Origin of the sequence: Paenibacillus sp. 453mf (assembly GCF_900116105.1) — a bacterium.
Taxonomy (GTDB): Bacteria; Bacillota; Bacilli; order Paenibacillales; family Paenibacillaceae; genus Paenibacillus; species Paenibacillus provencensis.
Genome location: NZ_FPAC01000001.1, coordinates 924,813 through 982,483 on the forward strand (window position 1 = coordinate 924,813; position 57,671 = coordinate 982,483).

The window sequence follows — 57,671 nt, forward strand, 5'->3', positions numbered from 1 at the left end:
TCTTTATTCCGATGATGATCGCGAATATGGCATCAGGCCAGCTGTCTATTAGCTTTGGTGCGAAGGGTCCAAATACGACCCAGGTAACGGCATGTGCTACAGGCAGTCATTCCATTGGGGACTCCATGCGAATGATTCAGCGCGGAGATGCGGATGCCATGATCTGCGGCGGAGCAGAAGCTACGATTCGTCCAACAGGCATGGCAGGATTTAATTCCATGCGTGCGATGTCTACCCGCAATGATGAGCCGGAAAAAGCAAGCCGCCCATTTGATTCAGGCCGTGATGGCTTCGTAATGGGGGAAGGGGCTGGAATTCTTATCCTCGAATCACTAGAGCATGCGCTTGCTCGTGGTGCCCGTATATATGGTGAGGTTGTCGGTTACGGACTATCTGCGGATGCGAAGCATATGACTGATCCGGATCCGGAAGGCGGCGCACGCAGCATGAAGATGGCGATTAAAGACGCTGGCATTAATCCTGAGGATATTGATTATATCAACGCTCATGGAACATCAACTCCGGTTGGTGACAAATCCGAAACGGAAGGCATTAAGCTTGCACTCGGTGAACACGCCTATAAAGTGGCAGTAAGCTCTACCAAATCGATGACAGGTCATATGCTCGGAGCAGCTGGTGGTGTAGAAGCAATCATTTGTGCGCTGGCACTTAAGAATCAGAAGATTCCGCCAACGATTAATTTGGAGAATCCTGATCCGGCTTGTGATCTGGATTATGTACCGAACGTTCCGCGTGAAGCTGAACTGGAATACACGCTATCAAATTCCTTCGGATTCGGCGGACACAATGCAACTGTAATTCTCAAAAAATATGAATCATAAGGGGTCCGATTCGATTGAATGCAGATCTGAAACAATTAGAGCGCAAACTTCAAATCGAGTTTAACAATCGCAAATTGTTAAAGCAGGCCTTTACTCATGCTTCATATGTGAATGAGCACAGATTCAGTCAAAGCCAGGATAACGAACGACTCGAGTTTCTCGGGGACGCTGTACTTGAGCTGACGGTATCGGAGTATCTATACAATGAACATCCGAATCGTCCGGAAGGAGAACTCACCAAGATGAGGGCAGCACTTGTACGCGAGCCCTCACTCGTGAAATTTGCTGAGGCTCTGGAATTCGGCAAATTTGTACTTCTGGGCAAAGGGGAAGAACTGACAGGGGGCAGAAATCGTCCCGCTCTCCTGGCAGATGTCTTCGAATCATTTATCGGTGCTCTTTATTTGGATCAAGGCCTTGTTGCAGTGAAGAAATTTTTGGATAAGCATATCTTTGCCGGCCTTATTGTGGAAGGTGAACTCGTGCTTACCGATTTCAAGACTGAATTGCAGGAATTGACCCAGCATCATAATATGGGTGTGCTCGAATATCGAATCGTTGAGGAAAAAGGTCCCGCTCACGAGAGGGAGTTTGTCTCCGAAGTTTATATGGGCAGTCAGAGATTAGGCCGTGGTAACGGCCGCTCGAAAAAGGAAGCAGAACAGAAGGCGGCACAAATCGCGTTAAGTACGCTGAAGCTTCCTTAGGAATGGATCGGCAGACCGCTTTTGCGGATTCTTAAGTCATAAGAAAATCTAACGGAGTAGTGAGATCTTCTTATATCTCAAGAACAAGAAACCAGCCGTTGTATTGGCGGCCTGTCTTTTCTTACAAACGAAGAGCAAAGAGCAGCCCGCTTTAGTTATCAGGCTAATGATGGAATGGGAAGGACTGCTTTTTGCTCTTCTTTTTGTTGCTTAGGGATTTTGTATAAATCCCAAATGAAGTTATGGTATGCTCTTAGGATGTAGAAGAAATGGACTTCAAGAGACGTTTCCCCTACAATAATAACGGATGTACATACCCGTGTAGGACCGTGGCAAGAAGCTTGGAGGTGTCAAGAACAAGATGTATTTAAAACGTATTGAGCTGTCGGGCTTTAAATCGTTTGCCGATCGAACAGAGATGGAGTTTGTTCGCGGTATAACCTCTGTTGTAGGCCCCAACGGGAGTGGGAAGAGCAACATTTCCGACGGCATCCGTTGGGTTCTAGGAGAACAGAGTGCGAAATCACTCCGCGGCGGCAAGATGGAAGACATTATATTTGCCGGCAGTGATACTCGCAAGCCTGTGAATTTTGCCGAGGTGTCACTGACCTTGGATAATGAAGATCATGTCTTATCACTCGATTTTGGTGAAGTCACGGTAACACGCCGTGTTCATCGCAGCGGTGATAGTGAATATTTTATTAACAAACAGTCCTGCAGACTAAAGGATATTACGGAGCTGTTTATGGATACCGGTATCGGTAAAGAAGCTTATTCGATTATCGGACAAGGGCGGATTGAGGAAATTCTAAGTACGCGTTCCGAGGATCGCAGAGGGATCTTTGAAGAGGCATCCGGTATTGTTAAATATAAATCACGCAAGAAAGATGCTGTGCGGAAGCTGGACGATACGGAGCAAAATTTGCTGCGGATACATGATCTGGTTACGGAACTAGAGGATCAAATCGGACCGCTTAAGGAGCAGTCTGAGAAGGCAAAGCACTATAAAGAGCTTAGAGCTGAACTGAAGCAGAAGGAGCTGTCTCTATACGTATACCAGATCGAGCAGATTCATACGGCCTGGAGTGAAGCGAATGAGAAGCTGCACGAGCTTAAGGAACAGCAGCTGGAATTATCTACGATTGTATCAAGACATGATGCTATTCTGGAACAGGATCGGACAGAGCTTCGCCAGGTAGAAGAGGACGTGGAGCGTCTTCAGGGCGAGCTGCTGCACTACAGTGAAGCTACCGAGAAGAGTGAAGGATATCGTGAACTGCTCAAGGAACGGCTCAAGAATCTCGAAGCAAACCGGGAGCAGCTGCTTAATTCCTTAACCGGCAGTGAGGAGCGGTATGCGGAGCGTGAGGCTGAACTGGACGGTCTTAAGAGCAAGCTGGCTGGAATACAGCAGGAGCTTGATGAGCTGCGTGAACAGCTGTCTGCCGAGGAAGCGAAGCTGGTAGGTGTAACCGGAGGGATCAGTCAGGAGCAGGAGGAGAGCCTGAAGGGGAACCTCTTGGAGCTGATGAACCAAATGGCGCAGGCACGTAATGAGATTCGCTATGCTGATCAGCAGAAGGAAGCTATCGAACGGAGACTGAACCGTGCCGGTGAAGAGTCGGACAAGTGGGAGCTCCAGAAGACAGATATTCTTAAACGCAAAGGAGAGCTGACCCAGCAGATTCAGAAGATTGGTACGGAGATCAGCTCATTGCGAAATGGATATATAACAGAAAGTGAGCGGCTTCAATCACTGCAGAAGCTGTTGTCTGAGAGTCAGAGCACTGTACGGAAATGGGAGCAGAAGCGGGAAGCTCAAGTTTCAAGACGTGACACGATGAAGGAAATGCAGGATGACTTCGATGGGTTTAACACCGGTGTCAAAGAGGTACTTAAGGCATCGCGGAAGAATGTGCTGCATGGCGTACATGGTGCGGTTGCAGAACTGATCAAAGTGCCGGAGCGAGTAGAGATGGCCGTTGAAACTGCACTTGGAGCATCGCTCCAGCATGTGGTGATGGAGAATGAGTCCGTCTCCCGCCAGGCGATCTCCTTCCTGAAGCAGCGTCAGCTCGGAAGAGCTACCTTCCTGCCGCTGGACGTTATCAGGCCACGTGCGATCGGCGCCTCTGATCGGAGTATGATCTCTGAATTGCAGGGGTTTGTCGGTATCGGGACCGAGCTGGTGCAGTTTGATTCTAAATATGAAGCCATTGTAGGAAGCTTGCTCGGCAATGTAATTATTTCAGAGAATCTGGAAGATGCGAACCGAATCGCAGCCCGCTGTCAATATCGTTACCGTGTCGTTACGCTTGAAGGTGATGTGGTGAATGCAGGCGGCTCGATGACCGGGGGAAGTCAGTACCGCAAGAATACAAGTCTCTTGTCCCGTAAGCGTCAGCTGGATCAGCTGGATCATGACATTATGGAGACGGAGAATCAGATTATTAAGCTGCATCGAAGCCTGGAAGAAGTGAAGGCTCAAATGGAGCAGTGTCAGACCAGTCTCGACACGCTTCGTCATGATGGCGATGAGAAACGGACAGAAGAGCAGCAAGCCTCGCTGTCGCTCAAACAGCTTGAGCATGAGCTGGCACATGTGCTTACTCAGGTTGAGGCTGCCGGTGCGGAGAAATCGGGCTTCAAGGATGAAATTAAAGCGCTTGAAGATACCCGTGCAGCTGCTGAACAGTCGCTCGTGAAGCTGGAGGAAGAGGAAAAGGCGACACATCAAGCCATTCATGCTGCAGAGTTTGCCCGCAAAGCGAATGAATCTGCCAAGGAGGAGCTCCAGAACTCGCTGACGATATTGAAGGTTCGTGAGGGCAAGCTGGATCAGGAGCGCTTCTCCGTAGAAGAGCAGGTTCGCAGAATGGAGCGGGAATACGAGAATTCGGACAAAGAAAGATACCGGAATCGTACGATGCTGGCCTCTGTAGAAGCGGACCTCAAAACCAATGCAGAAGAGAGCGTTAAGCAGACGGAGGACCTGAACCGCTACCGGCTCAAGAAGGAGGAAGCAGGAAGGGAGCTTGATTTCAAACGTGCTGCTAGAGCCCAGCTTACGAAGAAGCTTGAGCTTGAAGAGAATGAAACCAAAGAGCAGCGTATCAGTCTGAAAGCATGTGAAGACGAGCTTCGTCAGACGGAGATCAGTGTGAATCGTCTGGACGTGGAGCTTGAAAATATATTGAAAAAGCTGAATGACGAGTACGAGCTGTCTTATGAGCTTGCGAAGCAGCACTACTCCATTCCTGAGGATATTGAAGGCAGTAAGGCAGAAGTGCAGAGGCTTAAACGAAGCATCTCCGCGCTGGGAGAAGTGAATCTTGGTGCGATTGAGGAATATGAACGCGTTAATGAGCGTTATCTCTTCCTCAGTGAGCAGAAGGACGATTTGATTGAAGCCAAGACGACACTCTATCAAGTCATCAAGGAAATGGAAGATGAAATGTCCAAACGATTCAAGACGACATTTGATGCCATTAAGCGTGAATTTGGCACCGTGTTCTCGAAGCTGTTTGGCGGAGGTAGAGCAGATTTAATTCTGAATGAACCGGACAAGCTGCTTACGACAGGGATTGAAATTGTCGCACAGCCGCCGGGCAAGAAGCTCCAGAACCTGCAGCTCCTCTCTGGTGGCGAACGAGCCTTGACCGCCATGGCACTGCTCTTTGCTATTCTACATGTTCGTCCTGTGCCGTTCTGCGTATTGGATGAAGTCGAGGCAGCACTGGATGAAGCTAACGTCGTTCGTTTCGCACAGTATTTGCGCGAATTCTCAGAGCAAACCCAATTTATCGTTGTAACGCACCGCAAGGGAACGATGGAGGAAGCAGATGTGCTGTATGGTGTTACAATGGAAGAGGGCGGCGTATCGAAGCTTGTCTCGGTGAAGCTGGAGAATGAGGAAGCGGAAATCGCTTAAGTACGAATCAAATTCATAATACCTTCTCGTTAATAAGTTATGAATCTGATCCAATGTATTGTAATTTTGAGTTGGAGGGAACCTATGAGTTTCTTTAAAAAGCTAAAAGAAAGCATATCAACAAAAACAGAATCGGTAACCAATATCTTTAAAGATGGTCTTGAGAAAACGCGCAAAGGCTTCGTTGAGAAGGTGTCCGATCTCGTCATTCGCCGTAAGAAAATTGATGAGGAATTTTACGAGGAGCTTGAGGAGATCCTGATCGGTGCTGACGTAGGTGTCAACACGGTTATGGACCTTATTGATGATCTGCGTGTCGAAGTGAAGAAACGGAAGATCCAGGATGCGGCTGAGCTGCAGCCGGTGTTGTCGGAGAAATTAACAGCGCTTCTCCGTTCAGAGCAAAATAATAGTCTTAACATGAATAAGGATGGCATCACAGTAATTCTTTTTGTTGGTGTTAACGGAGTCGGCAAAACAACAACAATTGGCAAGCTGGCCCATCGCTTTAAGAATGAAGGCAAGAAGGTTCTTCTCGCGGCAGGAGATACATTTAGAGCGGGTGCCATCGAGCAGCTGGAAGTATGGGGACAGCGCGCAGGGGTAGACGTGATCAAGCAGCAAGCCGGTTCTGATCCAGCGGCAGTCATGTTTGATGCGGTTCAGGCCGCGAAGCAGCGCGGCGCTGACGTTCTGCTGTGCGATACGGCAGGAAGACTCCAGAACAAAACAAATCTCATGGAAGAGCTGAACAAAATCTTCCGTGTAATTCAGCGTGAAATTCCAGGTGCGCCGCATGAAGTACTCATGGTGCTTGATGCAACCACAGGACAGAATGCGCTCAGTCAGGCCAAGCTATTTGGAGAGAAGAGCGGAGTTACAGGTCTCGTGCTCACGAAGCTGGACGGCACTGCCAAGGGTGGTATCGTTATCGCAATTCGCCAAGAGATGGATATTCCAGTCAAGCTCGTTGGACTCGGAGAGAAGGCAGACGATCTGCAGCCGTTTGATTCGGAGCAGTTTGTACACGCCTTGTTTGCAGGATTGATTCAGGACACCGAGACTGAAGATGCAGACAGTGAAGTAAAATGATATAGCGTTAACTGAGATAACAAGAAGAAGACCAATCCATTAAAGGATGCGGTCTTCTTTTTCCTTTATTAAAGTGCTATGTGCTATCGAATGCTGCAGCAATCTTAACCCCGATCCTATGCAGCCAGAACGCGCACAAGCTCAACGGAAGACAAAGGAATGACAGCCACATCTCCAGGCGGCCCGTAGATAATGGGTGGAATTTGCAGGACAAGCGTAGTTTCATCAATGGAGATGAGTGTTCCGTCCAAATAATCGTTACCCGTCAGTACCTCTACCTCGCTTCCCAAGAAGCCGCGAATCATATCTCTGAAATTCATATCAAGTACCTCCTTAGACTTATTGGCATGTTTCCGAAGCATTAATATAGTCATTACATTATTGAACGACCGATATTTGTGAAAAAGGAATAATGACGATATCACCGCTCGTTTCGCGGATTTCAACAGCATCCGTACCTACAGCGAGCACCGTGCCAAGAACAGTAACGCTGCTGGTGCTGATGCTGATGTATTGTCCGATTTTGCTCTCCAGAAATTGCTGCAGCTGTGGATTAACAACGATTCCAGAACGGACTTCGGCTTCCAATTGTTCAATGCGGGCATTTAACATATCCACTCTTTCAGTCAATAATGCCTGGTGGACCTCCAGCTGCTTGATTCTTGCCCATAGACGGGAGTGAAAAAAGAAACACATCGTTACATGACCTCCTTGATGTTATCTACTTTAGAGACTCTATTTCTGACACGAGCTGGGTCAGCTCGCAATAGCTTTCATGCTCAGCCTGACGAATGAGTGGCAATGCCACTCTAACTTCATCAGGACCGATCTTAATGAATTGTTTGATGATGTCTTCATATGCTTCAAAAGGTTGTGCGTAATCGCAATAGTAATGGTTAAGATGGAAGCGCGACAGCAGATGCTTCACCTTTCCCATCTTACTGAAGGCAAGCACAGGTACACCTGCCCGAAGCGCCACAAGTGTGGGATGCAGCTTGTAGCTGATCAGATAATCCATGGATTGAATCACGTTATAAGTGATATCTGTTTCGAGCAAGAGTGACAGAGTCTGAACCGACGCGGCACTGTCTATTTCCTTCATCTTCTGCTCAAGCAGTTTACAAGTACTGTAATCCGAGAAGCGGTTCGAAGGATGGTTAATGACAGGGATGAGCACGATATGGAAGCCCTCTGTACTTAGCCTAAGCAGCAATTGAACCATGGCTTCCATTGGGAATGAAGGATACGAGAACAGACATACACCGATCGTTTTGCGAAGAGAGAATCGATTCATGGGGAACGGATGCTCCTGGTAAGCGAAGACCATATCCTGTGCCGTTTCAGGCTTCGTATGAAGCTTGGCGATCGTGGCAAGCTCTTGTGACTTCTGGTCTCTAAAAATGGCACGTCTCGCCTTCTCGATATACTGCTTGTGAAGCTCGACTTGATCCGCCGGCCACGTTTCAGGAGGATACGTATCCACGATCCCGACCCCATACAGCCACATGGGATGCTCGGCAAGTGCAGCTGGAAAATAGTAGCTGCTGAACTTGTAGGGAGTAATCAGATCTCCGCCGCCTATGATAACCGCATCCACTTTTGCCGGATCCATGTAACCATTCCAAGGAAATAAGGTGTGCTTGCAAAAAGCCTGCTGCAACGTTTTGAGAAACAAATCGTCTCCGAAGTTGCCCATGCCGTAATATCCGCTAGCTGCAATTTTCATATCATTTCACCTCCTTCTCCAAACGTTCCTTCCACTGTGGATATAGCGGCAAATACTGCTGGCTGATGCTTCTTGGATGGATGACCCGGTGATATACCGTTTCGTCTGTCTGTACATAGGAATAATGCTTGAGTAATTTCTTGCAGACCGCGATATCCTCGAATATTCTTCCATAAAGGCCAGGCAGCACGGGCCATCCGCCGATAAACTGAAGTGCCGTTATGTCATACATGCGGGGAACAGGAGGGTGAGCATGGTCGGCAGATTCCAGATTTCCGTCAAAACAGTCCGTACTTCGGTAATACAAATCACCATTGTTACTGCGGCGCCATATTCCGCATGCACCTGTAGCGAGTCCTGAATCTGGATTCAGTGTCATGACTTTGCCCAGTGCGTCAAGGGCGAATGTCGGCAGCCAGTCGTCACCGTCCAGCTCCAGCACATACTTCCCGTTCGCATGTTCAAGCAGATGATTCATCATTACTGCCTTGCCTTTGTTCGTATTGGAGTGAAAGATTCGAACGCGTGAATCCATAGCGTATTCGTTAATGAGCTCAGCGGTATTGTCCGTTGACGCGTCGTTGCCGATGAGGAGCTCCCAGTTCAGATAGGTCTGTGCAAGCACAGAGCGAATCGCCCACTCTACGGTTCTCCCCATGTTGAATACACCGAGCATGATTGTTATGAGTGGTGTTTCTCCAAGCGAGTTCATTGAATGGGAAGTTAGAGAGAGAGCCGTGGAACGTCTTAGTATCGAAAAAATGGGATGACGGGAACTTTCATAGTTGCTATCGGTAAGAGTAGGCGGGAAGACGGGATCCAGATATCTTTGCTGCTGTATTGCGGACAGGAACATAGGCTGAAGTGCTTCAGATAGGCAGGCTGCATGTTCCGAGGCTGAGCACTGGGCGTACAGTTCCCAGCTTAGCCAGAAGGCGGAGGGTAAAGAACGTACGAGACTTGTATCTGAATGAACGAAGCATTCCATTCGAAAAATAAAGCTGTTGCCCGGACAAACTACACAATGGGTATCGGGAGATAGAGTATTCAGTTCGGCTTCAAGCAGCTGCTTGTTATGATTGGATAAATGAAGAGCATTGGGAGACCATACGAGCCAGTGTGCAGAGGATTGTAATAATTGGTCACGAATCGATTGATATAAATGGAGAGCGTTGTTGGCATGCGCGGCGGCTTGTTTCCTGTAGACAGCTCCCGTAAGGTAGACGGTATATTTATTATTCATGAAATCCTTTGAGCTGAAGCGTCTTTCGGATAACCTCATCTGCTGCTTCTCCGCGCTGAACCCACGTATTTAGTCTTGCGTATGCTATTCGTGCCAATCTTGCCGCAGGATCTTCCTGTTCATTAAGCATCTGTCCCAGCTTACCAATAAAATCCTCATGAGTCGTTGCCGTAGTAATGTACGGCTCCATCCGAATACATTCCGGCAGTGCGGTAGAGAGGACCTTGACTCCAGTAGCCATGTATTCATAAGCCTTCACTGGATTGGTGGCAAGGGTAATCGGATGATAAAGGAACGGAATGACCGCAACATCAATATGCTGCAAGTACTTTTTTAGTTCACTGTGCGGCTTCTCTCCAAGAATATGGACGTTCGGCAGAGTACCGTAACCTGGGATGTCTCCGTATGGTGCACCAATTGAGACAAACTGCACATTCGGATATTGCTCAGCTGTCTTTGCAAACAATGCATGATCCACCCAATAAGCCCAAGCGCCAATATAAGCCACCGTTGGACCTGCAGGCAGATCATGGGGTCTTGGGACAACAGGCGCATCAAACATGCTGACATCAGCGGCATTGGGGATAAGGGTAAGGGGTTTGTCCGGATAGGCCAGAGAAAGACGTGTACGGATCGTTTCGGCAGTGGCGACCAGATGATCGGCAGATTCAACCATCCGATGCTCATACTTTGCCCAATGCGGAAACTCATCACAGCAATCGTAGATAACGGCATCAGGTTGATAGATTGCAGAAAGTCTTGTTCTCTGCTTAGCCCAGGTCGTCCATACGACAACGGGATGCTCTTTTCTTAATTTGTCCAGATGTCTCTTCACAAATGAATGGTGATCTGTAAATAAATGTACACCAGGTTCTACTTCCTCCAGTTGACTGTTCATGGGTGCAAGATTCTCGAAGAACACATGGTGTCCTCTAGCTCCAAGCTCAGTCATCAGCTGCTGCGGACGCTGTCGCATAAACTTCCAGTTCATCGTCTTAGGATAGATGATAACTGCCATGTGATGGATAACCTCCTTTGCGTCACTCTAATTACAGGTTATGCATTGATAGATTAATAGAAACCGACAGTTGTCCTGTTCAGAAATAAATAGTTTAAGGTCCTTTTTCATAGAGTGCCGTTACGAGATGGAGAGACTCTATCATATATAGATAAGGGATTGAATCAATTTAACTTATCAAAAATGAAAGGGGGCCTGATCAAATGGAGGAACATCGAATCAGGGTGCTTGTTGTGTTCGGAACGAGACCTGAAGCTATCAAGATGGCGCCCCTAGTAAAAACACTAGAGGCGGCACCTGACATCGAACCCATTGTGTGTGTTACCGGACAGCATGAGGAGATGCTGGCTCAAGTATTGAAAGAATTTGATATCGTACCGCATATTGAATTAAAAGTGATGCGTGAGGCGCAGACGCTATACGCTTTGACCGCCCGTTTAATAGAATCGCTTGAGCCAGTAATGAAGGCCGAGAAATATGATCTTGTGCTCGTCCATGGAGATACGTCGACGGCTTTCTCGGCCGCACTCTGTGCATACTATGCTCAAATCCCGATCGGTCATGTCGAAGCCGGACTGCGAACTTATGACAAATATGCGCCCTTTCCGGAAGAGATGAACAGGGAATTCATTGGCCGGGTTGCGGATCTACATTTTGCACCAACCACGACGGCTGCGAAAAGGCTGGCAAACGAGCACCGGAAAGAGCATGTCTACGTGACAGGCAATACATCGATTGATGCCCTGCGCTGGACAATCAAGAAGGAATTCGACCATCCGCTACTATCGCGGCTTCATCCAGGGACAAGAAAGATATTTATGACCATGCACCGGAGAGAGAACTGGGGCAGCCCGATGAAACAGGTGTTTCAGGCTGTGAGAGAGATCATTGAACAGGATCGGACACTCGAATTAATCTATCCGGTCCACCCGAATCCGGCAGTAAAAGAGCTGGCGTTCGAAATGCTCGGCGGGACGGAACGGATATATTTGATTGAGCCGCTTGATATGAGCGATATGCATAATATGATGAATCATGCTTACGTTATTTTGACCGATTCGGGAGGTATTCAGGAGGAGGCGCCATCGCTCGGTAAGCCGGTACTCGTCCTTCGTGACAAAACGGAGCGGCCGGAAGGTGTCAAGGCAGGTACGCTTCGCTGTATAGGGACAGAGTATGACAAGGTTAAGAAGGAGATCAATCTGTTATTGTCAGGAGGAAAAAGGTATCGGAGAATGACAAGAGCTGCTAACCCTTACGGTGACGGCCATGCTTCAGATCGAATTGCATCTATTATATTGAAATATTTTGCACGTTGAATCCTAAAGATGAACATTAGCCGTGAACGTAGTATAATATGTAGAAAGATTTCGGTTCTGCTGAATAGCAGGCAGCGGATGTTGAAAGGATGATTCTATGGCTAACACCTATACCTATACTCGGAGAGAGGAAGTCGCGAATGCCATTACCCATGGCATTGGAGCTCTCCTCAGTGTTGCAGCGTTAGTAATGCTTATTGTTGCCGCAAGTATGAATGGAACAGCCTGGCATGTCGTCAGCTTTACGATTTATGGGGTGTCCATGCTGCTCCTCTATGTCAGCTCTACCTTCGTACATGCTCTGAAGGATGGCAAAGCGAAGGATCTATTTGAGATTTTTGATCATTCCTCCATTTATTTGTTCATAGCGGGAACGTATACTCCTTTCTTGCTGGTCGCGATTCGGGGAACACTCGGCTGGACGCTGTTTGGAGTCATATGGGGGATTGCTTTGTTTGGTGTGGCCTTCAAGGCTTTCTTCACCAAGCGGTTTCTGTTTATGTCTACCTTGTTTTACATTGCGATGGGCTGGTTGATCGTCATTGCATGGGCTCCATTAACCGCCGCAATCCCTTCAGGCGGAATTGAGCTGCTTGTTGCCGGAGGAATTTGTTATACCCTGGGTACAATTTTTTATGTATGGCGGGGATTTCCGTTCCATCATGCCATCTGGCATTTATTCGTTCTGGCAGGTAGTGTGCTGCATTTCTTTACCGTTATTATTTATCTGACGCCTATCAGACTATAGGTGCTCATAAGTCCAATTGGTGAGTGTAGGGATCAAAAATAAAATGAATGAGAAGATGACAAGGATTTATGCTTGACATCTTCTTTTGTTTTTTGTAAGATAGAGAACGTTAATGAGTGTAAAGTGTTTTTCCTTGACGAAGGGAGTGTCCCTCAAGATGAGTCAGGAGAATCGGCTTGAGAAGACGAATCGAATCAACCTACTGTTTGATTTTTATGAAAACCTGTTAACCGAGAAGCAGCAGACTTTTCTGAAGTATTATTTTCATGATGATTTTTCCTTGGGAGAGATTGCGTCAGAATTTGAGATTAGTCGGCAAGCGGTGTATGAGCACATTAAGCGTGCAGAGCAGGTACTTGAAATGTATGAGGACAAACTCGGCTTGCTTGAGAAGCATGAATGGCGGCTTACTGACCTAGAGAAGCTTAAGATTATGATTGAATCAAGCGGGATGACGAGTGAAGACAAACATAGAATGAATGAAATTGTGAACCACCTGGAGGTTCTGGAATAGGGATTACCCTTCGCAATATGGACTTTAGGAGGTGTGTTTATGCCATTTGAAGGATTAACAGCTAGACTTACGAATGTATTCAGCAAGCTTCGCGGCAAAGGGAAAGTAAGCGAGGAAGATGTCAACGAAGCGATGCGAGAGGTGCGTCTTGCCTTACTTGAAGCCGATGTTAACTTCAAGGTCGTCAAGCAGTTTATTTCGAAAGTCAAAGAGAAGGCCGTTGGTAAGGAAGTGATGGAGAGCTTCACTCCTGGCATGGTCATCATTGACATCGTAAATAAAGAGCTGACCGAGCTGATGGGCGGAAGCCAATCGAAGCTGGCCAAGGCAAACAAACCGCCGACAGTTATTATGATGATCGGTTTGCAGGGTGCCGGTAAGACGACAACCACAGGTAAGCTCGCGAAGCTCTTGCAGAAGCAAAATGCAAAGCCGCTGCTTGTGGCAGGCGATATTTATCGTCCGGCGGCGATCAAGCAGCTGCAGGTTCTTGGAGAGCAGCTCAAAGCACCGGTATTTACATTAGGTGACAAGACAAGCCCAGTAGAGATTGCGAAGCAAGGCTTGCAGCATGCCAAGGATAACGGCCATGACTATGTCATTATTGATACGGCCGGTCGTCTTCATGTAGATGAAGAGCTGATGGAAGAGCTTCGGCTGATCCACAGTAATGTAAATCCGGATGAAGTACTTCTCGTCGTGGATGCCATGACGGGTCAGGATGCAGTAAACGTAGCAGAGCATTTCAACTCACAGTTATCACTAACCGGCGTCGTGCTTACGAAGCTGGATGGAGATACTCGCGGTGGTGCTGCTCTCTCCGTTAAGGCTGTTACAGGTTGTCCGATTAAATTCATCACGCTCGGTGAGAAGCTGGATGCACTTGAGCCGTTCCATCCGGAACGCATGTCCTCCCGAATTTTGGGCATGGGCGATATGCTATCCTTGATCGAGAAGGCCCAGTCAAACATTGACACGGCTAAAGCGAAGGAAATGGAACAGAAGATGCGGACCGCATCGTTCACGTTCGAAGATTTCCTCGAGCAAATGGACCAGATCAAGAAGCTGGGACCACTTGATCAGCTCATGGACATGATTCCTGGGATGAGCAATATGAAGCAGACCAAGGATCTCAAGGTGGATGACAAGCAGATGAACCGGATTGAAGCCATCGTATTCTCCATGACAAGAGAAGAGAAGCAGAATCCAGAGATCATCAATCCATCCCGTCGCAAACGGATCGCAGCAGGCAGCGGTACTACCGTTGCGGAAGTCAATCGTCTGATTAAGCAGTTCGATGAGATGCGTAAAGTAATGAAGCAATTCAGTGGTATGATGGGGCCGAAGGGCAATAAGAAGGCAATGAAGCAGCTTAAAGGACTCAGTAAGGGAATGAAATTCCCTTTCCGTTAAGCCGAGCTTACAATATATTTATTTTATTGAAGGAGGTGAATTTTCGTGGCAGTTCGTATTCGTCTGAAACGTATGGGAGCTCATAAAGCGCCTTTCTATCGTGTGGTTGTATCGGATTCCCGTTCCCCGCGTGATGGCCGTTTTATCGAGGAAATCGGTTACTACAATCCGGTTGAACAACCAGCAGTGGTTAAGATCGATGAAGATAAAGCACTCAAATGGCTTCAAAATGGTGCGCAAGCATCTGATACAGTTCGCAACTTGCTTAGCAAAGCGGGTGTAATGAAGAAGTTCCATGAGCTTAAACAACAGAAATAATTAGGTGCTGAAAACGGAGGGTATCTATGGAACAATTAGTCGGCGTTATTGCGAAGGCTTTGGTAGATCATCCGGAAGATGTGTCGGTCCGGACACTGGAGAAGGATCGCCTTGTTGTCTATGAATTGACCGTGCATCCTGAGGATGTGGGGAAAGTGATCGGCAAGCAGGGGAAGATCGCGAAAGCACTCCGTACGGTCGTCACATCTGCAGCAGTTAAGATGGATAAACGGGTTACCGTCGATATCATATCTTAAAGATATACGAAAGGGGGTTAGGATGCATGTCCTAGCCCTTTTTCGTACATGCTTATATAACTTAGCCTTGTCTAATCGAAATTCAGGAGGACCTATGTCACAATTTTTTAATGTAGGAAAAATCGTAAATACACACGGAATTCATGGTGAGCTGAAAGTACTTCCGCTGACCGATTTCCCGGAGGAGCGCTTTGCCAAAGGGAGCAAGCTGGTTATTGATACTGGAGAGGGACATCTGCCTGTAACGGTAGAGTCAGCAAGACTTCACAAAAATATGTATGTCGTGCGTTTAAACGACTTCACAAACATTAATGAAGTTGAAAAATATAAAGGCACGATGTTAAAAGTGTCTTCTGAGTATCAATCAGAACTGAGCGAAGATGAGTTCTACTTTCACCAAATTGTCGGCTGTGAAGTGGTAACAGATGAAGGAGAGACGCTTGGTACGATTAAGGAGATCTTGACTCCTGGAGCAAATGACGTGTGGGTGGTCAAAGCGAATAACGGCAAAGAGATTCTGCTTCCTTATATTGACGAGGTCATTCTGCATGTCGATGTTGTTAATCAAAAGGTAACCGTGCATCTGATGGAAGGATTAGTGTAATGAAGGTTGATGTGTTAACCCTGTTTCCGGAAATGTTTCACGGTGTATTTGGTACAAGCATATTAGGGAAAGCACAAGCCAAAGGAATTGTTTCCTTGAACGCTCTGAACTTTCGTGAATATGCGGGGAACAAGCATGGACAAGTAGATGACATGCCATACGGTGGCGGCGGCGGGATGGTGCTGAAGCCGGAGCCGATTTTTGCCGCAGTGGAAGATCTGCTGTGTAAGAAGGAAGCGAGAAGAAGTGGGTCTAATATGCAAGAGCATGCGGAATCCGTTCTAGATGTGGAATCAGATTCAGCGACATTATCAATTGCGGAGATCCAGTCGGAAGCATCATCTGCCAAACAGCCGCGCATTATTCTGATGTGTCCGCAAGGAGAGACCTTTACGCAGAAGAAGGCTGAGGAGCTATCGAAGGAAGAACATCTTATATTTATTTGCGGTCATTATGAGGGCTATGATGAGCGAATTCGTGAGCATCTGGTGACAGATGAGATTTCCACCGGAGATTATGTACTGACAGGGGGAGAGCTGCCAGCTATGGTCGTTATCGACAGCGTGGTGAGACTTCTTCCAGGCGTGCTTGGTAATGAAACAAGTGCGGTTACCGACTCTTTCAGCACCGGTCTGCTGGAGTACCCACACTATACGAGACCTGCAGAGTTTAGAGGTCATAAGGTACCGGATATCCTGCTCTCAGGCCATCATAAAAACATTGACGCTTGGCGCAGAGAACAGTCCTTACTTCGGACGCTGACGAGACGTCCAGATCTACTGGAGCAGGTGGAGCTGACGAAGAAGGAGAAAGCATGGCTTGAACAGCTCGAACGGAAAGAGTGAATTCATAAGCCTTAAATAATGACAGATAAGCCGAGTTCTAGTCGATGGCCAGATGTTTTTACGCCACAGTTAACCTAAATGCTATACTTGCATCTATTATTTGACTGTCCCCAGACTATACGTATTGGGCTGGAACGAGGCTGCGGCCACTTCAGGCACAAGCTGACGAAGTGATAAGTCAAATGCCTTGTTCTTTACGAGCTCCCAAGAAGTACAGGCTTTATGAGTCGAGCACGGGTGGGATTGTTCACGGCAATAGCATCTCTATCACAAACGATACAATATGACAGATTGTAATATTTTGGATACAACAAATTTACTGAATCAGACAAGAAGTGGCATGAATCAGCATTAACTAATGATTTTATGAAAAATAGTGCTTAATACTTGCATTACTTTGCAATTACATGTTATAATTTTTCTGTTGTGTGGAATACGGTGGTCCGCTGTGGATGATGATGGATGACAGAAGGTTATCCGGAAGAGACATGAACACCTGTACGGAAGGAGGGAGTCATAGATGAATATCGTCCAAGCGATTACACAAGAACAATTGCGTAAAGATTTGCCGAACTTTCGTCCTGGTGACACTTTGAAAGTGCACGTTAAGGTTATCGAGGGAACTCGCGAACGTATCCAGTTGTTCGAAGGTGTAGTAATCAAACGCCGTGGTGGTGGAATTAGTGAGACTTTTACAGTTCGTAAAATTTCTTACGGTGTAGGTGTGGAAAGAACTTTCCCGCTTCATTCCCCAAAAATCGATAAAATCGAAGTGGCTCGCCGTGGTAAAGTGCGTCGTGCGAAGCTTTATTATCTTCGTGAACTTCGTGGTAAAGCAGCGAGAATTAAAGAAATTCGTTAATATAACGAATAACGGAAAGGGCTTGGAAACAAGCCCTTTTCGCTTTTTTTTATGTATAGTTTGTGTAGAAGCAGAATGCGATTGTAGACGATCCAGCTCAATTGATTATGAACAATATAGAATTTTTAATCTATTTATGTGATATAGAGGAGCTTTCGCCCTCCGATCGAAGGGACGAAGTTGTATCCGGTTAAGATTTCTCTTACAATATTTTCAGAGGAAACGATCTTGACAACAGATGGTATGTCTCTAACAAGATATCATACATAGAATATGTCTAGAAGCATCGTTTCGATGATGACATGGATGAGGAAGTGAGGACAAGCGATGGAGCAGGATGTGCAGAATGAACGTTTGAATACACCGGAGAATGGGAATTCTAAATCGAAAAAGGTAAAGAACGAGATTTGGGAATGGGTCAAAGCCATTGCAATTGCGTTGGTGCTCGTGTTTATTATCCGATTCTTCTTGTTCAAGCCTTTTATTGTTGACGGGCCATCGATGCAGCCGAATTTTCATACAGGTGAAAGAGTCATTGTGAACCAAATCCTGTATGACATCAGGGAACCCGAACGCGGAGAGGTCGTTGTCTTCCATGTGCCTTCTGAAAACCGGGATTTCATTAAGCGGGTCATTGCCGTTGAAGGGGATTCGGTTGAAGTCACGGGGGACACCTTGAAGGTAAATGGTGAAGTTGTGGAGGAGCCTTATCTGCAAGAAGCGATTGCAGAAGCACAGGCGAATGGCGGACAGTACAATACGTACAACTTCCCGAATGAGTATTTCCCGGACGGCACTGTGCCGGAAGGTCATATTTTTGCCCTTGGTGATAACCGTGGGAACAGTACAGACAGTCGTATGATTGGATATGTACCACTTGAGGATATTGTAGGACGAGCCGATGTTATTTTCTGGCCGCTGAAGGATATCGAATGGATTAATCACTGAAATTGAAATATATGACAGAGGTTGAAATGGATTCAACTGTTTGTGAAAAAGAAGGTGAATAGCGATGACCATACAATGGTTTCCAGGACATATGACGAGAGCCCGTCGTCAAATTCAGGAGAAGCTGAAATTGATCGATGTCGTCATTGAACTGGTGGATGCACGGCTTCCATTATCCAGCCGTAACCCGATGATTGATGAAATACTGCAGAACAAGCCACGAATGATCCTGCTGAACAAGTCGGATTTGGCTGATGCGAAGGTAACGGAAGAATGGATTAAGTATTTTAAAGAAGAGGGTCATACTGCACTGGCTGTCGATGCCAATACAGGAACAGGTGTTAAGGATATCCCCTCGACTGCCAAGATATTGTTGAAAGAAAAGATCGACAGGCAAATTGCCAAAGGCATGAACCCGAGAGCGATTCGCGCACTAATCGTTGGCATACCGAATGTCGGTAAATCTACACTAATCAACCGTTTGGCCGGTAGAAATATTGCGGCTACCGGTGATCGTCCAGGCGTAACCAAAGGTCAGCAATGGATTAGAGTAGGTAAGGAAATTGAGCTCCTGGATACGCCAGGTATTCTGTGGCCTAAATTCGAAGATCAGAATGTGGGTTACCGTCTGGCCGTTACGGGTGCCATTAAGGAAGAGATACTTAACGTGGAGGACATTGCCTTTTTCGCGATAAAATATCTTGCCCAGTATTACTGGCCGGCAATGCAGGAGCGTTATGGCTTGTCTGAAGCTCCGAAAGATTCGGAAGATCCGGATCAGATTGTAGCCATCATGGAAGAAATCGGACGTAAGCGCGGTGCCGTCATGAGCGGAGGACGAATCGATCTGGAGAAGGCTTCCTCTTTGATGCTTAGAGAGCTGAGAGGCGGCAAGCTTGGTCGATTTAGTCTGGAATCTCCTTTTTAAAGAAACCATCGATTAAATCATCAAAATAGGATTTGCCGTTAATCCCCTGCAGAGTACTGCAGGGGATTGCTGCATTACCCGTGCTTCTATGTGGTTCTCGCGTAAGTGTACATATGTTATGATAATGGTTATGGGTTGTGCCGTTAGGGGGAAATAACAAATGACAGAACTAAATTTGGAAATACAGGGGACGGATACGTTCGAAGAACCTGAAGTTGATATGCTAAGGTACGAAAGACAAGCTTGGGACAGTGGGGCGGAATATATTGCAGGCATTGATGAAGTAGGAAGAGGCTGCTTGTTCGGCGATGTTGTAGCAGCTGCCGTTATTTTGCCTAAAGGACTGGTGCTTGAAGGGGTCAATGACTCCAAGAAGCTGAGTGATAAGAAGCGGGAATTGTTATTCGATATCATCATGAAGGAAGCTGTCGCTGTAGGTATAGGGATTGTGGATGTGGATACGATAGACCGGATTAATATTAGACAGGCATCAAGGCTTGCCATGAAACAGGCCGTTCAGTCGCTTACCCCATCTCCGGATCATCTGCTCGTGGATGCAGAAACCGTAGACATTCATCTGCCGCAATTATCCATTATCAAAGGGGACGCTAATAGTCAATCGATCGGTGCAGCATCCATTATTGCCAAGGTTACGCGAGATCGGATGTGTAAAGGGGAGTGGGATGCGCTGTATCCTGAGTACGGAATTGCTATACATAAGGGCTATGCAACGAAGCTGCACAGAGAGCAGCTCCTTGCCTTGGGACCGACACCGCTGCATCGCAGAAGCTTTCTTGGAAAGATATTAGGAGAGCAGGAGCAGCCTACATTGTTCTAGTAGATAGGGCGTAGTGTAGCAAATAAGCAGTAATTAAGAAGTAGATGAGACGAGTGCCTCTGATGTCCATGCTTTATCATAGTATGGGTTACAGGTTAGCATAATACAATGGATGATAGATCGTGAAGCTCCTTGGAATGTATTTATCGTGATCTGTGTAATTCATTTCATTTCATTTTCATATAATCGATGGATATCAATTATGATAGTCATATTAAATTTTATGCAGTACTGTGTCTAAGAGCAGTACTGCTTTTTTACTAGGAAAGCGTTCTTCAGTGTTCTTTCCGTTATACCGATAAGATTAATAGTGTACTTTGGTAGATTAGACATAAGTATTTCAATGATACCCGTTTATATAGAATGGCACGTCATTGTTTAAGGAAAGGAGCGGATGCTATTTGAATATAGGTCAAGCGATCAGGGGAATGCTCGGCGATCCCAAGCCTCTAGGCGGAGCTAAGACACTCGAGCTGAAAGAAGGAATGGTTGTGCGTGCCGAGGTCATTCAGGTGTCACCGGATCAAAAGGAAGCCGTGCTTCAAATCAAAGGGGTGCAGGTGAGGGCAGCATTAGATGCTCCGCTAGTAGCTGGGCAAAATGCGCTTCTTCAGGTGGGTGGACAGAACAAGGACGGCATGATGGTGATGAAGCCTTTTCAAGGCACGCTTGCATCCGTATCGACAGCAACGCTTGCAGATCTACTGACGAATCTTCAGCTGCCGGATACGAAGGAGAACAGAACACTGGTTAGCGCAATGCAGCAGAGTGGAGTACCGCTGACCAAGGACAATGTGAAGCTGGTTCAATCCCTTATGAATTTAAAGCCGGCTGCAGCAGGGGATATAGAGTGGATCACCTCGGCAATTCTTGCCATGCAGAGGGGACTGCCTGTCACGGGGGCTACCGTTTCCGGTTTATATTATGCGATGTTTGGACCCGCATTAGATGAAATGCTGGGTCAGCTAGATGCAAGGTTGAATGAAGCTGCTGCGAGTGGGAAGGTACTGAGCGGTGTCTCGGAGACAGCTAGAGAGATGGCTGGCTCACAAGAGAATAGTCAAGCCCGGATACATGCTGGGAGCGAGGGGACTAGACCATCAAGTGCTGGAATGGCGCAGCAGCAAGCAGATATTCATAAAGCAGCGGGTGCAGCAGCGTTAACAGGTCAAAATGCCGGAGCTGACGAACCCGAACTTATGGTGCCCATGAAGGAAGGGAAAACAGATCCAAGGATTGTCCAAGGTAACGCCGTAGAAGCTGTAAAGACAACTTCAGCATCTGGTCCTGCAGCCGCAGAACCTAATACGACGTTTCGCTCAGCGGGCACAGGCGCACCAGGATATAATGTAGCTGGTACACTGCAGGTAGAGCTGGGTGGCGGTGATCCGGAAGTTCAGGATCACCGGGTGTATACGGGCAGCCAGGCGCAAGCGGCTGCTGCTGAACGGGATGAGGCAGGCAGAGTGACGAGCCTGCCTGTGGGGGAGGCTGAAGAGCCGAAGACGGCGACTTCAGCCACTCGCAGCCTGGACAGAGGCGAAGCTCCTGTCCAGGCTCCAAGAGGCGCAGCAGCGGGCGGGGGCGAGCTTGTGCTGCGTACCGCAGCACTGCTTGCCCAGCTGCGAGCTGCGCCGCAGTGGCCGGCCGGAGCTGATTCGGCCGGCACGGGGGTGGCTGCGGCAGCGCAGGGCATGCCGCAGCAGGACGGTGCTGATGCAGTGCCAGCACCGGCAGTGCAAACGCCTGCCACCATGAGGGATGACTCGTGGGTGGCGCGTGTGCTGAAGCTGCTCGGTGCTGAGCACGAGCAGCAGGTGGTGCGCGGGGCGCTGGCACCCGCGCAGGCAGAGGTGTCCGCTGTAGAGCAGGCGGACACGCTCAAGAGCGTGCTGATGCAGATTGAAGCAAGTCCAGAGCTGCCTGCTGGTCTCAAGGAGACCGCAGGACAGCTCGTGCACTTGCTTACAGGGCATCAGCTGCTGATGAACACCGACCGAACCGCTCCTTTTGCCCAGATGAACTGGTTCATCCCTCTGAGCGGAGCGGACGGACAGACGACGGCGAATGTCCAGATCCAGTCCCGCCGCGGACCGCGCGGTGAAATGGATGCATCCCATTGCCGAATATGGTTTGACCTGAACATGAAGCGGCTCGGCCCCACACTAATCGACATGCAGGTGGCAGGAAAGGTCATCAGTCTCCATATTCGCACGGATAATGAGATGGCTGCGCAAATATTTGAGCTGGGGCGTGCACAAGTGGACAGTGCCCTGCGGAGCACAGGTTATCAGCTCTCGGTATATAAGTCAGAGGTGGTTGAGAATCGTCATGAGCCAAAAGAACAAGGAGAGGCTTCCTCTTCCTCCGTCATTAACAAAATAGCCTCCTATGTGCCAGAATCATATAAAGGGGTGGATATGCGAGTATGAAGCAGCAATCACAAGAAAGCGTGGTTCGTAAGAAGGCGGTTGCTCTCAGATACGCACCTGGCGAGGCAGAAGCCCCTGTCGTGGTTGCAAAAGGGGATGGAAGGCTGGCAGAATCCATCCTGGAGAAGGCACTGGAGCATGGCGTTCCGATTCAGGAAGACCCCGCTCTTGTCGAAGTGCTGTCTAAGCTGGATTTGGATGAACAGATTCCTCCTGAATTGTATCAGCTCGTTGCCGAAGTGCTTACATTTGTATATCAGGCCGAGCAGAAGGCAATTGCATCAGCAGGACAGGGAAATGAGGTGTAAGCGACGATGAAGGAATATTTTAATTCCAAGCCGGCTGCACCTAACAAGAGGAAAGATTCTCGCAAAGAGAAAGGTGGAGCCGGGGAAAAGGCGGCTATGCAATACCTTAAGCAGCAGGGATATGACATTATGGATACGAACTGGAAATGCAAGAGCGGGGAGCTCGATATCGTTGCTCAGAAGGACGGAACCTATATTTTTGCGGAAATCAGAAGCCGGACAAGCCTGGATCGATTCGGGACTCATCTGGAATCGGTCAATCAACGAAAAATAGCTCAGGTACGCCGTACCGCAGCCGTATATATTCAAGAGCGCAAATTATACAATAGTCCCATTCGCTTTGATGTCATAGGGGTTCTGCTGAATCGAGCAAACTGGACAGAGGAACCATTACATATCGATCACATCATAAATGCATTCTAATCAAATCGTTTGACTAAGGGCTTAGTAATGTCATTCCTGAGCCGAAGCCAAACGGTTTGATGTTGTTCGCCAAGATCGATTTAATCTATGGCAAGTGCTTCGAGAGAAGCTGCACGAATGTTCGGGCATGGTCGATCATATTCTAATTTTAATTGCAAAAACAGCCTTTAGTGGAACTCGTAGGACGGATAATGATTTGACTTTATATGAAGAACCGAGGTATGCTAACACCAGTATCTAATTGATAAAGATTATCATTATCTGTGTTGGATTAAAACTTCATACCTGTTAAGGAGGATCATATAATATGAATGAATCGCAAATTGCCTCATCTGTCCATGTAAAGGATGTCATTCGTGAGCGCCGGACGATTAAGAAATTTAAGCAAGAGGCTGTGCCGGTTGAGAAAATTACCGAGCTGCTGGATACTGCGGTGTGGGCACCGAATCATAAGCTTCGCGAGCCTTGGAGATTTCTCTTGTTTACAGGTGAAGGTCGTCAGAAGCTGGCTGAGGCGGTATCGAATGAAATGGGCGAGGACAATAAATTTGTCAATGCCGTACTTACGAATCCGACAACGCTGCTTGTCATCATGAAGGAAGATCCGCGCCAAGCGATTTGGGATGAGGATTTTGCGGCAACCAGTGCACTTATACAAAATTTCATGCTCGCAGCATGGAGTGAAGAGATCGGGACCTTCTGGATGACCAAGCCGTTTCTATATGGACCTAAATTTAGAGAAACCCTGAATATTGTTCCTGGCGAGAAAATTCTCGGTATGATCTATGTAGGATACCCTGACGTTGTACCTAAGCCTCAGGAGCGTACTGCTGCAGCGGCCAAATTAACAATTTTTGAGTAAGCTATAATAAGACGAAATAAGACGAAGCTCTTCTGAATTGATCAGAAAGAGCTTTTTTGTTTTCTTTGTCAAGCACTATTTGATGTGACAGTTTGTAGTATTAGTTTGTTGTACAATTCTGCTCTAGGAAGGTGGATTCCAGGATTGTTATTAAGGATTACTACTCTAATATTTGGTGAAAGAAAAATGGGTGAATAAATTTCAAGTGGTAGTTGTAAAGGGCTTAGATTTTTGTAAATTAGTCTTATGAAATTTATAATGGTTTGTACGTAAGAGTGCAGTCCATTCATTTAATGATAGGGTGATTTATCTATGAGCTTGGCTTCATTATTGAATACGAATTCCACTTTGCAGAGAGTTATTCGAGAAGTGACACCAGTAGCCGGTGATTTTTATTCTGATGCAGCGGCAGCGCCATTCAAAAATAAAAACCTATTGGCAGAAGCCCAGTTCACAAGTTACGTGTCAGGCCTTATTCGAACCTCATTTCAATATCTAGCCTGTGCCATGATTGCGAGAAAGAACGGTGATTCTCCTGATATGGCGTTTAATCCATTTGTAGTAAAGGGACATGAAGTCATAAATGAGTTTTTTGAGGATGTTCCTGAGACTGCTGTACTGAATCAGCTATATGCCGAATTTAGATCAAAATGGACAAGCTTTGTTCATGGTGAGCAGATTCATCCCTCTGAGATGATCAGAGGTGCTTTTATGTGCAGTAAGCTCGATACGATATATCGAGTGGGCGTAAGGTCTACTTTTACCAGTACAGAACAATTTGTTAAACAATTTACAATACCCCCCACGCCAGATGTGATGGAGGACTTAATTCAATTAATTCAGATCTTCAATGAGCATTTTACCACTATCCATGGCAATACGTTCTACTCCCCGTCCTTTGATCAAAAACGCAGGGTGGTGGGCGGTGCTTACGCTGATGTGATGAACGACGGTACCTTATATGAGTTAAAGGTGAATAAAAAATCAGGATATGCTTGGAAGGAAGCTGCAGAGCTGGTTGGGTATTATTTGTTAAATAAAATAGAAGGAGAGCCGTACCCGATTAGGAGACTAGCCTTCTACAGAGCTCGATTTGGCACTACCGAATACGTCGATGTCGATTGGCTTGAGAATAAATATGATCTAGACCATGCAGCAAGGATGTTATCTAAGGCGAAAAGAGGCGGTTTTGATTACAGTTGAGTGTATGTTGTTTATATTGTAATGTATCTAGTATCCTGTTCGAATGTAATATATCATCTACTGAATTCTATTGAAGTCTATTGAAGTCTATTGAAGTCTATCAATCTCGATCGTATCCAATCTCATTCATTATTAATCCCTATATTAAACCCTATATTTAACTCATTTAAAATTATATCTATCTAATAGCTGCATCCTCAGGATGCTCTGTATTGAATGGTTAGTCCTATTGGTTAGAAATTCTTAATCATACTCCGGCATCGCAACCGATTTTAAATCTAAATTACGATATTGTATCGCTTCTGCAACATGTTCGATCTGGATTAAATCCTGCCCTCCCAAATCAGCAATTGTTCTGGCCATCTTCAGGATCCGATCATAGGATCTCATACTGAGTCCGAGGGCATCAATGGTTTGAACCAGCATTTCGGATGCATCACGCTCAAGGTTGGCATAACGTCTTAACAGTCTGCCGGACAGCTCACTATTCCAAGAGATAGGGTAATTCTTGTAGCGCGCTGCTTGAATTTTATGAACGGAGAGCACCATCTGAAGCATCGTTTCCGAAGAAGAGGTTACTGTTGCCTCTAATCCTTCTCTAGGTCTTGGAACTTCTACCTGCAGATCAATTCGATCTATTAAGGGACCGGATATTTTCGCACGATAAGCAGCAACCTTGGCAGGGCTACAGGTACAGCGCTGCAGCTGAGGATCTCCACCGGCGTATCCACACGGACATGGATTCATGGATGCAGCGAGCATAAAATGAGCAGGGAAAGTAAAGGCGGCTCTTGCCCGGCTCACTGTAACCTGCCGATCCTCTAACGGCTGCCTGAGCACTTCAAGCACTTGTCTGCTGAATTCCGGCAGCTCGTCAAGAAATAAGATCCCCCTATGGGCCAGACTTACTTCCCCAGGCTTGGGAACTGTCCCACCCCCGATAAGTCCTCCGCTCGAGATCGTATGGTGAGGGGAACGAAAAGGGCGTCTGGTTGCAAGCCCGCTGACTCCTTCTTTGAGCTTACCCGAAGCACTTAATATTTTGGTGACTTCCAGTGCCTCCAATTCAGACAGCGGTGGAAGAATGGTCGGAAGACGTTTAATGAGCATGGTTTTTCCCGTTCCAGGCGGTCCTACGAGCAGGATGTTATGCATGCCTGCTGCTGCAATGGTCAATGCTCTTTTGACATGCTGCTGACCGAGAACATCCAGATAATCCTCAGGAAGGGAAGGATGCTCTTCATGAGCAGTCGAGGTAGGCGGACGATGACTGATCAGATGCTTGTAGTTCTCTATCAAGATTTTTCCATCAGGTGAAGTTGAATTGTCCGGAATGATCTCTTTTAGATGAGAGAGGCCAAACACATCAATTCCACCAATAATTGCTCCTTCTGCGGCATTTTCTTGAGGCAGGATGACCGAATCAAAGCCCTGTCTGCGTGCTAAATCCACCATACTGAGAACGCCAGGCACAGGCCTAAGACTCCCATCCAGCGCGAGTTCGCCGAGAAACAGTGTCTTTTTGTCAGGGGGAAGCAGCAGCTGCTCACTGGTCGATAGTATTGCGAGGGCAATGGCTAAGTCAAAAGAGGACCCCTCCTTCTTCAGATCAGCTGGCGCCAGATTGATCGTAACCCGCTGCATCGGATACTGAAATCCGCAGTTCTTAATCGCTGCGCGAACCCGTTCCACCGCTTCTCTAATGGCCGAATCCGGAAGTCCGATGATGGAGGTCTGGGGCAGACCGTTCGAGAGATCCGTCTCCACCTCAATTAATACCCCATCTATGCCATATAAACATGCACCGTATAATTTTCCATACACCAAAAAGCACCCCTTTACGTATTCGTCTCATAACAAAATCATGAGCGTATCAACGTGAAAAAAGGTGCTTCCTTATTTTCAAGTAAACAGGAATTAGATTTAATATAAATCATCTTACATCAAATAAACTGTATTCTGATTCTATAAGGAAGATTCAAAAGTATAAATAATGGGCTACAAATTTTACTTACAGTTAATTGTAAATAGGGATAACTTGAAATGTCAAGTATGACTTTTTTGATGGTAATGAAATCCATATTGGTTGGCAGTGGGGTTCAAAAGTTATGAATGGAAAAGTATCTCTATTCGTGCTTATCACCGTAGAAAGGGATATGAGACGTTACTTAAAAGGAGTGGTGTGAAAAATGAAAAAAATAAAAAAATTAGCTCAGTATTAGCGGGAACGATTTTATCGGTTAGTATGCTAGGGAGCTCACTATCAGCGAATGCAACTACGCGCCAATTGTATCTGGTAGATTTTCCAGGATTACGATATACACTATGTAAACAATTCGACTACAGGAAAGGGAATTTAAAATGGCTTACGTATTTTATGAACCATATAAAGAAGGTTATGGCACAGTCACTTATATATATTTCACGGTTCCGCAGGAAGAGTTGGGAAACTATGTAGAAGTTGACGAAGTACCGGGTCCTGAAAATTTGGCACCGGACCTAACACCAATTCAACGGATAGATATAACTAACAAAACTATTTTTTATGAATACGTTTCTAACGGATCGCTGGAATCGAAGGTGAAAGGGTTGCAGGGAGAAAATACAGCTCTTAACGAGGAATTGGGTAGCCTGCTAATGCAAAGCGCAGTTGATAAAGCAACTATGTAAAGCTTCAGAATGCTATTCACACTGCTGTAATGAATGAGCTCAAACCATTCGGTGTAATTGATCGGGGTCAGAAGACAGAGAACTTGCATATGGTCCGTGAAAGTAAAATGCCAGCAGTCTTGACAGAAAATCTATTTATAGATGTCTTAGCTGACTCAGAACGCTTAAAGCGTCCAGAGGTCATTCAGGCGATCATAGACGGACATGTTAAGGGGATTGCATCATACTTCGGTATAAAGCGGAAGGAGACTGCTAAGGTGACTACAGAGAGGGATATTCATAAGGTTAGCGATTGGGCTGAGTCAGCCTGGGAAGAAATGACGAAGAACGGATACTATGACGGGTCCAGACCGGGTGCAACCCAGACAAGGGAAGAAGCAGCTGTCGTTATGTATCGGTTCAGAAAGAATTTCCTAAAACTTATTTCAATCATTTCTGAAGATATCGCCGAGCTTGATCGAAGACTAGTAGAGATTGAAGTAGCTGACTAAATGAAAAAGCCCTGTTCTCGTGGATAGGGCTTTATTTCCATTTAAACATCTTTTTTCTTATTTTGATTAAATAATAGCACCCATTAAATGAAATATATTCCTCTATTGTAAATATTTAAAGGTTAATCATGCTTAATCACTCTGCTATACTTATCAGTACACATTAGCAATAATTCCAAGACTTTCTTCCCTTGGATAATTATTAGCTAGTATGTCACTATTATCATTTGTCCGGGCAGTGATCATAGATCTATACGTAACATGAGGTGAATTGTTGAATGAATAAGAAAAAAATAATAATAGTTGGGTTAGTGATCTCTCTCTTCGCTGTAGTTCTGTTTACTATGGGATTTACAGATGATAAGAATAACAATACCTACAAGTTCAATATTAAGTCAAATGATGAACTATTAGAAGAGTTTAAGGATAGCTCTTTAACTATTGAAAACAACAAGAAATTTGGTAAAGAAAAACAATCACAACTTGTCTTAGATATTGAACTTCAAAAAAATGAAGAAATGTCGCCTGAGATGACACTTTATAATGGAAGTATATCGGGCAAGTTAAAACTGAAAGAAGAAAAACAATTTTTCAACTTTACAGGTCAAGATGTATTTCGTGAAGTGAAATATGACGATCGGACAGTTTACATTGGAAGTGTCTCAGTTCAATTAACAAATAAAGTTAACCAAGAAGAAGCAATCTTGGGTATCAGATTTGAACCTAAAACTAAAAAAATTGATGTTGCATTAACATCAGGGTCTATAGGTGAAACTGCCTTTATCCCATTTGGAGAGGCATTTCTAACTAAAAATGACTGGGATCAAATCAATAAGATTATTTATGGAGAAAGCCAACAATGAAAAAACAAAAACAATATATTACGTTGCTCATCGTTATTTTAGCTATTTTCATTTTTTCAATTAAACCTTCTAGTGCTGTAGCCGATGCATATGAAAAGTACTATTATAAAGGTTATAATTATGCCACCGGGATCGGTGAATTAAATTTCAATCCTAACGGTACTATACAAGAGAACAACGCTGCTACAATTGCTGTCTCTAGTTCTGTTGTTTATGATGGATTCTCAGGTAAAGCTAGAATAAAAACCTACACACGTAACGGCATAGTTCAACAGTGGTATAGTCGTAATTATAAAATGCCAGGTGACATAAGAGCTACACAGGTAACAAACTCAAAAATTGTAACTACATTTAAGTCGCAAAGTGCTGTCGATAATTTTATTGCACCTTCGAATATATTACCAAAGGAATCCTCTAAAGTAGCTATTCCTGGTTTGGGATGGTTAGCTGACGGACTATCGATACCGTACTTAGGAGGTATCATTGATACAGCTCTCTTTTTAATCAATGAGTCATCAGGTGGAGTTAAACATAACATAGATGGATTAAACAAATCTGCATCAATATACCTTACAAGTGTCTCAAAAGATAAAACAGAGATACCACCTAGTGTTGGCGTTGCAAATGCTGATAAATATACCGCAGGCGTGTACGATCCTGCAACAGGCACATATAAAGCAGGATACAAACCAAAATCGATAGGAGCAGTCTCAAACTTTTTGTTTCACTACGATGTTCCTGAAGGTGTTACAAGAAATTTACAAGCAAGTGCTAAGGCATATTACACTGTATTTACAACAAATGATATTTCTTATTACTATCCTGTTGATGTATATACTCGACAAGCTACGCACTACTTCACGATTACAGGAAGAAAGTAAGGTGAACTATGAAAAAGAATATATTAATTTTGTTGGTGATTGGTCTAGCAATAATTATTGGAGTTTATTCAATAATTACAGCAAGTAAATACCACGCTCTCACTAGCAAAATTAAAGATCTTCAACAATTACAGCTTGTCAGCATAGACGAGCGGGCCGCTAGTATTAATTATCGGTTTTCAGCTTTAATTACTGATAATAACATTACGAATCAGGAAATGATTGACGCGGCTTTCCTCATTGAAGAATTCAGAAATATAACTGAACCATATGGTGCGCTTACTCCACTTGATGAAGATGAGGGTGCACTCGGTGCATTATATGCAGTTTACGGGAAAGCTTGGAAGGCTATAAACTATAAACCATCTGACATCACTGTAAATGATGTTAAGAAAATAAACAATTCAATTGATGAATTTAGAAATGGTGTTAAAGCCTTGGGGCATTAATGTTGAAACAAAATAAGCCCATTTGTATAATAAGAAAATATATGAGAGGTCATGTTCCTTGAGAATAGGCCTCTCCAGAGTTGAATGCTTTTAGCTTTCATTTGTTCCGAAATCATCGCAAAGCTTGATTAGAAGAAATAAAGCAGATAATGATTAATTTATAAAAATCAAAAATACCCTCGCTTAATTTGGCGAGGGTACATTTTTTATAGCTTTTGAATAGTTGAAATAGTAATCAATGTGGCGTTTGTTGTACCTCCACCTATATTAGCAAAAGAATAAGCTGCCGTTGGGACTCCTCTTAATCTAACAGTATCACCTTCTAGAATATCTCCAGTAGAACCAAAATAATATCCCGTGATTGAATTAAAGTCATCGTCCAAGATATGTACAAAAGCTATCGTTCCAGTTTCGGTCTCTTCTTCTTGAATAGTTATCACATCACCTGTAATAGATTGGATCGGCTACACCAAATTATAGGTTTACAGAATTAATTTTAATATGATAGATTGCTTTAGGCGAGTTAATGTTAAAATAACTATTATTGAGTATTTTTAACAAATAAACATTGTAGGAGGACAATGACTTATTTAATAGAGAAATTATTGGACACAGTGCAGGGCCTTTAATTTCTCGTGCCTTTGCCACGGTAGAAGGCGACTTGAGCGACATTCAATGGTTTCATACGGATCGTGGCAGTGAATTTAAGAACCAAACGAAGGATGAGCTGCTAGGGGCGTTCGATATTGGTCGCTCTCTTAGCACGAAAGGTTGTCTCTACGACAAGCCACCTACAAAGTAGTGAAAACAGAATTTGTAAACCAGATGAAGTAAGTTATATTGACCCGTAAGGTTTATTTAAGAGTGAACCAAAGGGTTTGGGGAATAATACTCTAAATCCTAAAGACATCCATTCATTATATGCAAAGTTCTATTAAAAATAAAACCGGTGAGTATACAGTAACAGGATATGCAAATGCATTAAAATCAGGTACTCTATCACCTACTGATTTAAAAAGAATTAATGTATGGAAAGATGATTCAATGAAAATATGGACTTTGAAGAAATAACCAGTCAATTGGGCTTCAAAAGAGATAGTCAGATGTGGAAATGAATTATATTAAGAGTTAGAAAAAGTAAAGGATAAGGAACAATTCACAAAGTTTATTTCTTTGTTAGCAAATGATTTTAAGTTAAAGCCCGACGAATGGGAGAATAGTGATATAGAGAGCTTTCTTCATGGGTTAAAATCGTGGGTAGAAGATATGGAGGGTTATTATGAAAATGACAACCTCCCAATCCCAACGACATAAACTGGAATTTTATTGCAACTATAGTTTATGTAGTTAAACTATAAGAAATAATTTAAAAAAACCTTGATAGGCTTTTAGCTTTTTTTATATTTCACTGTTCTGTTCAGTACCTTGGCAATCGCTCTGGCGAGCTTTTTATGTTAGAAATATTGAAGAAATTTAATGGATTCATTGCGGAATATAATTGGGAAGTAGGACTCGCTATGCTAAAAAATGACCTCATAGGAATTATAGCTGGGATATTCTTTACTTGGATTGGATATTTTTATGTCAAAGATTTATATAATGTCGTTAAAACGGGATTAAAGGAGCAGGAAGCAAAACCTGCAATGTTTCTCGCTGTATTATTTGAGATTCTAACTTCCTTTAGCACATTAGGATACCTATTATCTTTCGTTGGAGGAATACTAATCACTTTGATTAGCATATATTCAATATTATTTTGAGATTATTCGTAATCTATAACGTCGTGCTGTTTATTAGCTGTCGAGAATGATCTCGGGAGCTTTTTTCATGCCTCTTAGATTAGGATTAGACTAAGCTTAATTCCGATACCTTAATCAAGTAATAGTCTGATAAATAATAATTGCCAAGATCGATAGAGCTGCTAGTCCCGCAACAAAATAAATAATATACATGAACCATTTGATTGGCTTTGGCAAGCTGCTCATATGTACTCTCTTCGTAGGAGCACCCATTACATTACGATAATGATCCGTCGCACTATTGAAAGAAACATTTTCATGTGATTCGTTTGAAGTATTCTTCTGATGATTATCATTAGATTTATGAGTCACAATCCATTCACTTCCTTGGAAATATACTTTTTTATTCATAAGTAAAAATTTTAATATATAGTAATTATACTATACTAAACATACCCGCATATTTCCACACAAAAGGAAAGCACCTATTCTACGCTGCTCTCGTCACATGATCTTGAGAGTGTCAGTGTGAATAGGTGCTTCCTCATTTTCAAGTCATTCTGGATGTTCAAGAATCTTCATCTGAATCTGTATCTTAATTATAAATAAGAATGATACGGAATTATCTATATAAAAATTCTCAGCAGCATACAACAATTTATAGGGAAATAGAAGACATTATTGCTATAAATGTACCAACTTTAAATACCAGTACGCTTAACCTGTAGGCTGCATGAGAATTGTATATACGGATGGATAACGTTATGGAGTCAATAGGGACGCAGTGATGATAATGTAGTAATACCGAAAAATATATTGTGTAAAATTAAATTTATCATAATAAAATATAATTGTAAATAATTTTCATAAATTAAATGTAGATTTTTATGATTGCTGTGCTAAAATAAGAAGAAAATGTGAATTATCCTGCTAAAGAACATTAAAGACAACTTGATTAAAACATAATCTGATAAGCGGGTGGAGGTACTATGTCGATTCATGAAGAATTGAAGCTGGAGAACCAGCTTTGCTTTGCTATATATGCATGCTCTAGAGAGATTACTAAACTGTATCAGCCTTTTCTCGATAAGCTTGGAGTGACTTACTCACAGTATCTCGTACTCATGGTGTTATGGGAGCATAAGGAATGCACGGTTAAGGACATTGGAGAGAAGCTCTACCTGGACTCAGGCACGCTGACTCCGCTGCTCAAGAGAATGCAGTCAGCCGGCCTTATTCATCGCGAGCGTTCTGTGAGCGACGAAAGAAAGGTTATGATTACGTTGACGGAGGAAGGTGCGAGGCTTCATGATGAAGCGCTGCATATTCCGCTTGCGATGCGCTCAGGAACGAGCGATGATGATGAGCAGTTTGGTGTAATGCTCAATCAATTCAAAGGACTGTTAGCCAAAGTTCACGATGCAAACGTGGAGAGTAAGCAGTAATAACTGAGAATGGGGTTAAACAGATAAACTGAGTATAATTGTGTATAGTTGAAGCCTTCTGGTTAAAAGTAACTAATTAACCATGAAGGTTTTTTTATTTTACATTTATTGCCAAGTATTCGATATTTGGAATGATACCGATATCAAAATACACTCGTTCCGAGATGAATTTTTAAGGTAAGCGTTTTAAAAACATGATACAATGATGTGGGTTTATAAGGAAACATGTCATTTAACCCGCCTTGTTGCAGTCATGTTGATAGGAGGATTCGAGAATGAATATCCATGAATATCAAGGAAAAGAAGTGCTGAAACAGTACGGAGTTACCGTTCCGAACGGGAAAGTTGCTTACACGGTAGAGGAAGCGGTAGAGGCCGCAGAGTCGCTGGGAAGCCAGGTGACTGTAGTAAAAGCGCAAATCCACGCAGGTGGACGCGGTAAGGCAGGCGGCGTAAAAGTAGCCAAAAATTCAGATGAAGTACGTGCATATGCTTCCGAAATTCTCGGTAAAGTGCTGGTCACTCATCAAACAGGCCCTGAAGGTAAAGAAGTAAAACGTCTTCTTATCGAAGAAGGATGCGATATTCGCAAGGAGTATTACGTAGGTGTTGTCGTAGACCGCGGAACCGGACGAGTTGTCATGATGGCTTCTGAAGAAGGTGGTACCGAGATTGAAGAGGTAGCGGCAGCAACACCAGAGAAGATTTTCAAAGAAGTCATCGACCCTGCGGTTGGTTTCCAGGTATTCCAGGCGCGGAGACTTGCTTATGCAATTAACATTCCAAGTGAACTGGTCAATAAAGCGGTGAAGTTCATGCTCGCGCTGTATGAAGCATTCGTTGACAAAGATTGTTCCATTGCCGAGATTAATCCGCTCGTTGTCACAGGCGATGGCAACGTTATGGCGCTGGATGCGAAGCTCAATTTTGATTCCAATGCGTTATATCGTCACAAAGACATTCAAGCTTTGCGTGATCTAGATGAAGAAGATGAGAAAGAAATCGAAGCATCGAAGTATGACCTGAGCTACATAGCGCTTGATGGTAACATCGGTTGTATGGTAAACGGTGCGGGTCTTGCCATGGCAACGATGGATATCATCAAGTATTACGGTGGCGACCCAGCCAACTTCCTTGACGTTGGGGGCGGTGCTACAACAGAGAAAGTAACTGAAGCATTCAAGATTATTCTGTCTGATGCTAAGGTAGAAGGAATCTTCGTCAACATCTTTGGCGGCATCATGCGCTGTGACGTCATTGCTGATGGTGTTGTTGAAGCAGCGAAGCAGCTTGGCCTCACCAAACCTCTTGTCGTAAGACTTGAAGGAACGAACGTTGATCTGGGCAAGAAAATATTATCCGAATCCGGTCTTAACATCGTAGCAGCGGATTCGATGGCAGACGGTGCACAAAAAATCGTTGCCCTCGTTAAATAATTCATTCCTTTTCGGGGCTGCCCGAATATTTGAAAATAACCGTAGGGGATGTGAACGATCGTGAGTATTTTGGTAAATAAAGATACAAAAGTGATTACACAAGGAATCACAGGTGCCACGGCCAAATTCCATGCTAAGGGTGCGCTGGATTACGGTACTCAAATGGTAGGCGGTGTAACTCCTGGTAAGGGCGGTACAAACGTTGACATTACACTTGAGAATGGCAATGTCGTCAGCCTGCCGGTTTATAATACCGTTGTGGAAGCTAAAGAAGCGACCGGAGCTGCAGCTAGTGTTATTTATGTTCCCCCGGCTTTTGCAGCAGATTCTATCATGGAAGCTGTTGATGCTGAATTAGATCTTGTGATCTGTATTACAGAGGGTATCCCGGTACTGGATATGGTTAAGGTCTCCCGTTATATGGAAGGCAAGAAAACGGTTCTGATCGGGCCTAACTGTCCTGGTGTCATTACACCGGGAGAATGTAAGATCGGTATCATGCCTGGATACATTCATATGCCGGGTCATGTTGGCGTTGTATCCCGAAGCGGTACATTAACCTATGAGGCGGTTCATCAGTTGACAACACGCGGAATTGGTCAATCCTCTGCGGTCGGTATCGGTGGAGACCCTGTCAAAGGCTCTGAATTTATCGATATTCTCTCACGTTTCAATGAGGATCCTGACACACATGCTGTAATCATGATTGGTGAGATCGGCGGTACAGCTGAGGAAGAAGCGGCAGAGTGGATTCGTGATAATATGACAAAACCTGTAGTGGGCTTTATCGGCGGTGTGACTGCACCTCCAGGTAAACGAATGGGCCATGCAGGAGCGATTATCTCGGGTGGTAAAGGAACAGCGAAGGAAAAGATCGAAACACTCGAAGCCTGCGGAATCCGCGTCGCTCCTACACCTTCGGAGATGGGATCTACGCTGGTTAGTGTGCTTGAGGAGCGCGGTATTCTTAATCTCTGCACAACTCACTAACTGTTAAAATAATTTTTTCTTCTATTATAATAGCTGTAATAGTGGATGAAGGCATATTGCAAGAGCGAGGTAAGCAACCTTTTTGTCGAATGACGACAGAAGGGTTGCTTTTTGTCTTTTTATACAAGATTACTCATTCATTATAGGGTCAGGGAGGATTAATCTATTGGAATCTAGTTATATATTACTTGGGCTGCATGAAATTGATGGGATTGGAAGAAAGACGATAAATAAGCTGCTCTCAAGTGGAAATTTAAATAAGGACATGCTAAAATACGAAACTCAGGACTGGATTCATGCGGGTATGACGAAAGACCAGGCGCTTAAATTAAACGCACGATTCTCCGAAGCATGGATCGAGGAGAAACTTCATTCCTTATCCAAAGCGCGCACCCCATTTGTAACTTACCTTGATGCGGATTATCCTGTATTCATGAAGGAAACTCCAGACCCACCTCTAGTGCTATATCTAAGAGGAGAAGCGAGCTTGCTTCATCATCCTTCTATAGCTATGGTGGGAACTCGTGTGCCTTCAGGCTATGGGAAGAAGGTAGGGGAGATTCTAGCCTCGGAGCTCTCCAGCGCAGGATACACCATTGTCAGTGGTCTTGCCAGAGGAATAGATAGTGTCTGCCATGAAGCTGCCCTTAAGGCAGGAGGAACGACCATTGCTGTCTTAGGAGGAGGATTCTCACACATTTATCCGATTGAGAATCATTCACTGGCGGATCAAATTGAGCAGCAAGGCTTGCTTGTCACCGAATATCCGCTCCATATGCAGCCTCGTCCCGGGCTCTTTCCGCAAAGAAATCGAATTATTGCCGGACTTACCTACGGAACGCTGGTTGTAGAGGCTGATATTCGCAGCGGCTCCTTGATTACAGCGGATGCTGCGCTGGAGGCGGGAAGAGATGTGTTCGCTGTGCCGGGTATGATTACTTCACCCAAAAGCCAGGGAACACTGAATTTGATTAAGCAAGGGGCAAAGCTGGTTACCTGTGCAGAAGATATAATTGAAGAATATGCGCACCTTATGAAACAGAGAACTCAGGAGACAGTGGCAGCCGCTGATGGCAATTCAGATCTGAAGATGATGCCGAGCTTGAGTTCTGAGGAACAAATGATATATGATTTGCTGGAGGCAGGTCCATTGACGCTGGATGATTTGGTTTACAAACTCCCATTCGATTTTGGACATTTGCATTCAGTTCTGTTATCTTTAATCATAAAAAAGCAAATCATGCAATTACCTGGTGCTATATATAAGTTAATATAGATTCCTGTGGCGCTATGAATTACATCCGCCATAGGTGACATGTAGGGTTATATTGTGAGAGGAGGATGAACCTATGGCGGATTCACTTGTCATCGTGGAGTCCCCGTCGAAAGCGAAGACAATCGGTAAGTATTTGGGTAGCAAATATATTGTCAAAGCCTCGATGGGTCATGTTCGCGATTTGCCGAAGAGTCAGACCGGCGTAGAAGTGGAAAATGATTTTAATCCTAAATATATTACGATCCGCGGAAAAGGTTCTGTACTTAAAGAACTTAAAGACGCATCTAAAAAAGTAAAAAAAGTATATCTGGCAGCTGACCCCGATCGTGAGGGAGAAGCAATTGCCTGGCATTTGGCTCATGCTCTGGAGCTTGACCAAACCGAGAGCTGCCGGGTCGTATTTAATGAGATAACGAAGCAAGCAGTCAAGGATGCCTTCAAGACGCCTCGCAAGATCAACATGGATCTTGTGAACGCACAGCAGGCAAGACGTATTTTGGACCGGCTTGTAGGTTACAAGATCAGTCCGCTTTTATGGAAGAAAGTGAAGAAGGGACTGTCTGCCGGACGAGTCCAATCCGTAGCTGTCAAAATTATTCTGGATCGTGAAGACGAAATCAACGAATTTGTTCCGGAGGAATATTGGAGTATTACGGCGAGACTGGAAGCTGACGGAAGTCCGTTTGAGGCAAAGTTCCATCAGCTTCGTGGAGAGAAGACAGAGCTTGGAAATGAAGAGCAAGTGAAAGAAATACTTAAAGAAATTGAAGATAAGGATTATGTCGTTACAGAGGTCAAAGAGAAAGAGCGAACGCGCAATCCTTCGGCTCCTTTTACGACAAGTTCATTGCAGCAGGAAGCGGCTCGTAAATTGAATTTCCGTGCAGCGAAGACGATGTCTGTAGCTCAGCAGCTATATGAAGGAGTTGAGCTCGGCAAGGAAGGCACGGTTGGTCTGATCACTTATATGAGAACAGACTCTACTCGTATTGCACAGTCTGCTCAGGAAGAAGCCAAAGAATATATCACAGGTAAGTACGGAGAATCCTTCGTTCCGGAATCATTCCGACAATATTCCAAGAAAAATGCGAATGCGCAGGAAGCGCATGAGGCGATTCGGCCAACCTCCGTATTGAGAGATCCGGATTCAGTGAAAGCATTTACAAGTCGTGACCAGTTCCGTCTATACAAGCTGATCTGGGAACGATATGTGGCGAGCCAGATGGCTTCAGCTATTCTTGATACCCTGTCTGTTGATATTGCAGCAGGAGAGGCTTCTTTCCGTGCCACAGGCTCCAAGGTACGCTTTCATGGCTTCATGAAGGTTTATGTCGAAGGTAACGATGATGGCACGACGGATGAAGAGAAGCTGCTGCCACCGCTTAAGAGCGGGGATAAGCTTATTCATAAAGAAATTGAGCCTAAACAGCACTTCACACAGCCGCCGCCTCGATATACAGAAGCAAGACTTGTCAAGACAATGGAAGAATTGGGCATCGGAAGACCGAGTACGTATGCTCCAACGCTGGAGACGATCCAGAAGCGTGGATATGTCGCGATTGAAGAGAAGAAATTTATTCCGACAGAGCTTGGTGAGCTCATTAACGAGCAGATGGAGCAATTTTTCCCTGAAATTGTAGATGTTGAGTTTACTGCCCATATGGAAGAGGATTTGGACCATGTTGAAGAAGGCTCAGAGGATTGGGTTAAAATATTGGCAGAGTTCTATAAATCCTTCGAGAAGAGACTGCATGTAGCGGAAGAAGAAATGAGCGAGATCGAAATCCAGGATGAGGTTTCCGATGAAATCTGCGAAAAATGCGGAAAACCGCTTGTTTATAAGTTCGGCCGATTCGGTAAGTTTTTGGCATGCTCTGGATTCCCGGATTGCCGAAATACCAAGCCCATTATCAAAAATATCGGTGTAACCTGTCCGACTTGCAAGGAAGGACAGATCGTCGAGCGTCGGAGTAAAAAGGGTCGGATCTTCTATGGTTGTGACCGATATCCTGAATGTGATTTTGTCTCCTGGGATAAGCCCTCAGCTAAACCTTGCCCTAATTGTGATTCTCTGATGGTAGAGAAGAGAAACAAACAGGGCACAAGACTGCAGTGTACTTCTTGCGATCATACAGAACCGGTCGAGGAAGCTGACGAAGCGGTCGAAATTTAAAACATAAAAATAAATGATTAACCGGTAGTACGGGCTGCAGCTTCCTGTATCCAGGGCTCTTGATATAGAGCCCCATGATACATGCAGCGAGGGGGTAAATATGAACGAGAAACAACAAGTAACGGTAATTGGTGCAGGACTGGCAGGAAGTGAGGCCGCTTGGCAGATCGCTAAACGGGGAGTACCGGTGAAGCTGTATGAGATGAGACCCGTCGTAAAGACGCCTGCCCACCACACAAACAAATTTGCTGAACTGGTATGCAGCAACTCACTTAGAGCTAATGGACTAACGAATGCTGTAGGTGTATTAAAAGAAGAAATGAGAATGATGGACTCACTAGTGATTGGCTCAGCTGATCGTAACGCTGTTCCAGCTGGAGGAGCACTGGCTGTTGACCGGGATGGGTTCTCCGGTGAAATCACGAATACATTGCACGAGCATCCGCTGATTACGGTGGTGAATGAGGAGATCCAAGAGATTCCAACGGATGGCATTGTCGTTATTGCGACAGGCCCACTTACTTCGCCTGCATTGTCCGCACAGATTAAAGATCTGATGGGTGAAGAATACTTCTATTTCTACGATGCGGCAGCACCCATTGTAGAGAAAGAATCGATTGATATGAGTAAAGTCTATCTAGCATCCCGTTATGATAAGGGGGAAGCCGCTTATCTCAATTGTCCGATGAATGAAGAAGAGTTTGATCGTTTCTACGATGCTCTGATCGCGGCTGAGGTTGCTGAGCTTAAAGAGTTTGAGAAAGAGATTTATTTTGAAGGCTGCATGCCGATTGAGGTTATGATGAAACGCGGCAAGCAGACAGCGCTATTCGGGCCGATGAAGCCGGTTGGTCTTGTTAATCCGCATACCGGGGAGCTTCCTTATGCAGTTGTCCAGCTGCGTCAGGATAATGCAGCTGGAACGCTGTATAATCTGGTAGGCTTCCAAACTCATCTAAAATGGGGAGAGCAGAAGCGTGTATTTGGCATGATCCCTGGTCTTGAGAATGCGGAATTTGTGCGTTATGGGGTCATGCATCGCAATACCTTTATTAACTCCCCCAAATTACTTGAGCCTACGTATCAGTTCAAGAATCGGCACAACCTGTTCTTTGCGGGTCAAATGACAGGTGTAGAGGGCTATGTGGAGTCTGCAGCTTCAGGACTGATCGCAGGTATGAATGCTGCGAATCTGGCTCTAGGCAAAGACCTGACCACGCTGCCTGTAGACAGTACACTTGGAAGTATGGCCCATTATATTACGACGGCTGACTTCAAACACTTCCAGCCGATGAATGCCAACTTTGGCCTATTGCCGAACCTGGAACAAAAAATTCGCAATAAGAAGGAAAAAAATGAGGCGCTGGCGAATCGTGCGTTAGACAGCATAAGACGCTTCAAACAAGAGCAAGGTCTCTCCACCATGCAATAGCGACATCTTGAGGAAAGCCCGGTAAGTCTCTCAGCGACATACCGGGCTTTTACAATATACGAATCAAGGGAGGTAAATTTATGCAAACTACATTTCATGCGACTACGATATGCGCCGTGCGTCATAATGGCAAGGCGGCCATCGCGGGGGATGGACAGGTTACGATGGGTCAAAGCGTGGTAATGAAAAATACGGCAAAAAAGGTCCGGAGATTGTACCGCGGACAGGTTGTGGCAGGCTTTGCTGGTTCTGTAGCTGATGCAATCACTCTTTTTGAGAAATTCGAAGGCAAGCTTGAGGAGCACCATGGCAATCTGCAAAGAGCTGCGGTAGAACTGGCCAAGGATTGGCGTCAAGATCGTGTGCTTCGTAAGCTTGAGGCATTAATGATCGTAATGGACAAGACGGGTATGCTGCTTATATCTGGAGGCGGGGAGATTATTGAGCCTGATGATGATATTCTGGCCATCGGGTCAGGCGGCAACTATGCTCTTGCAGCTGCAAGAGCACTGAAGCGTCATCCGGCTGAACTCGAAGCGAAGGATATGGCTCGTGAGGCTTTGGTTGTAGCTTCAGAGATTTGCGTGTTTACGAACAGTAATATTATCGTCGAAGAACTGTAAACTCTGAATAGGAACAAGAATAAAGGGAGGTATGTAAATAATGAACGAAGCTTTTACCCCCAGACAAATTGTCGCTGAGCTGGATAAATATATTGTTGGACAGAAGCAGGCCAAGAAATCGGTCGCTGTCGCACTGCGCAACAGATATCGTCGTAGCAGGCTGCCGGAAGATGCACAGGATGAAATTGTACCTAAGAACATACTGATGATTGGACCTACAGGGGTTGGTAAGACTGAAATCGCTAGACGGCTTGCTAAGCTGGTCGGTGCTCCATTTGTAAAAGTAGAAGCTACCAAATTTACTGAGGTCGGTTACGTGGGACGCGATGTTGAATCGATGGTTCGGGATTTAATTGAAACTTCTATCCGAATTGTCAAATTGGAAAAGACGGAAAAGGTCAAAGACAAGGCTGAAGAAAACGCGAATGAACGTATTGTACAAATCCTTGTTCCATCGGCTAGCAAATCGAAGAATCAAAAAAATCCTTTTGAAATGCTGTTCGGCAATCATCAGCAGCCACAGCAAGAGGAAGATCCGGCACAAGATGCTTCTGTTAATGAACGCAGACGCAAAGTGAAATTTGAGCTGCTGGCCGGTCAGCTTGAGAATGATACGATCGAGATTGATGTAGAAGATCACGCGCCTAATATGTTCGATATGTTTGCGGGTCAAGGCAATGATCAAATGGGTATGAATATGCAGGAAATGTTCGGCAGCTTCCTGCCTAAACGCACAAAGAAACGTAAGCTGCCCATCAAGGAAGCCCGTAAAGTCCTCATTCAGGAAGAAGCCGGCAAGCTTATCGATATGGATGATGTGACGCAGGAGTCCATTCGTCGCGCTGAGCAGTCTGGTATTATTTTTATAGACGAGATTGACAAGGTGGCAAGCCGTGGACAAGGATCAGGGCCGGATGTGTCCCGTGAGGGCGTTCAGAGGGATATTCTTCCTATCGTTGAAGGATCGACGGTGATGACCAAATACGGACCCGTGAAGACGGACTATATCCTGTTTATAGCCGCAGGTGCTTTCCATGTATCAAAGCCGTCAGATCTCATTCCAGAGCTTCAGGGGCGCTTCCCGATTCGGGTAGAACTCAGCAGTCTATCCTTGGATGATTTTGTATCCATTCTGACGGAACCCAAAAATGCACTGACTAAACAATATGTTGATTTGCTGAAAACAGAGGATATTGAGATTGAATTCTCTCCAGAAGCAATTCGGGAGATTGCGAACATCGCTGAGTCCGTCAATGTGAATACGGAGAATATCGGTGCACGTCGTCTACATACGATCTTGGAGAAGCTGCTGGAGGACCTGTCCTTTGAAGCACCTGAGCTAACCTTAGACAAGATGACAATAACGCCGGAATATGTAAGAGAGAAGCTTGGTGGAATTGCGAAAGATCGTGATCTAAGTCAGTATATTTTGTAGAATAAAGACTCTTTACAGGGATTTCTCTGTAAAGAGTCTTTTTATTTTGCACATTTTCATCTTAGTGCAATGTTCTTCTTTCATGAGGGTGGTAGATTAAGCGATTTTTGAGTCAAATATGACAATAAATGCGGTTTGTCGCACTTTTTCCTCCTAAAGTATCATATCATTTTTTGTGAAATCTTAAGTTCGACCTATCTGAATTTAAGAAACTATTATGAAAATATGGAGCTTAGAATGGGACTGAATTTTCATGTGAATGTACATATTATGAAAATTATACACATTAAGTCCTTATTTTTGGCAAAAGATAGGGCTTTTTTCTTATTGTAATAAATGCCCAACTCTAAGAAACTTAGAATATACGACAAATAACTTATTATTTCTACTAAAGACCTAGGAAAAGAGAAAACTTCAGATTTATTTGTCGAAATTATCTGAACTAGGTCTCATTTTTCAAATGGTAATAGTTTATAGATTCTGGAAGGGAGAGAATGAGGATTAATCTTCTGAATGATGTAAGCTTTCGAACATTGCAAGCAGGGGTTGATGCAGCTAACGTCAGACAACTTGCGATTACTAATAATATAGCGAATAGTGACACTCCTTATTTTAAACGTTCTGAGGTTCACTTCGAGCAATTGCTTGCACAGGAAATGCAGGGAACGCCGACTTTAACTGGAAGACGTACGAATGAAAGACATATACCCATTGGTCCTAGTTCTTCCATTCCAGCAGCTGTCACAACAACAGACAACAGTACAGCGATGAGCAATAATGACAACAATGTTGACGTGGATAAAGAAATGAGTCTTCTCGCGGAGAACCAGCTGCGTTATAACTCTTATATTCAACTGGTGAATGAGCATATCAAGATTATGCGCACTGCAACCGAAGGGAGATAGAGCATAAGTGAACATTAGTAAAAGCTTTGATATCAGTGCTTCGGCTTTAACCGCTCAGCGACTTCGCATGGACGTCATTTCATCCAATATAGCGAACAGTGAAACGACAAGAGCAAAGATCGAGAATGGAGAAGCCGTACCTTATAAGCGAAAAATGGTTGTATTGGAGTCGAATCAACCCAGCTTCAAACAGATGCTAGACAATGAAATGCAAGGCGGGAATGTAGGACAGGGAGTCAAAGTAGCAGCAATCGAAGAGGATTCAGCTCCGCTTAAACCGGTATACAATCCGACACATCCCGATGCAAATGCAGAAGGCTATGTGTACATGCCTAACGTGGATACAACAAAAGAAATGGTAGATTTAATTGGTGCGTCAAGATCCTATGAAGCAAACGTAACCGCGCTTAATGCTTCCAAAGCAATGGTGATGAAAGCACTGGAGATTGGACGTTAGAAATAAGCTAGAGAAAAATTATGTATATACATAATCGTGCAGATAATTGGGAGGGAAAATCGTGATCGAAAATACCATGTTTAAAGCTTCAGCTATACAAACCCCTAATGTTAACATGACACAGGGCAGTTCAACCCCAACCGAAACCATCAAACAATTCTCTTCCTACCTTGAAGATGCAATCACTCAAGTGGCAGATCAAGAAAAACATGCCAGCGAAATGTCAACTGAGTTTGTCCTTGGCAACGTAAATGTTGATCAGGTCATGGTCGCATCACAGCAGGCTCTCCTTAGTCTGCAACTGACAACCCAAGTTCGAAACAAGGTGATCGAGGCCTACCAGGAAATCATGCGGATCCAAATGTAGTTTTAAGTTTATAGCAAAGTTTCGGATGAGGTGACACAGTGAACGAAAGAATGGCCCAATATAAGGACAAGGTTTCCGCGTATTGGAATAAATTTACGAAAAAACAAAAAGTAATGTTAATTTCTACTGTTTTATTCCTGATCATTGCAGTTGTAATTCTAACGATACAATTCTCCAAGACGGAATATGAGGTTGCGTTTACGGGTCTGGATGCTGGAGATTCTGCCGGAGTTATCAGTTATTTGGAATCAGGCAATATTCCTTTTCAATTGAACGCAGATGGCTCTGAAATTTCCATCCCGAGTACACAAGCGGCCCGAGTTAAAGTCGATGTTGGCTCCCAAGGCTTGATTCAGAATGGATCGATCGGATATGACATCTTTGAACAAGGCTCGTCTGCAATGGGAATGACGGACAAAGAATTCCAAGTGAAGTACGCCAATGCTTTTAATGGTGAAATCGAGCAGATGCTATTAGGCATGCAGGGAATATCAGAGTCTAAAGTCCTAGTTAATCTCCCTAAAGAAAGCCTGTTTGCTTCATCAGCACAGGACAGTGCTTCCGCTTCAGCAGTATTAAGTTTTCAACCTGGATATCAGCCTTCGCAGGCCGCAGTTGACGGATATTTTAATTTGCTAAAAACAGCAGTTCCACATTTGCCAATTGAAAATATTACGATTTCAACCGATCAAGGTGAAGAACTTGTACCTACGGAACGCGGTGGTGGTAGTGCCCTTGGTGAAGTGCAAGAGAATATGCAGCTTCAGAAGCAATATGAAGAAGACATTGAAAAAACAGTCAGAGAGTTTCTAACAGGTATTACGGGCAGCAGCAACGTAGACGTGCTTGTAACATCTAACCTGAACTTCGACAAAGTGAATGAAACGCAAAATCTCGTAACCCCTGTGGATGAAGAAAATATGAGGGGAATCGAAATCAGCGTTCAGGATATTCAGAGCAGTTATACCGGAGGCAGTTCTGCTGATGGCGGAGTCGCAGGCACCGGGGAAGAAGATGTCGTCAATTACCCGGCAGCCGATGCTTCAACCACAAGCGGTGAAGACAGCTCTTCTGTCATTAATTACGAAGTTAACCGCATTGCCAGAGAAATCGTGCAGAGTCCTTATGTTGTTAAAGATTTAACCATAAATGTAGCTGTTGAAACACCCGGGGGTCAAAATGATGATCTAGACGGTGGAGCATCACAGACAACAGAACAGATTACAGAGGTGCTTAAAAATATTGTCAGATCCTCACTGTCGAGCTCAGGGGTTGAATACACTGAGGAGCAAGTGATTCAGAGAGTATCTGTTACCGAGAAACCGGCGCAGGTGCAGACTCCGGAACAGACAGGAATTCAGCTCACATCCGGCATGATATGGGGGCTGATTGCAGCAGCCGCATTACTGCTCGCAGGCGGTGGATACTTAATATACAGAAGACGGCGCAACAAGGAAGAAGAGTTCGAAGAAGATATTCCGCTCCAGGTTCCTACAGAGTTCCCGTCCATTAATCTGGAAACAGTCACGAATGAAAGCCAAGTGCGCAAACAGCTGGAAACACTCGCTAAGAAGAAACCAGATGAATTTGTTAACCTGCTTCGTACATGGCTAGCTGATGAATAGAGGTGAACGAGTTGGTTAAGCAGGGGAACGGATTAACAGGCCGGCAGAAAGCGGCCATATTGCTAATAACATTAGGACCTGAAGTGTCTGCGCAGATCTTTAAGCATTTGAGAGATGAAGAGATCGAACAATTAACGCTGGAAATTGCAAATGTTCGAAAGGTGGACTCGGGAGAAAAAGAATTGATTATGTCCGAGTTTCATCAAATTTGTTTGGCACAGGAGTATATCTCTCAGGGTGGTATCAATTATGCCAAAGAGATCTTGGAAAAAGCGCTTGGCTCACAAAAAGCGCTGGAGGTCATCAATCGTCTAACAGCTACGCTCCAGGTCAGACCGTTTGATTTTGCCCGGAAAGCGGATCCGAATCAAATTCTTAACTTCATTCAGAACGAGAGCCCGCAGACCATAGCATTAGTACTGTCCTATCTGCAGTTCGAGCAGGCAGCAGCCATTCTGTCCTCGCTTCCGCAAGAAAAACAGGCGGATGTTGCAAGACGTGTTGCTGTTATGGACAGCACTTCTCCTGAAGTCATTTCACAAGTGGAACGGGTTCTGGAACAGAAACTGTCTGCGACGGTGACTCAGGATTATACGAATGCCGGCGGTATTGAATCCATCGTTCAAATTCTGAACGGTGTCGATCGAGGAACAGAACGTACTATTCTCGATTCTCTCGAAATTCAAGATCCAGAGCTTGCAGAAGAAATCAAGAAACGGATGTTTGTATTTGAAGATATTGTTAATGTGGATAACCGTTCGATTCAGCGCATTATCCGTGATATCGACAATGCCGATCTGCAGCTTGCCCTTAAAGTGGCAAGTGAAGAAGTACGTCAGGCGATATTCACGAACATGTCGAAACGCATGTCCGAAACGTTCAAGGAAGAGATGGAGTATATGGGTCCTGTAAGGCTTCGTGATGTGGAAGAAGCACAGACTCGAATTGTTGCAACGATCAGAAGACTGGAAGAAGCTGGTGAGATTATTATAGCTCGCGGCGGAGGAGATGATATCGTTGTCTAATTTGATCAAGTCCTTCCAATATGTGCCTGTGGATACTCACAAACAACTGAGACCTGTTCATGAATATGGCGATAAGCCGCAGGAGGAGCAGATTACGGACAATCTGGATATTACTTCTCATATCGGTCAACAGCCGGGTGTTGATGAGGAGACCCAGAGATTGAAAGAAGAAATGCTTCAAAATGCGAAAGAATTTGCAGAAAGACAAATTCGCGAAGCTGCAGAAGAAGCGGAACACATACTGCAGGAGAGCAGATCACAGATTGAAGCCTGGTGGGAAGAAAAAAGATTGCAGGATGAGCACTTGGTTGAGGCGCTGCGCTCTGAGGGTTTTAAACAGGGGTATGACGAAGGGTGCGACAAAGCAAAGAAGGAACTCCAAGAGCAGGTGGAGATGAAAATGCTTGAAGCTCAAGCTGTGCTAAATGAGGCTTATCAAGCGAAGGAACAAATTATACAGGAAGCTGAGCCTTTCCTTGTAGAGCTCAGCAGTGCCATCGCTGAGAAAATTATAGACAGGCAGCTCGCAGAAGACACGGATCTTATGCTCGATTTGATCAAAAAGAATTTATCTCGCAAACGCGAGCAAGGGGTTATTACACTATGTGTGGCACCTTCCCAGTACTCCTTTGTTCAAGCAGCGAGAGAGGAATTGTCCTTCGCCATTGATTCTCAAGCGGAGCTTAAGATATTGCCTGATGCCTCTGTCAAGGATCGCGGCTGTGTCATCCGTTCGGCGTATGGAAGCGTCGATGCGAGAATAGATACGCAATTGACTGAGATCAAGAAGGAATTGATTAGAGTCGCACTTGATCAGGAGGAGCGAGGACAGTATGAAGGTGCTTAGCTCGCACAGATATATCGATCAGCTCAAACATCTGGACCCTATTCGCATCAATGGAAAAGTAACACAGGTTATCGGGCTGATGGTAGAGTCGGAAGGTCCTGACGCCAGCATAGGCGATGTATGCTTCATCTATCCCAGCCAGTCATCCACACCTTTGAAGGCAGAGGTTGTCGGGTTTAGAGACAACAAAGTACTGTTGATGCCGCTTGGGGATTTGCAATCCATCGGTCCCGGATGTGATGTCGTTGGTACAGGGAAGCCGCTGAATGTGCAGGTGGGATCCGAGCTGTTAGGAAAAGTACTCGATGGATTAGGCCAGCCGCTGGATGGTTCCATAATACCTGCGAGAATGCAGCACTATTCCACTTCTAGCATGCCTATTAATCCGCTGAGCAGACCGAGAGTTCAGGAGCCGATAAGTATTGGCGTTCGGGCCATCGACGGCTTGCTCACCATTGGCAAAGGCCAGCGTGTAGGTATTTTTGCCGGATCCGGGGTTGGGAAAAGTACACTCATGGGAATGATCGCAAGAAATACGTCAGCCGATGTGAATGTCATCGCTCTTATTGGAGAGCGCGGACGTGAGGTGCTCGACTTCATTGAACGGGATTTGGGACCGGAAGGATTGGAACGCTCTGTTGTCATCGTTGCGACCTCGGATCAGCCTGCTCTGGTGAGGATTAAGGGGGCGCTCATCGCGACAACAATTGCAGAGTACTTCAGAGATCGAGGCATGAATGTGATGCTGATGATGGATTCTGTAACGAGATATGCGATGGCCCAGCGTGAGGTTGGTCTTGCGGTTGGGGAGCCGCCAGCTATGAGGGGTTACACCCCATCTGTATTTGCCAGTCTTCCTAAATTGCTGGAACGAGCGGGTACAGGACCAACAGGGTCCATCACGGCTTTTTATACCGTGCTCGTGGATGGTGACGATATGAACGAGCCGATTGCCGATGCGGTTAGAGGGATACTCGATGGACACATCGTGCTCAATCGAGGCATTGCTAACAAAGGACATTTTCCAGCCATTGATGTTCTGGCAAGTATAAGCCGGGTGATGAAGGATATTGCTCCACGAGATCAGATTGAGGCTGCAGAAAATATAAAAAGACTAATGTCCGTGTTCAAGAACTCGGAGGATTTAATCAACATTGGTGCTTATCAAAAAGGGTCTAATGCGGAAATTGACGAGTCTATTGATCGGATCAGAGATATTTGGGATTTTACACGGCAAAAAGTAGATGAGAAAACAAATTTGGATGAGGTTATACAGAGATTGATTACAGAATTTTCAAGGAGATGAACAGGTAGGTTATGAGATTCACGTATCATTTTCAGAAGGTTGTCGATCTTAAATCCACAGAAAAAACGCAAGCTGAATGGCTGCTATCCTCCGCGATTGGGAAGCTGAAATCAGAGGAGCAGCATCTTATGGAGCTGGTTCAAGACAAAGAGGATATGCTCCAAGGCATCTCATCGTCATCGCAGCAGTCACTATCTGCTGCGAATCTTCAGGAAATGAACCGATATATTCATTATCTGGACGAATGTATCAGCCGTAAGAACAACGATGTGGCTTATGCACAAGTGAACGTTAAGAAGAATCAGGATTATCTGAATGACAAGATGCTGGACGAGAAGGTTTGGATGGAAGCAAGAGAAAAAGCAAAAATGCATTTTCAACAGGAAATGCTCCTTCGGGAACAAAATGAACTGGATGAAATGGCAACGGTGCGCTTTGCAGTCAAAGCACGTTAATCAAGAGTAACGTGAGGAAATGCGCCGGAGGAGGTATGAGTGTTGGTAGGCAAGGATAAGGAAGAGTTGGAGCGAGAGTCCAGCAGTGGGTGGGAAAAATTTCTTGTAATCGCAGTCCCGATAGTGTTTACAGCTGTCCTCGTTACAGTGCTTCTCATCGTGCTGAACGGCGACTTCAAGAATAAGGCTCTGGCTTTCTTAAGCCAAATTCCTATTGTGAAGGAATGGATTCCTGAAGAAGCGCTTGATCCTGAATTGGTCAAAGAGAGGAAGCTGGAGCAGCAAATGGAGAGTGACCAGGCTACAATTGAGACCTTGAAAGCAGACCTTGAGGCTGCTGAGCAGGATCTGGCCGAAGCAGTAGCGCAAAAGACAGAGCAAGATAACAAAGTGCAGGAATTAGAAGAAGAAATAGAGCAGTTACAGCAAACAACAGAAAGCAGCGCAGAAGAGGGAGAGGAGAAGGTCGATCCATATGTGCAGGAGATCAGAGACCTGGCCAAGATGTATGGTGAGATGAAGCCTAGTAAAGCGGCACCTATAATTCAAAGCATGACAAAAGAAGAGCAGGTGCAGCTCCTGTCAGAGATGAAGTCGGATGAGCAGATAGGCATTCTAGAGAAAATGAATCCCCAAACTGCTGCTGAATTGACTTCAGCTCTCAAGGAAGTAACAACCTCAGAGGTGAAGGCAATCGCGGCATTGCAATCGAAGCTCGCAGCGAGTCAGCCTGCAGAAGAAACGACACAGACCAATAACAGCAGGAATCTTGACCAGAATGAACTAACTCAAACTTTCTCATCCATGTCGGCTGCGAGTGGTGCTGAGCTTATTTTGGAAATGAACAAGATCAGCTCTGATCGGGCGATAACGATCCTTAAAACGGTGGATGATGCTAAGAGAGCAGAGCTGCTTGACAGCATGTCTGGCATCGACAAAGAAGCTTCTGCCAAAATCCTGAATAGGCTCATGGGCGGTAAATAGAACTTAAATGGCGATTTGAAAGGAGGTGAAAAAATTAAATGATATCTTTCTTGCCGCAAATGGCGATGACACCGACAAGCGAATCGACAATCAGCTCACTCGCAGGAAGCAGCAGTGAAACGGTAATGAGTGCGCAGCCGTCTTTTCTGGAACAGCTTCAGGTATTGATGGGGACTATTTCAGCATCTGGCAGCAGCAAATCTGACGTTAAGCAAACGGGACTGTTTACTTTGTTGTCAGCAGCCGGGATTACGGCTTCAGAGGAAGAGATGAATCTGACACTGCTGGATGAGTCTGAACTGCCCATAGCAGCTGAACAGCTGATTGAGAACCTAATCAAAGCGTTGGAAGAATCTAAGGATAAGCTCCTTATGGAGGATTCTGAACTATTATCAGATTTGAATGCCTGGCTCTCTCAATTCATGAATGCATATTACCCAGAAGCCCAGGCAGGCAGTGATTCGCCGGAATCCACTTCTCAGCATATGGTTAATATTCTGGCTAATGATCCGAAAACGATCCAATATGCTGTCCAAGAGGCATTACAGCAAGTGGTTGAAGCAAGCGGGAAGACGAGTTCAGATGGACAGGCCCTGATGCAGCCGAGCCTACATACAGAGCTGATCACCTCTCTCAACAATCGATTACAAAAAGCAGATATAAGTACAGAGACTCTAGAGAAATTACAGGTCGTAACAGAGCAAATAGCAGCAACCGTAAATATGTCGCCTAATAAGGCTCCTGTGGTCCAAAATTCCAATTCTTCATTAATGGAGCAGCTGCTTCAAGCCGCGGGAGAGGACAGCTCGAGTACAGTGAACAACACAGAGGAGCCCGATCAGCTGATAGACAAGGAAGCAGGAAAGGTTGTTCTATCAGAAGTTTCGAAGACCAGCGTGGTTGAGGAAACCGATTCATCGGCTTCAACCTCAGATGGTGAACAAGGGAAGAATAACGAGCCTACGACAGCCGGACAGCTTGTACTTCGCAGCGGTAACGTTCAAACCCCAGTTGCAAAATCAGAGCTGGCAATACCTGCGGGGCAGTTTGTTAAGGATATGTCTGAGTTTGTTATTCAAAAGTTTGAGTTCGTTAAACAGAACGGCATAGCGGAAGCGGTAATCTCACTGCGTCCGGAGCATTTAGGTCAGGTGGATGTTCAGTTATCTATGCAGAATGGACAACTCGTTGCCCGGTTTACGACAGAGCAGGTGATAGCCAAAGATTTGCTGGAGCAGCAGATTACTCAGCTGAGAGCTACACTTCAGACTCAAGGGATTCAAGTCGAAAGGCTGGAGGTTACACAAAACTCATCTCTATCTTCTCATATGTATCAAGATGGGAGAGGCTCTAATGGACAGTCCGGTGGCGAACGGAGATCCAGGGAACGCGAGCAAAGAGATGAAGATGCCATTCAAGCGGTAGAAATGCAGGATGAGCTTCGAACATGGATAAGGGAACAGCAAGGACTGGAGGTCTTCCCTTCAGCAGAACGTACACAAGGCTTTACAGCCAAAGCTTGATAGGAAGTGAGGTGGTAACGAGTGGCAGACATAATCTCAACATCTAATGTATGGCCGAACTATTCGGCGGGCAATGTGGCCGCAGCCAGCGGAAAATCTACGCAGGAGATGGGCAAGGATCAATTTTTAAAAATTCTAATAACCCAGTTGCAGAATCAGAACCCGATGCAGCCGATGGAGGATAAAGAATTCATCGCTCAAATGGCACAATTCACTTCGGTCGAGCAGCTAACGAATATTTCAGGCCAGCTGGAGAGCTTGGCACAATCTCTAGGTGCAGCGTCCGGATTGATTGGCAAAAATGTAAGCTGGATCGGAAAAGATTCGGAGACGGGAGAATCAGGTGTGCTGACTGGACAGGTTGAGTCCATCTTGATTCGTGACCAAATTCAGTACGCAATTATCGGTGATGAGGAAGTAGCTCTTACAGACATTATACAAATCAGTGACCCAGCATCAGCAGAGGGAGAAGAAATGCAACAGCCAGATACAGAGCTCGCTGTTGAAGAATCATCTGAAGATCAATCCGGTATGCAGGCATGAGTAACATTTTAAGAGTAGGCCAGCTGTATACGGGACCGGTATCGCCAGGAAGCCTTCGAGATGTCAACAAGAAGAGCACGAGCTCCTCAGCGGCAGGAACTTCTTTTCAGGAGCTATTAAATAATGAATGGGTCAAGCTCAGTCAACATGCTTCCAAAAGACTTGCACAGCGTGGAATTGAGCTCGGAAATGAGCAGCTGATGAAGCTTGGTGATGCCATTGATAAGGCGGCAGCAAAAGGAGCAAAGGAAACGCTGGTATTGATGCAGGATACGGCCTTTATTGTGAATGTGCCGAACCGCACGGTTGTAACCGCGGTGAACGGAGGCTCCATGAGTGACAACGTATTTACTCAGATTGATAGCGCAGTAATTATTTCTTAACCGGCTGGCCCTAACGGAGAGCCTTCATGCCGTGGACCGACAGAAGCGGCAAAAATAACTTAACTTGGAAAGGTAGTGCAAAATGCTGAAGTCTATGTATTCCGGAGTATCCGGAATGAGAGGATTCCAAACCAAACTTGATGTGATCGGTAACAACATTGCAAACGTGAATACGACAGGATTTAAATCCAGCCGGGTTATGTTCAAGGATATCATGAGCCAGACAATCTCAGGAACAACTGCTCCAACTGATGAGAGTGGAGGAGTAAATGCGAAGCAGGTAGGTCTTGGAGTGAATGTGGGCTCAATTGATACATTACATCTTGCCGGCTCTGCCCAGACTACCAATAACCCTACGGATTTACGTTTAGAAGGAAATGGATTCTTTCTTGTTGGTCTTACAGATGGTCAAGAACCTCCTTATCTTACGCGTGCTGGTGATTTTCATGTGGATGCGAATGGCAATCTCTTAACTTCTGACGGTTTGTTTGTCTTTGATTCTGATGGAGCGGCTATCGTGATTGACCCTGAAGTGGTGGCCTTTTCAATCGGTCAGAATGGGATGATCAATACACAGCTTGCCGATGGAACTGTTGCTGCAGATGTTCAGCTAGGGATTGGACTCGTAGCCAATCCGGGTGGTCTTGAGAAAATGGGGGGCAACCTGTACCGCATGACCTTGAATGCCAATCCAGAGGGAGAACTTGAAATCGTTACTGCCAATGACGCTGAAGCAGGTACTGGTGCAATTGTTACAGGGCAGCTTGAAATGTCTAACGTTGATCTTACAGGTGAATTTACGGAAATGATCGTGGCACAGCGGGGTTTCCAAGCGAATTCACGTATTATTACAACCTCTGATGAAGTGCTTACTGAAGTAGTAAACCTCAAGCGTTAATAATTTGATAGCTTAGGGGAGGCGGATTGCTTCCCTTAGGCACTTAAGCAGGAGGAAGACCCATGATATTAGTGACGAGACTTAATGGTTCATCCATGTGGTTAAATGCGCTGCTCGTAGAAACTGTAGAAGAAACACCGGATACATACGTCACTCTCGTTACAGGAAAACGTTTGATTGTATTAGAAAAGGCAGACGAAATCATTAACAAGATCAAAGAGTATAACGGTGAAATAGGCATACATGCAGCAACGATAAAAGTGCAGCAACAAACGGAGGATTCCTAATATGAAGAAGATGTTACCCTGGCTTTCAACGATCATGCTTGGCATTACGCTGATTGTGCTTGCCGCGGTTCTGCTAGTAGATCGATCTAATGCAGATAAGAGTTCAGATCAGAATTTAGCTGAAACTACAGCGACGAAGCATTTATCCGCAGATGAAATCGTAGAATTGACTTCAGAAATTACAGATATCAAGACAAACCTTGCAGGATATACGAATATCGTTCAATTGAACCTCGCTTTCCAGGTCAACTCCAAGGAAGCTAAAGAGGATTTTGAGAAAATCAAGGAAATTCAAATCAAGCCCGCCATACTGCAGAAGCTGGCCGACACCAAGCCTGAGCAGCTTGAGTCTGGCAAGAACCGTGATTTGTTCCTAAGTGAGCTCACAGATCTGATTAATAAGGAATTGCCAAGCGGCAGAGTTATGGAAAGTAAAATAACTTCTATCGTGGTAGCAGGTTTGTAATGCAGCTTACGTAAGATCATTTTTATTTCTGCAAGGGGGTGAGATAAATGGTTGATGTACTTTCACAGAATGAGATAGATGCCCTCCTCGCTGCTCTTTCCTCTGGGGAGATGGATGCTGAAGAACTCAAGAAGGAAGAAACAGCGAGAAAGATCAGATCCTATGATTTTAAACGTGCTGTACGTTTTTCGAAGGATCATATTCGAAGCTTAACTCGTATACATGAAAATTTTGCGAGGTATCTGACCACTTATTTTTCAGCGCAATTACGAACTTTTGTTCAAATTAATGTTGTTCAGGTCGAACAGCTGCCTTATGACGAATTTATCAGGTCCATACCGAAGATGACGATATTGAATATTTTTGAAGCGGAGCCGCTCCAAGGCAGAATGGTGCTCGAAGTACACCCTAACGTTGCTTATGCGATGCTGGATCGTTTACTAGGAGGTCCCGGGACCTCATCAGCCAAGACGAGTTCTATGACCGAGATTGAAACAACGATTATGGAACGAATATTCAGCAGAGCATTCGACAGTCTGCAAGAAGCGTGGAAGACGGTACTTGATATCACACCAAGAATGGAAGCACTGGAGACCAATCCGCAGTTTATGCAGATTGTATCTCCGAACGAGACCATTGCTCTTATTTCGCTCAGCACAAAGATCGGTGACACAACAGGAATGATTAATTTATGCATTCCGCATGTGGTGGTTGAACCGATCATGTCCAAGCTGTCAACGCATCAGTGGTTCATATCTGAGAAAAAATCGAGAGCGCCTGAAGAAGTCGTAGCACTAAAAGAGAGAGTTAAAAAAGCGAAATTGCCGATCATAGCAGAACTGGGCGAGTCGAATATTTCCATAGCAGAGTTCCTATCCTTGAATGTCGGAGATGTCATTACTTTGAATAAGCCGGTTGAAGAAGGGCTGACGATCAAAGTGGGGGAACGGGCCAAATTTATGGGGAGTCCGGGAACACTCAGAGATCGAGTAGCCGTGCAGATAGATGAGATTCTGATTGAAGGAGTTGAAGAGCTTGACGAGTAAAGATTATTTGTCCCAGGAAGAAATAGATGCTCTATTGAAGCAATCTGAATCCATTTCCAGTGGAGAGCCTGTAGTTAAGACAGTTGACGATTATCTCACACCGCTGGAGCAGGATGCACTGGGCGAAATTGGCAACATTACTTTCGGGAGTGCGGCAACAGCTCTGTCCACCTTGCTCGGGAATAAAGTTGATATAACAACACCTAAAATTTCGATAATTAATCGATCACAGTTTGAAGAGGAATTCCCAAAACCGCATGTCACCGTACATGTTACGTACGTGGATGGATTTGAAGGAATTAATTCCCTTGTGATCAAAAAGCGGGATGCACAGGTTATAGCTGACCTGATGCTCGGCGGTGAAGGGAATCCGCAGGATGAGGAACTGAATGAGATTCATATCAGTGCGGTTCAAGAAGCAATGAATCAGATGATGGGATCTTCAGCAACCTCCATGTCCACTTTGTTTAATCGTTTCGTTAATATTTCTCCGCCAAGCATCGACATTTTGAATATGTCCAGCGGCGAAGGGCTTAACAATTTCCCAATGGATGAAACGCTGATTAAGGTTTCCTTCAGATTGCTGATTGGGGATTTGATAGATTCAAACATTATGCAGCTGTTAAGAGTAGATTTTTCGAAAAATATGGTTCATATGCTCATCCACGGATCGTCAGATCCTGCAGAAGAAGCAGCAAATGAAATTGCAGCAGCGATTGAAGAGATTGCAGAACCAGCAGCTCCGGCAGCGCAGCCCCCGGTACAGACTCCCGTGCAGGAGCATCCGAACAGTATGCCTTCTTCACCTGCTGAACCGATGCAGATGCCGGGCACGCCATATCAGGAGCCTTGGCAGGGACAAACGGCGATGCCACCAATGCCGCAGCAAATGCAGAATATGCAATATAACGAACCACAACATTACGGAAATATGCACGCTCGCGGTGTAAATGTGCAACCTGTACAGTTCGCAAATTTCAACAATGGAAATTTTGGGCAGCAAAGCGACAATAATTTGAATTTATTGATGGACATACCGCTTAAAGTCACCGTAGAATTAGGAAGGACCCAGAAGCAAATTAAGGATATTTTGGAACTATCTCAGGGATCGATCATTGAACTGGACAAGCTTGCCGGTGAACCTGTAGATATTCTTGTAAACCAGAAGCTGATCGCTAAAGGCGAGGTCGTTGTCATTGACGAGAACTTTGGTGTACGTGTAACAGATATCATCAGTGAATGGGACCGACTACAGAAAATACAATAAGCA

The 57,671-nt window shown here is 45.0% G+C and carries 60 protein-coding genes and 1 pseudogene (1 of these 61 only partly in view); 53 read left to right on the top strand and 8 right to left on the bottom strand.

Annotation, left to right across the window (positions count from 1 at the left end; genetic code table 11):
• The 4 genes from fabF to ftsY all read left to right on the top strand — a co-directional run.
• A protein-coding gene (gene fabF, locus BM415_RS04470) for a beta-ketoacyl-ACP synthase II (RefSeq protein ID WP_091159057.1) crosses the window boundary here: on the top strand, nt 1-842 show its 3' portion. Its footprint begins 397 nt before the window's first position; the window shows 842 of its 1,239 coding nt (coding positions 398-1,239); its start codon lies beyond the left edge, outside the window; it ends in the stop codon at nt 840-842.
• Between the two features lie 14 nt (nt 843-856).
• Complete coding sequence (gene rnc / locus BM415_RS04475; RefSeq protein WP_091155017.1) at nt 857-1,549, top strand: ribonuclease III; 693 nt, start codon at nt 857-859, stop codon at nt 1,547-1,549.
• Between the two features lie 361 nt (nt 1,550-1,910).
• Nucleotides 1,911-5,480 carry a chromosome segregation protein SMC gene (gene smc, locus BM415_RS04480; protein ID WP_091155019.1) on the top strand — a complete coding sequence of 1,190 codons (3,570 nt, stop codon included), beginning with the start codon at nt 1,911-1,913 and terminating at the stop codon, nt 5,478-5,480.
• 84 nt (nt 5,481-5,564) lie between these two features.
• Nucleotides 5,565-6,572, top strand: coding sequence for a signal recognition particle-docking protein FtsY (gene ftsY, locus BM415_RS04485; protein WP_091155022.1), 1,008 nt, complete (start codon nt 5,565-5,567; stop codon nt 6,570-6,572).
• Between the two features lie 116 nt (nt 6,573-6,688).
• Here the strand turns inward: ftsY and BM415_RS04490 are convergent, their stop codons facing one another.
• The 5 genes from BM415_RS04490 to BM415_RS04510 are packed head-to-tail and all read right to left on the bottom strand — an operon-like array spanning nt 6,689 to nt 10,559.
• Nucleotides 6,689-6,892: a hypothetical protein gene (locus BM415_RS04490; protein WP_091155024.1), complete on the bottom strand. Its 204-nt coding sequence runs from the start codon at nt 6,890-6,892 to the stop codon at nt 6,689-6,691.
• Between the two features lie 58 nt (nt 6,893-6,950).
• Nucleotides 6,951-7,268 carry a mechanosensitive ion channel domain-containing protein gene (locus BM415_RS04495; protein WP_091155027.1) on the bottom strand — a complete coding sequence of 106 codons (318 nt, stop codon included), beginning with the start codon at nt 7,266-7,268 and terminating at the stop codon, nt 6,951-6,953.
• A gap of 25 nt (nt 7,269-7,293) precedes the next feature.
• Nucleotides 7,294-8,298, bottom strand: coding sequence for a polysaccharide pyruvyl transferase family protein (locus tag BM415_RS04500; protein WP_091155029.1), 1,005 nt, complete (start codon nt 8,296-8,298; stop codon nt 7,294-7,296).
• 1 nt (nt 8,299) lies between these two features.
• The gene (locus BM415_RS04505; RefSeq protein WP_091155031.1) at nt 8,300-9,580 is read right to left on the bottom strand and encodes a glycosyltransferase family 2 protein; all 1,281 of its coding nucleotides are present in this window, start codon (nt 9,578-9,580) and stop codon (nt 8,300-8,302) included.
• Entirely contained in the window at nt 9,534-10,559 is a 1,026-nt protein-coding gene (locus tag BM415_RS04510) for a glycosyltransferase (protein WP_091155033.1), read from the bottom strand. Before BM415_RS04510 ends, BM415_RS04505 begins: the two co-directional genes overlap by 47 nt.
• A gap of 203 nt (nt 10,560-10,762) precedes the next feature.
• Between BM415_RS04510 and wecB the strand changes: the two genes are divergently transcribed.
• The 17 genes from wecB (at nt 10,763) to BM415_RS04595 (ending at nt 25,381) form a co-directional block, all read left to right on the top strand.
• Nucleotides 10,763-11,878, top strand: coding sequence for a non-hydrolyzing UDP-N-acetylglucosamine 2-epimerase (gene wecB, locus BM415_RS04515; RefSeq protein ID WP_091155035.1), 1,116 nt, complete (start codon nt 10,763-10,765; stop codon nt 11,876-11,878).
• A gap of 97 nt (nt 11,879-11,975) precedes the next feature.
• Entirely contained in the window at nt 11,976-12,626 is a 651-nt protein-coding gene (locus BM415_RS04520; protein ID WP_091155037.1) for a PAQR family membrane homeostasis protein TrhA, read from the top strand.
• 157 nt (nt 12,627-12,783) lie between these two features.
• Entirely contained in the window at nt 12,784-13,140 is a 357-nt protein-coding gene (locus BM415_RS04525) for a putative DNA-binding protein (RefSeq protein ID WP_091155039.1), read from the top strand.
• Between the two features lie 39 nt (nt 13,141-13,179).
• Nucleotides 13,180-14,553: a signal recognition particle protein gene (gene ffh / locus BM415_RS04530; protein WP_091155041.1), complete on the top strand. Its 1,374-nt coding sequence runs from the start codon at nt 13,180-13,182 to the stop codon at nt 14,551-14,553.
• A 45-nt stretch (nt 14,554-14,598) separates the two neighbouring features.
• Complete coding sequence (gene rpsP / locus BM415_RS04535; protein ID WP_047909749.1) at nt 14,599-14,871, top strand: 30S ribosomal protein S16; 273 nt, start codon at nt 14,599-14,601, stop codon at nt 14,869-14,871.
• A gap of 26 nt (nt 14,872-14,897) precedes the next feature.
• On the top strand, nt 14,898-15,128 hold the full coding sequence (locus BM415_RS04540) for a KH domain-containing protein (RefSeq protein WP_091155044.1): 231 nt from the start codon (nt 14,898-14,900) through the stop codon (nt 15,126-15,128).
• Between the two features lie 94 nt (nt 15,129-15,222).
• Complete coding sequence (rimM, locus tag BM415_RS04545) at nt 15,223-15,732, top strand: ribosome maturation factor RimM (RefSeq protein WP_091155046.1); 510 nt, start codon at nt 15,223-15,225, stop codon at nt 15,730-15,732.
• Nucleotides 15,732-16,577, top strand: a complete 846-nt coding sequence (gene trmD / locus BM415_RS04550; RefSeq protein ID WP_091155048.1) for a tRNA (guanosine(37)-N1)-methyltransferase TrmD — start codon at nt 15,732-15,734, stop codon at nt 16,575-16,577. The genes rimM and trmD overlap by 1 nt, the downstream gene beginning before the upstream one ends.
• Nucleotides 16,578-17,097: 520 nt before the next feature.
• Nucleotides 17,098-17,439: a 50S ribosomal protein L19 gene (gene rplS, locus BM415_RS04555; protein WP_091155050.1), complete on the top strand. Its 342-nt coding sequence runs from the start codon at nt 17,098-17,100 to the stop codon at nt 17,437-17,439.
• Nucleotides 17,440-17,766: 327 nt separating this feature from the next.
• Nucleotides 17,767-18,387, top strand: a complete 621-nt coding sequence (gene lepB, locus BM415_RS04560; RefSeq protein WP_091155052.1) for a signal peptidase I — start codon at nt 17,767-17,769, stop codon at nt 18,385-18,387.
• Nucleotides 18,388-18,451: 64 nt separating this feature from the next.
• The gene (gene ylqF / locus BM415_RS04565; protein ID WP_091155054.1) at nt 18,452-19,315 is read left to right on the top strand and encodes a ribosome biogenesis GTPase YlqF; all 864 of its coding nucleotides are present in this window, start codon (nt 18,452-18,454) and stop codon (nt 19,313-19,315) included.
• 160 nt (nt 19,316-19,475) lie between these two features.
• Nucleotides 19,476-20,153, top strand: coding sequence for a ribonuclease HII (locus tag BM415_RS04570; RefSeq protein ID WP_091155056.1), 678 nt, complete (start codon nt 19,476-19,478; stop codon nt 20,151-20,153).
• Nucleotides 20,154-20,554: 401 nt separating this feature from the next.
• Nucleotides 20,555-22,585 (top strand): flagellar hook-length control protein FliK, encoded by a 2,031-nt coding sequence (locus BM415_RS04575; RefSeq protein ID WP_091155059.1) that lies wholly within the window; start codon nt 20,555-20,557, stop codon nt 22,583-22,585.
• Nucleotides 22,582-22,893 (top strand): EscU/YscU/HrcU family type III secretion system export apparatus switch protein, encoded by a 312-nt coding sequence (locus BM415_RS04580; protein WP_091155061.1) that lies wholly within the window; start codon nt 22,582-22,584, stop codon nt 22,891-22,893. Before BM415_RS04575 ends, BM415_RS04580 begins: the two co-directional genes overlap by 4 nt.
• A gap of 6 nt (nt 22,894-22,899) precedes the next feature.
• A complete protein-coding gene (locus BM415_RS04585) occupies nt 22,900-23,316 on the top strand; it encodes a YraN family protein (protein ID WP_091155064.1) in 417 nt (138 codons plus the stop codon).
• Between the two features lie 307 nt (nt 23,317-23,623).
• On the top strand, nt 23,624-24,178 hold the full coding sequence (locus tag BM415_RS04590) for a nitroreductase family protein (RefSeq protein ID WP_091155065.1): 555 nt from the start codon (nt 23,624-23,626) through the stop codon (nt 24,176-24,178).
• Nucleotides 24,179-24,490: 312 nt separating this feature from the next.
• The gene (locus BM415_RS04595) at nt 24,491-25,381 is read left to right on the top strand and encodes a hypothetical protein (RefSeq protein ID WP_091155067.1); all 891 of its coding nucleotides are present in this window, start codon (nt 24,491-24,493) and stop codon (nt 25,379-25,381) included.
• Nucleotides 25,382-25,624: 243 nt separating this feature from the next.
• On the opposite strand, the gene BM415_RS04600 is transcribed toward BM415_RS04595, so the two are convergent.
• Nucleotides 25,625-27,205 carry a YifB family Mg chelatase-like AAA ATPase gene (locus BM415_RS04600; RefSeq protein ID WP_091155070.1) on the bottom strand — a complete coding sequence of 527 codons (1,581 nt, stop codon included), beginning with the start codon at nt 27,203-27,205 and terminating at the stop codon, nt 25,625-25,627.
• A gap of 537 nt (nt 27,206-27,742) precedes the next feature.
• Here BM415_RS04600 and BM415_RS04605 point away from each other — a divergent pair.
• The 5 genes from BM415_RS04605 to BM415_RS04625 all read left to right on the top strand — a co-directional run bounded on the left by BM415_RS04605 (nt 27,743) and on the right by BM415_RS04625 (nt 30,735).
• A complete protein-coding gene (locus BM415_RS04605; RefSeq protein ID WP_091155072.1) occupies nt 27,743-28,051 on the top strand; it encodes a hypothetical protein in 309 nt (102 codons plus the stop codon).
• Nucleotides 28,052-28,065: 14 nt separating this feature from the next.
• Nucleotides 28,066-28,542 carry an N-acetylmuramoyl-L-alanine amidase gene (locus BM415_RS04610; protein ID WP_280142863.1) on the top strand — a complete coding sequence of 159 codons (477 nt, stop codon included), beginning with the start codon at nt 28,066-28,068 and terminating at the stop codon, nt 28,540-28,542.
• Between the two features lie 278 nt (nt 28,543-28,820).
• Nucleotides 28,821-29,405, top strand: coding sequence for a hypothetical protein (locus BM415_RS04615; protein ID WP_091155080.1), 585 nt, complete (start codon nt 28,821-28,823; stop codon nt 29,403-29,405).
• The gene (locus BM415_RS04620; protein WP_091155083.1) at nt 29,402-30,286 is read left to right on the top strand and encodes a hypothetical protein; all 885 of its coding nucleotides are present in this window, start codon (nt 29,402-29,404) and stop codon (nt 30,284-30,286) included. The genes BM415_RS04615 and BM415_RS04620 overlap by 4 nt, the downstream gene beginning before the upstream one ends.
• Before the next feature lie 8 nt (nt 30,287-30,294).
• Nucleotides 30,295-30,735: a hypothetical protein gene (locus tag BM415_RS04625; RefSeq protein ID WP_091155086.1), complete on the top strand. Its 441-nt coding sequence runs from the start codon at nt 30,295-30,297 to the stop codon at nt 30,733-30,735.
• Nucleotides 30,736-30,941: 206 nt separating this feature from the next.
• On the opposite strand, the gene BM415_RS24640 is transcribed toward BM415_RS04625, so the two are convergent.
• A complete protein-coding gene (locus tag BM415_RS24640) occupies nt 30,942-31,175 on the bottom strand; it encodes a hypothetical protein (protein WP_139236946.1) in 234 nt (77 codons plus the stop codon).
• A 143-nt stretch (nt 31,176-31,318) separates the two neighbouring features.
• Here BM415_RS24640 and BM415_RS25430 point away from each other — a divergent pair.
• Both BM415_RS25430 and BM415_RS04635 read left to right on the top strand, forming a co-directional pair.
• A pseudogene (locus BM415_RS25430) lies at nt 31,319-31,554 on the top strand (IS3 family transposase); the annotation flags it as partial.
• A gap of 632 nt (nt 31,555-32,186) precedes the next feature.
• Complete coding sequence (locus BM415_RS04635; protein ID WP_091155089.1) at nt 32,187-32,495, top strand: hypothetical protein; 309 nt, start codon at nt 32,187-32,189, stop codon at nt 32,493-32,495.
• A gap of 114 nt (nt 32,496-32,609) precedes the next feature.
• On the opposite strand, the gene BM415_RS04640 is transcribed toward BM415_RS04635, so the two are convergent.
• On the bottom strand, nt 32,610-32,846 hold the full coding sequence (locus BM415_RS04640) for a hypothetical protein (protein WP_091155095.1): 237 nt from the start codon (nt 32,844-32,846) through the stop codon (nt 32,610-32,612).
• Between the two features lie 617 nt (nt 32,847-33,463).
• Between BM415_RS04640 and BM415_RS04645 the strand changes: the two genes are divergently transcribed.
• From BM415_RS04645 to fliY, 25 genes are all read left to right on the top strand, one after another.
• Nucleotides 33,464-33,919, top strand: a complete 456-nt coding sequence (locus tag BM415_RS04645) for a MarR family winged helix-turn-helix transcriptional regulator (protein ID WP_091155098.1) — start codon at nt 33,464-33,466, stop codon at nt 33,917-33,919.
• 275 nt (nt 33,920-34,194) lie between these two features.
• Nucleotides 34,195-35,355, top strand: coding sequence for an ADP-forming succinate--CoA ligase subunit beta (sucC, locus tag BM415_RS04650; protein WP_091155104.1), 1,161 nt, complete (start codon nt 34,195-34,197; stop codon nt 35,353-35,355).
• A 60-nt stretch (nt 35,356-35,415) separates the two neighbouring features.
• Nucleotides 35,416-36,345, top strand: coding sequence for a succinate--CoA ligase subunit alpha (sucD, locus tag BM415_RS04655; protein WP_091155106.1), 930 nt, complete (start codon nt 35,416-35,418; stop codon nt 36,343-36,345).
• Between the two features lie 166 nt (nt 36,346-36,511).
• Complete coding sequence (gene dprA / locus BM415_RS04660) at nt 36,512-37,621, top strand: DNA-processing protein DprA (protein WP_091155107.1); 1,110 nt, start codon at nt 36,512-36,514, stop codon at nt 37,619-37,621.
• A 73-nt stretch (nt 37,622-37,694) separates the two neighbouring features.
• Nucleotides 37,695-39,794, top strand: coding sequence for a type I DNA topoisomerase (topA, locus tag BM415_RS04665; protein ID WP_091155108.1), 2,100 nt, complete (start codon nt 37,695-37,697; stop codon nt 39,792-39,794).
• 100 nt (nt 39,795-39,894) lie between these two features.
• A complete protein-coding gene (gene trmFO, locus BM415_RS04670; RefSeq protein ID WP_091155109.1) occupies nt 39,895-41,226 on the top strand; it encodes an FADH(2)-oxidizing methylenetetrahydrofolate--tRNA-(uracil(54)-C(5))-methyltransferase TrmFO in 1,332 nt (443 codons plus the stop codon).
• Nucleotides 41,227-41,306: 80 nt separating this feature from the next.
• Nucleotides 41,307-41,849, top strand: a complete 543-nt coding sequence (hslV, locus tag BM415_RS04675; RefSeq protein WP_091155111.1) for an ATP-dependent protease subunit HslV — start codon at nt 41,307-41,309, stop codon at nt 41,847-41,849.
• Between the two features lie 37 nt (nt 41,850-41,886).
• Entirely contained in the window at nt 41,887-43,284 is a 1,398-nt protein-coding gene (gene hslU, locus BM415_RS04680; protein ID WP_091155113.1) for an ATP-dependent protease ATPase subunit HslU, read from the top strand.
• Between the two features lie 500 nt (nt 43,285-43,784).
• Nucleotides 43,785-44,189 (top strand): flagellar basal body rod protein FlgB, encoded by a 405-nt coding sequence (flgB, locus tag BM415_RS04685; RefSeq protein ID WP_091159059.1) that lies wholly within the window; start codon nt 43,785-43,787, stop codon nt 44,187-44,189.
• A gap of 7 nt (nt 44,190-44,196) precedes the next feature.
• Complete coding sequence (gene flgC, locus BM415_RS04690; protein ID WP_091155114.1) at nt 44,197-44,646, top strand: flagellar basal body rod protein FlgC; 450 nt, start codon at nt 44,197-44,199, stop codon at nt 44,644-44,646.
• Between the two features lie 61 nt (nt 44,647-44,707).
• Nucleotides 44,708-45,013 carry a flagellar hook-basal body complex protein FliE gene (gene fliE / locus BM415_RS04695; protein ID WP_091155115.1) on the top strand — a complete coding sequence of 102 codons (306 nt, stop codon included), beginning with the start codon at nt 44,708-44,710 and terminating at the stop codon, nt 45,011-45,013.
• 38 nt (nt 45,014-45,051) lie between these two features.
• Nucleotides 45,052-46,638, top strand: a complete 1,587-nt coding sequence (gene fliF / locus BM415_RS04700; RefSeq protein WP_091155117.1) for a flagellar basal-body MS-ring/collar protein FliF — start codon at nt 45,052-45,054, stop codon at nt 46,636-46,638.
• A gap of 11 nt (nt 46,639-46,649) precedes the next feature.
• Nucleotides 46,650-47,663, top strand: coding sequence for a flagellar motor switch protein FliG (gene fliG, locus BM415_RS04705; protein WP_091155120.1), 1,014 nt, complete (start codon nt 46,650-46,652; stop codon nt 47,661-47,663).
• Nucleotides 47,656-48,510: a FliH/SctL family protein gene (locus BM415_RS04710; protein WP_091155123.1), complete on the top strand. Its 855-nt coding sequence runs from the start codon at nt 47,656-47,658 to the stop codon at nt 48,508-48,510. Before fliG ends, BM415_RS04710 begins: the two co-directional genes overlap by 8 nt.
• On the top strand, nt 48,497-49,816 hold the full coding sequence (fliI, locus tag BM415_RS04715) for a flagellar protein export ATPase FliI (protein ID WP_091155125.1): 1,320 nt from the start codon (nt 48,497-48,499) through the stop codon (nt 49,814-49,816). The genes BM415_RS04710 and fliI overlap by 14 nt, the downstream gene beginning before the upstream one ends.
• 11 nt (nt 49,817-49,827) lie before the next feature.
• Entirely contained in the window at nt 49,828-50,271 is a 444-nt protein-coding gene (fliJ, locus tag BM415_RS04720; protein WP_091155128.1) for a flagellar export protein FliJ, read from the top strand.
• Between the two features lie 39 nt (nt 50,272-50,310).
• Nucleotides 50,311-51,255, top strand: coding sequence for a MotE family protein (locus BM415_RS04725; protein WP_139236947.1), 945 nt, complete (start codon nt 50,311-50,313; stop codon nt 51,253-51,255).
• Between the two features lie 38 nt (nt 51,256-51,293).
• Nucleotides 51,294-52,778, top strand: coding sequence for a flagellar hook-length control protein FliK (locus tag BM415_RS04730; RefSeq protein WP_091155132.1), 1,485 nt, complete (start codon nt 51,294-51,296; stop codon nt 52,776-52,778).
• Between the two features lie 21 nt (nt 52,779-52,799).
• Complete coding sequence (locus tag BM415_RS04735; RefSeq protein WP_244533149.1) at nt 52,800-53,321, top strand: flagellar hook capping FlgD N-terminal domain-containing protein; 522 nt, start codon at nt 52,800-52,802, stop codon at nt 53,319-53,321.
• Nucleotides 53,318-53,704 (top strand): TIGR02530 family flagellar biosynthesis protein, encoded by a 387-nt coding sequence (locus BM415_RS04740; protein WP_091155133.1) that lies wholly within the window; start codon nt 53,318-53,320, stop codon nt 53,702-53,704. Before BM415_RS04735 ends, BM415_RS04740 begins: the two co-directional genes overlap by 4 nt.
• A gap of 82 nt (nt 53,705-53,786) precedes the next feature.
• Nucleotides 53,787-54,602 (top strand): flagellar basal body rod protein FlgG, encoded by an 816-nt coding sequence (gene flgG, locus BM415_RS04745; protein WP_091155136.1) that lies wholly within the window; start codon nt 53,787-53,789, stop codon nt 54,600-54,602.
• Between the two features lie 62 nt (nt 54,603-54,664).
• The gene (locus tag BM415_RS04750) at nt 54,665-54,889 is read left to right on the top strand and encodes a flagellar FlbD family protein (RefSeq protein ID WP_047909714.1); all 225 of its coding nucleotides are present in this window, start codon (nt 54,665-54,667) and stop codon (nt 54,887-54,889) included.
• A gap of 1 nt (nt 54,890) precedes the next feature.
• Nucleotides 54,891-55,355 (top strand): flagellar basal body-associated FliL family protein, encoded by a 465-nt coding sequence (locus BM415_RS04755; RefSeq protein ID WP_091155138.1) that lies wholly within the window; start codon nt 54,891-54,893, stop codon nt 55,353-55,355.
• 47 nt (nt 55,356-55,402) lie between these two features.
• Entirely contained in the window at nt 55,403-56,401 is a 999-nt protein-coding gene (gene fliM, locus BM415_RS04760; RefSeq protein WP_091155141.1) for a flagellar motor switch protein FliM, read from the top strand.
• Entirely contained in the window at nt 56,391-57,668 is a 1,278-nt protein-coding gene (gene fliY / locus BM415_RS04765; protein ID WP_091155143.1) for a flagellar motor switch phosphatase FliY, read from the top strand. The genes fliM and fliY overlap by 11 nt, the downstream gene beginning before the upstream one ends.
• Nucleotides 57,669-57,671: the final 3 nt, after the last annotated feature.

Excerpts from the sequence above, each read along its gene's own strand:
- smc (WP_091155019.1), top strand. The coding sequence starts at position 1,911 with ATGTATTTAAAACGTATTGAGCTGTCGGGCTTTAAATCGTTTGCCGAT.
- ftsY (WP_091155022.1), top strand. The coding sequence starts at position 5,565 with ATGAGTTTCTTTAAAAAGCTAAAAGAAAGCATATCAACAAAAACAGAA.
- BM415_RS04490 (WP_091155024.1), bottom strand. The coding sequence starts at position 6,892 with ATGAATTTCAGAGATATGATTCGCGGCTTCTTGGGAAGCGAGGTAGAG.
- BM415_RS04495 (WP_091155027.1), bottom strand. The coding sequence starts at position 7,268 with ATGTGTTTCTTTTTTCACTCCCGTCTATGGGCAAGAATCAAGCAGCTG.
- BM415_RS04500 (WP_091155029.1), bottom strand. The coding sequence starts at position 8,298 with ATGAAAATTGCAGCTAGCGGATATTACGGCATGGGCAACTTCGGAGAC.
- BM415_RS04505 (WP_091155031.1), bottom strand. The coding sequence starts at position 9,580 with ATGAGGTTATCCGAAAGACGCTTCAGCTCAAAGGATTTCATGAATAAT.
- BM415_RS04510 (WP_091155033.1), bottom strand. The coding sequence starts at position 10,559 with ATGGCAGTTATCATCTATCCTAAGACGATGAACTGGAAGTTTATGCGA.
- wecB (WP_091155035.1), top strand. The coding sequence starts at position 10,763 with ATGGAGGAACATCGAATCAGGGTGCTTGTTGTGTTCGGAACGAGACCT.
- BM415_RS04520 (WP_091155037.1), top strand. The coding sequence starts at position 11,976 with ATGGCTAACACCTATACCTATACTCGGAGAGAGGAAGTCGCGAATGCC.
- BM415_RS04525 (WP_091155039.1), top strand. The coding sequence starts at position 12,784 with ATGAGTCAGGAGAATCGGCTTGAGAAGACGAATCGAATCAACCTACTG.
- ffh (WP_091155041.1), top strand. The coding sequence starts at position 13,180 with ATGCCATTTGAAGGATTAACAGCTAGACTTACGAATGTATTCAGCAAG.
- BM415_RS04540 (WP_091155044.1), top strand. The coding sequence starts at position 14,898 with ATGGAACAATTAGTCGGCGTTATTGCGAAGGCTTTGGTAGATCATCCG.
- rimM (WP_091155046.1), top strand. The coding sequence starts at position 15,223 with ATGTCACAATTTTTTAATGTAGGAAAAATCGTAAATACACACGGAATT.
- trmD (WP_091155048.1), top strand. The coding sequence starts at position 15,732 with ATGAAGGTTGATGTGTTAACCCTGTTTCCGGAAATGTTTCACGGTGTA.
- rplS (WP_091155050.1), top strand. The coding sequence starts at position 17,098 with ATGAATATCGTCCAAGCGATTACACAAGAACAATTGCGTAAAGATTTG.
- lepB (WP_091155052.1), top strand. The coding sequence starts at position 17,767 with ATGGAGCAGGATGTGCAGAATGAACGTTTGAATACACCGGAGAATGGG.
- ylqF (WP_091155054.1), top strand. The coding sequence starts at position 18,452 with ATGACCATACAATGGTTTCCAGGACATATGACGAGAGCCCGTCGTCAA.
- BM415_RS04570 (WP_091155056.1), top strand. The coding sequence starts at position 19,476 with ATGACAGAACTAAATTTGGAAATACAGGGGACGGATACGTTCGAAGAA.
- BM415_RS04580 (WP_091155061.1), top strand. The coding sequence starts at position 22,582 with ATGAAGCAGCAATCACAAGAAAGCGTGGTTCGTAAGAAGGCGGTTGCT.
- BM415_RS04585 (WP_091155064.1), top strand. The coding sequence starts at position 22,900 with ATGAAGGAATATTTTAATTCCAAGCCGGCTGCACCTAACAAGAGGAAA.
- BM415_RS04590 (WP_091155065.1), top strand. The coding sequence starts at position 23,624 with ATGAATGAATCGCAAATTGCCTCATCTGTCCATGTAAAGGATGTCATT.
- BM415_RS04595 (WP_091155067.1), top strand. The coding sequence starts at position 24,491 with ATGAGCTTGGCTTCATTATTGAATACGAATTCCACTTTGCAGAGAGTT.
- BM415_RS04605 (WP_091155072.1), top strand. The coding sequence starts at position 27,743 with ATGGCTTACGTATTTTATGAACCATATAAAGAAGGTTATGGCACAGTC.
- BM415_RS04615 (WP_091155080.1), top strand. The coding sequence starts at position 28,821 with ATGAATAAGAAAAAAATAATAATAGTTGGGTTAGTGATCTCTCTCTTC.
- BM415_RS04620 (WP_091155083.1), top strand. The coding sequence starts at position 29,402 with ATGAAAAAACAAAAACAATATATTACGTTGCTCATCGTTATTTTAGCT.
- BM415_RS04625 (WP_091155086.1), top strand. The coding sequence starts at position 30,295 with ATGAAAAAGAATATATTAATTTTGTTGGTGATTGGTCTAGCAATAATT.
- BM415_RS04635 (WP_091155089.1), top strand. The coding sequence starts at position 32,187 with ATGTTAGAAATATTGAAGAAATTTAATGGATTCATTGCGGAATATAAT.
- BM415_RS04645 (WP_091155098.1), top strand. The coding sequence starts at position 33,464 with ATGTCGATTCATGAAGAATTGAAGCTGGAGAACCAGCTTTGCTTTGCT.
- sucC (WP_091155104.1), top strand. The coding sequence starts at position 34,195 with ATGAATATCCATGAATATCAAGGAAAAGAAGTGCTGAAACAGTACGGA.
- topA (WP_091155108.1), top strand. The coding sequence starts at position 37,695 with ATGGCGGATTCACTTGTCATCGTGGAGTCCCCGTCGAAAGCGAAGACA.
- trmFO (WP_091155109.1), top strand. The coding sequence starts at position 39,895 with ATGAACGAGAAACAACAAGTAACGGTAATTGGTGCAGGACTGGCAGGA.
- hslV (WP_091155111.1), top strand. The coding sequence starts at position 41,307 with ATGCAAACTACATTTCATGCGACTACGATATGCGCCGTGCGTCATAAT.
- fliI (WP_091155125.1), top strand. The coding sequence starts at position 48,497 with ATGAAGGTGCTTAGCTCGCACAGATATATCGATCAGCTCAAACATCTG.
- fliJ (WP_091155128.1), top strand. The coding sequence starts at position 49,828 with ATGAGATTCACGTATCATTTTCAGAAGGTTGTCGATCTTAAATCCACA.
- BM415_RS04730 (WP_091155132.1), top strand. The coding sequence starts at position 51,294 with ATGATATCTTTCTTGCCGCAAATGGCGATGACACCGACAAGCGAATCG.
- BM415_RS04740 (WP_091155133.1), top strand. The coding sequence starts at position 53,318 with ATGAGTAACATTTTAAGAGTAGGCCAGCTGTATACGGGACCGGTATCG.
- flgG (WP_091155136.1), top strand. The coding sequence starts at position 53,787 with ATGCTGAAGTCTATGTATTCCGGAGTATCCGGAATGAGAGGATTCCAA.
- BM415_RS04750 (WP_047909714.1), top strand. The coding sequence starts at position 54,665 with ATGATATTAGTGACGAGACTTAATGGTTCATCCATGTGGTTAAATGCG.
- BM415_RS04755 (WP_091155138.1), top strand. The coding sequence starts at position 54,891 with ATGAAGAAGATGTTACCCTGGCTTTCAACGATCATGCTTGGCATTACG.
- fliM (WP_091155141.1), top strand. The coding sequence starts at position 55,403 with ATGGTTGATGTACTTTCACAGAATGAGATAGATGCCCTCCTCGCTGCT.